This window comes from Terriglobia bacterium (genome assembly GCA_020072815.1).
Classification (GTDB): Bacteria; Acidobacteriota; Terriglobia; order Terriglobales; family Acidobacteriaceae; genus Angelobacter.
On sequence record JAIQGE010000017.1, the window covers coordinates 1 to 57,671 of the forward strand.

The window sequence follows — 57,671 nt, forward strand, 5'->3', positions numbered from 1 at the left end:
TCCAGACGGAAGTAGTAGAACAGTGACTCGGTCCGGGATTGTTCACCCATCATCTGGTGTGCTCCTCCTGAACATCTCATTAGCACACTTGATGATCATCACCAACAACAAAACCCGGATGTGCAGCCGAGTTTTTCAATAGTCTCATCTGCTTTTGAAACGCTGCACTTTGGTTGTCTGAGTGTCTTAGAATCAGCTACTTGACCAAGCTCTCGCTGGCAGCCTTTTGGAACGACATGAGAGTCATGCCAGATGGCGCCTGCGAAAAAGCAAAGATTCCCAGGAACAAACCGGACCTTGGAGATATCTAAAACAAACAAGCAATCCTGCATCGCACTTTGCCAGTGTGAGACGCCGGTTTCAAGGCTTTACACTGTGGTCTTTTTCCGACGAACTTTTAGCCCGCAGGCTTGCTAATGGATTAAGGCATTTTAACAATTTGTCTTGACACGATTATTAGCCAGGACTAACATCTGGCCGCTTCTAAAGGGACCTCTCTCGCGAGTCTCTGGCCCTTTGCCAGAGAGGGTTTCCCGAGCCAGCCTCCGTTTTGAAGGCTGGGCAGGAAAAGGGGTTGTGGCTTCTCTCAACAAGCCACTCGGCATAACTTCCGGAGCCGATATGTTAAGCACGCACTCACAGACGACCGTCTTTGGGTTCCGTCATCCGCGTTCGAACCTCGTTTGCAGGGATCGCGGTCTAAAGTGCGCGTTTGACCTCATTATTCTTAGGCTTCTCCTCATACGTAAATCGTAACCGCACGGAGCGCGGTCCTCTTCCCCTGACCGCTCTGGACGCCTCGGTCAATCCCGCGCGTAGCAGAGTTTGTTGCGCGACGTTCCCCCAACGGCAGAAGAAATCTCAACCAGCCGAGATTCTTGCGGCTGCAGGCCCCAGGTGGAGAAGGAATCAAACACCAAGGAGAAACACATGGGTCGCAGAGACGACAATGACCATTTCTGGCTTTCGGAAAAGTCTGACAGAGCAAGGCTGCGAGCGGCAGAAGACGCACGCAGAAACCGAGCAGAGATCACCAAAGCTTTATCACACGGCCAAGTTTCGCGGCGGGAACTGGTCAAATGGGGGCTGTTCACATCGGCGGGCATTCTGGCGCCCATCGGCGGGCTGAACCCCTTTGTCCAGCCGGTGAACGCGCAGACGGCCAGCTTCAGCAGCTTCGGCGGCAGCCGGGGAAGCGGCAGTGGCGTCCCCACCGGGCTGCCGAAGAGCCCGCTGTTTGGCGTGCAGCCATTTACCACACCAATGCCGCGCTTTGACCTATTGCCGCGCATCCCGGTTGCGAACTTGAATCCCGTTCCCGAGGCACAATCCAACCAAACACAGCAGCCGCTCGATCCCAAGCTGGTCGGCGGACAGACGGGACTGACAGGACCCATCGAAGGGCGTCCACCAGGAGCGATTTGGGCACACCAGAGGTTTACCCAGTTTGCTCCGCAGATTGCGATTGAGGTCAACACGGCGCAGGCTGCCACCAGTACCACTTACAATCCCGGCGTTCCCTCCAGCCTGAACTCCGGCATTGATCCGACGCAGCCCATACCGTTGAAATTCCATCCCGGATTGCCCACGCAACAAGCCAATTCCGTATGGACGTTCAACGGGACGGTTCCGCCCAAGCTGGGGCAAGTCCGTTACGGAGAGCCGGTGCTTTTCCGCAACCACAACCGGCTGCCCGCGGACGTGACCCAGAACAACGGCTTCGGCCGGAATACCATCTCTACTCACGAACACAATGGCCATCATGGGGCGGAGAACGACGGCTTCACCGGCGCCTATTTCTTTCCCAACCAGTTCTATGACTATCACTGGCCGTGGGTGCTGGGCGGATTTACTACTATCAACACCACAGCCACCGATCCGAAGGCCGGCGCGCCGGACGGCAGCGGCGGTATCAACAAGGTCGCGGGCGACTGGCATGAGACCATGAGCTCGCACTGGTTCCACGATCACATGTTCAGCTTTACAGCGCAGAACGTGTACAAAGGCATCGCTGCGATGAACAACATTTACAGTTCGCTCGATCGCGGAAACGAAGGGATCAACGACGGCGTCAACCTGCGGTTGCCCAGCGGCACCACCAAAGACTGGGGCAACGTGGACTACGACGTCAACCTCATGTTCGCCGACAAAGCCTGGGACGCCAACGGCCAGCTCGCCATGGACATCCTGGCCTTCAACGGTTTCCTGGGCGACGCCATGACTGTGAATCTCACCTACAGGCCGTTCTTCGAGGTGGAACGGCGCAAGTACCGGTTCCGCCTTCTGAACGCCGCCGTGTCGCGCTTCTTTGTATTCGCGCTGAGTGACAGCTCAGCCATGATCCAGATCGGCAATGACGGCAATCTGCTTCCCAACCCGGTGACCCTGACCCAGCTTGACCAGTTAGGCATCGCCGAGCGGTATGACATCGTCATTGATTTCTCCCGCTACAGCATTAACCAAACCGTAGACCTGGTTAACTTGCAGGAGCAAACAGACGGCGCGCTGCCGGGCCAGATACTCTCCGTATCGCAGGCACTGGCTGGTTCGTCCAGCGACCCGTGCGTCGGCAGGTGTCTACGATTCAAGATCGTGCGGAACCCTGCCCAGGCTGATCAGAGTCAGGTACTGGCCACGCTCATCCCGAATCCTGACTTGTCGGCCATTCCGATCGCCCGGCAACGCACCATGGTCTTCGACGACCGGGCCAACCAGACCACCAACGATCCCATCACGTCGTACACCGGCGGCGGTGATTGGGGTATCGGGGTGGAAAACACTGGAGGTAGCAGCAGGCACCGGGGAGGCTCGGCGCTCAAAGCCGACTTCGGCCGCATCTCATCGGCGCCGAAGTTCGGCACGCGAGAGGTCTGGACCCTGCAGGGAGGCCGTAACTGGGACCATCCCATCCACATCCACTTTGAAGAAGGCCAGACTCTCGCGCGCAACGGACAGGCCAGCCAGGTTCCGGCGTGGGAGAAAGGCCGCAAGGATGTGTATCGCCTGCGTCCCAGCGGAAGCGTCACCATCACCATGCAGTTCCGTGACTGGGGCGGCATGTTCATGGAACACTGCCACAACACCGAGCACGAAGACAACGCCATGCTCATGCGCTGGGAGATCAACAACGCCGGAGGCGTGTTCCTGAACCCGCTCCCAACCCCGATTCCCCGGCCGACGGGAGTAACGTTCCAATCACCGGACGACATTCTTGCGAATGCATTCTGACCAACCCCGGCGCGCGCCATGGGTGTGGGCGCCGGGCACCTAGCCATCAGATAAGGGAAGTTGCGGGTCCTGCTTCCGCATCGCGTGTGGGCGGGACCCGCTTCCGAGGACTGCAAGGAGGTTGGAAATGTTGCGCAAACAGTTTGTATTCCTGCTGGGCAGTTTTGCATTACTAGCGGCCATCATCGCGGCCTTATTCGCGCCATCGGTATTAGCGGACCGCCTGCCTGCCGACCGTTTTCCCAATATCGAACTCACCACTCAGGACGGGAAGAAAGTTCATTTTTACGACGATCTGATCAAAGACAAGATCGTGGCCATTAACCTGATCTACACCCATTGCGAGTATTCCTGCCCGCTTGAAACCGCGCGGCTGGTGCAGGTGCAGAAACTGCTCGGCGACCGGGTTGGAAAAGATATCTTTTTCTATTCCATCAGCATTGATCCCAAGCGCGACACGCCCGAAGTCCTGAAGGAGTACGCCGAGAAATACCACGTTGGCCCAGGATGGCTGTTTCTCACCGGCAAGAAGGACGAGATTGATTTCCTCAGCAAGAGACTCGGGCTTTACTCCGATCCCGCCGTTAGCCTGGACGGGCACACGCCTCATCTTCTGATCGGGAATGAGCCCATGGGCCAGTGGATGCGCAACTCCGCGCTCGACAACCCGCGTTTTCTTTCGCAGATGCTCGGCGAGTTTATTGACAACTACAAAAACGCAAAGCTGACGCAGCCGTCCGCTCCTGCCCAGGCGGCAAAGCTCAACTTCGACAAGGGACAGTACCTTTACACGCGGCAGTGTGCCCCCTGCCACACCATCGGCAACGGTGACAAGATCGGGCCGGACCTGCTGGGCGTGACCAACGTGCGCAATCGCGATTGGTTGGTACAGAAGCTCCTGAAACCGGACCAGATGCTGGCTGACAAAGATCCGCTCACTTTGGCGCTAAATGAAAAATATAAGAACGTAAAGATGCCGAACCTGCGCCTGAGCGACGAGGAAATCAACATCCTGATCGCCTATATGGTGTCGCAAACCTCGGCCCACGACCGGGAAGGGGCAGCCGCAAAAACGGGAGGCGGCGCAAGCGCGCAGCCTCAGCCCAAATAAGGAACTCCGGCAACTCTGATGTATTGGCCTGCATTTGAATTCGATTACCGCCTTGATCTTGCTCGGCTCATGCCGCACATCGCGGCCATTGAGTCCTACCGGCAGGCTGCCGTTACGCGTGTGCTTCCGCCGCAATGGCGGGAACAGCCGGTCCGGCCTGATTCAAATTCATCAGAGAACCTGAAGGCCGCCCACCTGGCCCAGGCGCGCGCCTGGGTGACCGAGCGTTTTACCCCGGCGAGCGCTCCGCTTTCCCTGGACGATCTGCTGACCATGCACCGCATCGCCGCCGACCCAACCAACCCGGAGTGCACGCCCGGAACTTTGCGGACCCTGCCCGTTCAGGTGGGACGGCGCGAGGTGGGCGGTCTGCACCTGGGAGCGCCTGCGGAGAGCCTGCCAAGGTTGATGGAACAATACATCCAGTTCATCACCAGCGAAAAATCGCTGAAACTACATCCTGTCATGCACGCCCTTGTGGCCCACTTCTTCCTGGTGACCATCCACCCGTTTGATGATGCGAATGGGAGAGTCTCCCGCCTGCTCACCGCGGGACTTCTCTCCCAGCGCGGCTACAACGTGCACGGCGGGTTTTACGCCTTCTCCGCATACTTCTACCAGAATGACATCGAGTACCACACGCTTCTTCACCGCTGCTGGCTGCTATCCCCTCCGTTTGATCTGACCCAGTTCGTCGCTTTTGGCATGCAAGGATTTGTGATGGAGTTAAGGAGCATTGACAGTTTTGTGAAGATGAAACTGAACCGAATCGTCGACCGCGAGACGCTGATAGCGGCAGCACACCGGAAACGCTCTAGGAGATTCGGTCAGATGACTCATCGCTCGGCAGTTTTTCTTTGAGTAGTCGTTTAGAGCATCATTTGTGCAGATAGAACAAGCCCCGTTCAATCTGTGACTCGCAGTCACGGAATGCCTCGGCAAGATTTTCCAGCAGGTCAGTGGCGAGCACGGTGTTTTCATGGAGAATATCGCGGGAAAGGTCGCCTGTGAGCCCGTGCAGATAAACAGCGGCGGCAACGTGCAGGTCGTGAAGAAAAGCGGATGAGGTCTCTCTTCGCCTGGCCAGCGCCGCGCCAATGATGCCGGAAAGAACGTCACCCGCCCCACCTTTGGCCATGGCGGGATTGCCTGTCATGTTGATCCAGGTTTCTCCTGATGCGCCAGAGATGATCGTTCTCCATCCCTTAAGCACCGCGCAGGAGCCGGTCTCACGCGAGATGTGGCGGGCAACTCCAACCCTGTCTGCCTGGACATCTTTGATCGTGGTTCCGGTCAGCCGCGCAGCCTCTCCGGGATGGGGCGTGAGGACGCGGAAGGGCGCTGCGTCACCGCGCGGCTTCAGTTCGCCATAATGTCCGGCGAATGCATTCAGGCCGTCGGCATCGAGGACTAGCGGCAGCCGACAACCAGCCACGAGATTCCGCACATACTCTGCTGTCTGATGATTGCCCGATATCCCTGGACCGAGAACAATAGCGTCTTTCCCAGCCAGGAGCGAATCCATTTTCCCGGCTGCATCGAGGGCAATCGTGCCGCTATCTGTTTCTGGCAGGCCTTCCGTCATGAGTTCTGGAGCAAAGCCGGCAACGGTCTGCTGAATTGATTCTGGGCACGCGACAGTCACCAGGCCCGCTCCGGCGCATAGCGCCGCCATTCCCGCAAGGCCGGCGGCCCCGGCCTTGCCGCGCGAACCTGCAATCACCAACACGTGCCCAAAATCCCCTTTGTGTGAGTCGCCGGTTCGCGGAGGAAATGTGATTCCCACTTCCTGGGCGGTGACGACCTCCAATCTTGTTTGGTTGGAAACGAGTGCGGGCTGTACGCCCAGTTCGCTCACCGCGACGGGACCTGAGGTCAACTCACCGAAAACATGCGCCGGTTTCGGGGCGACGAAGGTGACGATTCCGTGGGCGAACACCAGATCAGAGGCGTTCTCGAGCATGGGAGCCTTGCCGTCACCGTCAACTCCAGCGGGAAGATCGAGAGAAACGACTGTGCCGGATACATCGTTGATTGCTCTTACAGCTCGCAAGGCCAGGCCATCCAGCGGGAGGGGGGACCCGCAACCGGCAATGGCGTCGATAATCAGGTCGGCAGCAAGCGCTTGTTGAACTGCTTCCGATTCGAAACCGGCTTCGTCGCCTAGCCATATCGGACCAGCAGCGAGTTGCGAGCTAAGGGCTTGTGCGTCCGGATTCAGTTCGCCCAGCGCTGTTGCCAGAAGCATGACAAAGACATCTTCGGAAACTCGAGACAAGGCCTGAGCCGCAGCTAATCCCGCGCCGCCAATTTCGCTTTCCCCGCATACTACACAGACGGACCGGAACTTAAAATGAGCCAAGCAAAACTGCGCTGCGGCATAACCCGCCCGCTGTTTGAGTAGCAACGTGGAAACCTGCGGCCCACTGGCCACCTGAAGCGCCGCTTGACGCACTTCATCGCAAGTAAGGATTCTCATCGCGGACCAAAGTGCCACCGCTGAAGTTTCAGCGGACCGGGTTTCCCGGCGTGTGCAGTATACAAAGCCGAGGCCGCAGGACCAAGCGCTGCGCCAGGTGCCCGACTCCGTTCCGGACGTGTGGTTGGCAATGCGGAAGTAATCCGGGCGCTCTCAGCGGTGGCGCTGTCCAGAAACGGGCTTGTGGGAAGCGCCATTTAAGGTTTCGAGCACGTAATCGGTCGACCGGCTATACGCAAGCGATTACACCTTTCGAGTCCGTTTGCCCCCTGCGCAAGAAGAGAAAGTAACGTTCCATCGGCGGTCGTCAGCGGCAACGCTGCCCTGCAGTGCAGTGGCTGACGAAGGAACTATTTGCTCGTGATCGGTATGCGGAGGACGTAATGCTTCCCGTCTGGGGTCATATCTGGCGGAGTCTGCCCTGGCAGCGGGCGTGGACGGGGTATGCTGTGGATGATGACCAGCGTGTACTCCTGCTCCTCTTCCAGGAGACGCAAAAGTTCTCGCTGCTCTTGCTCGGTGAGTCCGTTCACATTGGACTGTGGCATCTGTGGTTACCTCTTTGCGGCCAGTTCTCAGCGCTTTGCAATGGGCAGAGAGTCCCACCATTCACGTCCCTTCCACCAGGGTGGGTAGATCGGTGGCAGAGTCTCCGGGGGAAGGTTGCTACCGATGTGTCTAATTGTAAAAACAACCGTGGGCGGCTCAACCACTTCTTCGTGCTCCAGAAGCTTCTGCAGTTCGGCTTGCTCCTCGGCATTCAAGTTGTTCAGGTCTGACATTACTGCACATGCTCGTTTCTGCCCTCTGGCCGTACAAACCCAGCCTTCTGCAGCAGGTAATTCAGGCGGTCTTTCTTCTGCTCCGGCGTCATCTCCGCGTCTTCGTCGCCGGTCAAGTACTTCCGCAGGCTCTCCAGGGCGGCATGTTTGGCTGGGGTCAGTTTCAATTTGATCTCGCGCACCGGCCGGGCGTTCTCCCCCTTGCCTTCGGTCCAAGTCTTCTCAGTGATCTCTTGAATGGCTGCGGAATACCGCGGAAGGGGCCTCTTGGGGCCTGCGTCGAGATCGATCTCATTGTCAAGGCCTGAGGTGGGGCATGGTGGTCGATCTCATGAAGTACGCATTTGAGATTTCGGATGTGCGCGGCGACTACTTGCGCGATTGCGACTTCCGCCGATTCGCGGGCACACCCCTTCGGCTCCTCGTTACGGGCTTCGTGGTGTTGGCTGCCTCAAACAAATGCCGAATGCCGAGTTCCAACAGTTCGACAGCCCTCTCCAAAGCGCCGAGTTGTCCAACCCGCACTATTGCGACGGACAAGTGCAACTCAAATGACGGGGGGCGCAACACTTCAACTGTGCCTATGAATTCTTTCCTGGCAATAAAGCGAGCCGGCAGCAGCCCGACTCCATATCCTGACTGAATGAGTGCTAGATGCAAATGTACGTTGTGGTGGATTTCGGCTGCAATCGTGGGGGTGACGCCGGCACGCTCCATCTGATCGATGAGGCTTGCCCGAAGCAAGCACCCGGGCGGATTGAGCACCCAAGGTGCTCTGCCCAAACTTTCCCAATCACCGCCCACGTTGCCTGCGGCGCCTTGAACGATCTCCATATGGTCGCGAGCGATGATATTTGTCAAAAGAGGTGGAGGCGCGGTTTTACCTTCGGGCAAAAACACGGCAGCAACGTCGAGTTCACCGGCAAGCAGCCGGTTGAACAATTCACCGGTAAGTCCGCTCAACAGCCGCAGTTGGACCTTGGAGTATTTTTCAGTCAGCGCCCGAATAGGTTCGATAAGCGTCCCCTCGGCCAGGGCATGCGCGAGCCCGATGCGCAAGAGGCCGTGAGGTTCGGCGTCGGGCGACGCAAGAGATCTCAGCGCCTCCGTCCGCTGCAACATATCTCGCGCTCGCTCAAGCACCCTGGAGCCCAGCGAGTTCAGGCGCGGCGGCTTCGTTGAGCGGTCGAGTAACTCAGCACCCAATTCAGCCTCCAGCCTTTGCAGTTGCCGGGTTATAGCCGATGGTGTCCGGAATAGACGATCAGCTGCGCCGGCAATGGACCCGGCCTTGGCAAACTCTACGAGCGCGTGTAAATCGTCGAGCACGAGATCCTCCTAAAGTAACTCCTGAAACCTCCCCCCAACCAATAGCAGAATCGTGCGAAAACAGCAACATCATTGTGACAATAATGAACTTGTTGAATGTTGGTTGTCCAGCGATACTACATGGGATTCGTGCGTTTGTAGAGATTGATCAGCTACGGAAGTAGCTACAGGAGTTGCTATGAGCAAGACCGCAATTACCTCGCCTGAACTCGCGCCGCCGGTCGGCCCATTTTCCCAGGCAGTCAAAATCGATGGTTTCCTCTTCTTCAGCGGACAGGTCGCCCAAGACCCGGCCACTGGCAAGGTGGTCGAGGGGGGCATTGTGCCCGAGACGGAGCGCGTCTTCCAAAACCTATCGGCGGTTCTGAAGGCGGCCAGCAAGAGTTTTGATGATGTCGTGCGCGCCGGTGTGTTTCTCACGAACATGACTGACTTCGCCGCGATGAATGGCATCTACGCAAAATATTTCAGTCAGCCCTTTCCCGCCCGCACGACGATCGCGGCTGCCGCGCTACCACTTGGGGCCTGCGTCGAGATCGATCTCGTTGTCAAGGCCTGAGGCGGCGCATGGAGGTCGATCTCATGAAGTGCGCATTTCAAATCGTCGATTTTTTCATTCGGCGTTACGGGTAGCACGAGGCGTTGAGTGACGGAGAGGAGTTCCACATGAAGAAGATTCTGACTCAGTACGGACTGTGCGCGCTTGCGGTCGCTCTGATGGTGCCGTTGGCGCAGGCGCAGTCGGCAGGAATACAGGCTGCCTTCGCAAAAGATGCCGGAACGCTTTCCGACAAATTCACCGGACTCGCGCGCGTTATGTCGGGCAAGTACGACTGGAAGCCGGGCCAGGGCGTTCGCTCCGTCGGCGACGTGTTCAACCTGATCGTTGTGGAGAACGGCGTGCTCGCCGGCGTGCTTTCGGGCACACCGAATACGGGGGCAAAGCCCGCGCCCATCACCGATCCGGAGAAAATGCAGGAAGCCCTGAAGGCTTCTTACGTCAATCTGCAAAAAGCGATTACGGGACTTTCCGACAACGACCTGCAGGCGCCGGTGAAACTGTTCGGAAGAGACATGACGAAGCAGGGCGCGCTGATGCTGATTCTCGAAGATCAACACGAGCATCTGGGGCAGTCCATCGCGTACGCGCGCAGCAACGGCGTGGTTCCGCCCTGGTCCAAGTAAGAGTGCCGATCTCCTCCGTAAAGTGTTGCGTGCACGGAATCGGTAGTCCCCAGCGATCCAACCTCCAAGTCAAGATCTGAAAGGAAAATGGCATATGAATAAAAAGAGAATGGGCACGGTATTTCTTGCACTCCTTATGTGTGGCTTGGTTTCTCAAGCGTCGGCGCAGGACGCGGAACCCAAATTCAACTCCAACGGCGATGACCTCACGAAGATTCGTGGCGTATTGGAGCAGTTCCGTCAGGATATTATTCGCAAGGACGGGTACGCCCTAACGAAGCTCGTGCTGAACCCTGATGTGCTCTTTCATCACACCAACACCCAGGAAGAGATTGATAGCGCCCGCAAATATAACGCCCAGTTCGATGGGATTGGACCGAGCCAGCTGGATGGATTTGCAAAACTCCTCGCTACGTCGAAGGACAAACTCGAAGAGAGATTTCGCAACATCGAGATTCGCCAGGACGGCCCTCTAGGGCTGGTGACATTTAATTACGATTTTGACATCAACGACAAGGTTCACCATTCAGGCCTCGAAGTCTGGCAAGTGTGCAAAATTGATGGGCAGTGGAAGATCTTGTCCGTTGTCTGGACTATTGATAGTCACAGCTGACAGCCAACAGCGCTCCAGAGAACAAGGCGAGCATCCGCCTGATGGTTGCGCCGGACCGCTGAAGAAAGTGAAATCAGCGAAATCTAGGACAGACGGAAATGACCCCAACTGATTGGTTCCAAGTCGGGGAATTCGCCTTTCTGTGATTCCGAGGTTATCGATCGAGAGGAGTGTCTTCATGGGGACTTTACTTCAGGATGTTCGCTATGGTCTGCGCATGCTGGTTAAGAAGCCCACATTCACGATCGTGGCTGTCCTGACGCTGGCTCTGGGCGTGGGAGCCAACACGGCCATTTTCAGCATCGTGAACGCCGTGCTGCTCCGTTCTCTTCCGTTCCCCGACCCCGACCGTCTCGTAAGGATCTACTTTAACAACCCAGGGGTAGGATTGCGGGGCGTTCGGTTTTCCGTTCCGGAATTCGACGATCTTAGAACGCAGACGGATGTGTTCGAAGATGTGAGTGTCATCGTTTCGGGCCCCACAAACCTGACCGGCGCCGAACAGCCCGAACATTTGGAAATGGTCGAGGTTTCTCCCAAATATTTTTCCATGCTCGGCGCCACTCCCGAACTAGGGCGCTTATTTGGTCACCAGGACTTCGCGCTCGGTTTCGCGCCCGTGGTCGTGATCAGCGATGCCTTGTGGCGCCGATCTTATGGGGCTGATCCTGGCGTCCTCGGCCGCAGCCTCCGCCTCGATAACGATCTATACACCATTGTAGGTGTACTTTCTCCCGGATTTCGCCACCCCGGACCGACCATTCCAGCCGTGGAGGTGTGGATTACCTGCGGATTCAGTGGCGATCCGTACCCAGCGCCAGCGCGTGGTCTGCGCATACTACCAGGGGCAATCGGTCGTCTCAAGCCGGGCCTCACCCCAGCGCAAGCTCAGGCGCGGCTTGATGCCCTGACTGCTAATTTGCGTCGCGAATTTGCGAATGATTACCCTCCGCAAGCCGAATGGACGATTGAGATTCTGCCGTTGCAGCAATCGTTGGTGGGCAAGGTTCGGCCGATGCTGGTCGTGTTGATGGCTGCCGTAATCTTAATCGTTTTCGTCGTGTCTCTAAACATTGGAGCCTGCTTCTGGCGCGCGCCTCTGGACGACAGCAAGAGATGGCAGTGCGCGCGGCGATGGGAGCGAGCGGCGGCAGAATGATTCGGCAGATGCTCACCGAATCGCTGTTGCTGGCTTTCATCGGGGGAATCGCAGGGCTCACGACGGCGGCGATTACGCTGAAAGTCGTCTTGCGATTTGTGCCTGCGAATCTTCCGCGGCTGGGCGAAGTAAACATTGATTGGCGGGTGCTGGGATTTGCGTTACTGATTTCGGTCGCGACCGGGCTACTGTTTGGGCTGGCTCCCGCGATTCATTCCTCGAAGGCGGGACTTGCGAGCACGATGCGCGAGGGCTCGCGCGGCTCGGGCTACAGTGCGAAGGCCGGGCGCATGCGCGATGCGCTGATGGTGTCGCAGCTGGCTTTTGCGGTAGTGCTGATGGTCGGCGCAGGGCTCCTATTGGAAACGCTGCGCGATTTGTTGCGGCAGAATCCGGGCTTCAATCCATCGCAAGTGGTGACGGCGAATATCTATCTGCCGAACCCGAATAATCCGCAGCTCGATTCATATCACACCTTCGCGCAGCAGATTCCGTTTAATCGCGAACTGCTGCGGCGCGCGAACGCGATTCCCGGCGTGGAGTTGGCGGCGATTACGTCCAATTTGCCGGCCGCCGACACAATTAACAACGATTCGGCGGCCTACGGCGCCACGAATCACAATTCGCTGGCAATCGAAGACCGGCCCACGGAATCCTCGGGAGATTTGAGCGCCGAAATTATCCGCATCAGCCCGGATTATTTTCGGGTGATACAAACACCGCTGGTGGAAGGCCGCTTTTTCACCGAAGCCGACGAGAACGGCAAACTGCCCGTGGTAATCATCGATGAGGCGACGGCAAGGCGCTACTGGTGGCCGGATCATGATCCGGTGGGCCGGCGCCTGCGTATCCGGTTGCGTTTCGGGCAGAATCCTGTGAATCCGTGGAGCACCGTGGTGGGCGTGGTGAAAGATATCAAGCACGACGGGCTCGATGTCGATGGCGTGCCGCACCTCTATGTCCCGCTGAATCAATTCGTCGGGCGGACGTTGAGCTTGGCGCTGCGAACTTCGTTGCCGGCGAGCAAGCTGGAGGCGCAAATTCGCGGCGCGATTCAGAGCCTGGATCCGGGGCTGCCGGTGTTCAACGTCACCTCGATGGATGAGGTACTGGATGCATCGCTGGCATCGCGCAGGTTTTCGGCGAATTTGGTAGCGGGATTTGCGGGTGGGGCGCTCTTGCTGGCCTCGATCGGAATTTACGGTTTGCTGGCCTACATGGTCAGCCAAAGATCGCGCGAGATCGGTATCCGCATGGCCCTGGGTGCGCGGCGGGACGACATTCTGAGGATGTACTTGCGCAAGGGGGTCGCGCTTGCTGGCGTGGGCATCGTTGCCGGATTGGTCTTTTCTGCAGCCACTGCGTCCATGATGGCAAGTTTGCTCTATGGGGTGCGCCCCCATGATCCGGCTGTGTTTCTGATCGTGCCTCTGCTTTTGCTGGCAGTGGCCGCGCTGGCTAGCTATCTCCCAGCACGCCGCGCGACGAAAGTGAACCCAATGATTGCCTTGCGCGAGGCATGAACTCGCCGTTTGACCTACATGGTCGGTCGGCGGGCGCACGAGAGTCCGCATGGCGCCGGGAGCCATGCCCTCAACCATTGAAAAAATGATGGTGAGCTGGGGCGCGAAGTCTGGCCGGCATCGGACGGCAATCCGGTTCTTTGCCTTTAAATTCGCTCGCATGAAGGAGTAGGAAGCCAATATCTGTTTATCGGTACGTCCGTCTCGAAGTATAGGAAAAACAAAACTCCGCTAATGCAGCACTCAGCACTCAGGTTCGACACCGGAACCGCACAAGCGCTCCGAGCGATGTAACGGGGCAAGAAAACAACGGGGAGTCGAAAGAGCGTTTTTGGAGGTGGGATTTCTCGGCAGGCGGGCAAACCAATGCAGTCTGTTACCCTGACTTTATACGGAGCTTTAAAATCATTCCGCCAGTATCGGTGGTAGCCGGCGTACCCACTGCATCCGGCGACCCGAGTGGTCGAGCAGCGGGTCCCACCCGAAGTCCCGCTTGATGGAAAGAGCCCAAGGGAGGCGTTTGGGGCGCGGTCGTCGTACCTGGCCGATGATCGAGAAGATTGTTGAGAAGTTTTGGCTTACGACCCGGGGAGCAAACAGTCCAAAATACCGTATGGCGTGCCGATAGGGATCAGGAAGCTGCTTAATCCATCGTTCGATAAACTCTTTGAGCGCATACTTCACCGTTACGATACGCCTTAGCCTTTTGTACTTGCCCCCGGCGATCTGATTGGCAAGCGCTTTCTTTTGAAAGTGCGGCTCCAGCTCCAGCGCGAGCACGACCCGAACAAAATTGTTCCACGCCCGCCGAGGCCGATGGTGGCGAATGATGAACTCAAGCGCCTGTTCGTCAGTGAGCACGTGCTCAATGCACTCAAGGATTGCTTGACCCTCGCTGACCGCATCATGCCAGGCGGCAAAGCCGGAGATGATGATTCCGTTCGTTGTGATCTCGATTGACTCTGAGAATGCAGGCTCTGTGAATCGAATAGGCTGATGGGGTTCGGCCGCCAAGTGGACTAGATTCAATCGAGTCAGAGCCGGGTGGGCATGCAGTTTGTCCGGTGAACGTAGAACCAGTTGACGCGGGCCGTGGCCGTGCCTTAGGAGTGGCAAAGGCGCCGTGACCGGCGAATGGTCCTCTTTAGGAACTTGAGCTTGTTGAAATTCTGCGCTGTTGATTCCCACAACAATCCCACAACAGCAGCTTGTCTTTAGCAGTCTTTACGGTCCCGCCCGTGCGCCTGCTATGCTGCTAAGTCTTTGAATTGCTGTGCGAATTACTCCCTTTCACGGCGGTAACACGGGTTCAAATCCCGTCGGGGACGCCAAAAAATCAAGGGCTTAGAGACATCCTGGCCGTAATTCCCACAACACTCCACAACGTTCGTCAAATTCATGCGTGAAAAGCCGTTCCCGCGCGCATGATCAGGTCCGCCAAAGCTGCTTGTGCCTGGCGTTTCGTTGCTTCGACGGCCTGCTTGTAGCCGTCCATCGTCGTTTGAATGAAGCAGGCCGCAGAAGTTCCTGGACCATTCGTCCCAACGCAGCAGTTGCATCTCCACACGTTCCGAGGGCTTTGTCACACCATTCTCATCCCTATGTTCAGGTAATAGATTTACTGCTCGTCTTCGCGAATGAGCTCTTCGGATCTCCAGCGACACTTCAAGCGGCATTAGATTCGCCAGGGCTTGATCAACCTGCTGCCAATCAAATGGGATGAGTGGAGAGGACATGGGTGCTAAACACCTAAAATTACCATCTCGTGACTGAGAGCGCTCCTAAGCGGCCCGCTTAATGCTGATGATCAGTAGCTCACTGGCTTCCAAACCACAAGATTGTGGAAGGTGATCTGTCTTCCTGAAATCTCTAAATGCAGTGCTGGTGCGCTTTGAAATGAAGTGGTCCAATGACAATGAACTTTCCCGGTAAGTATCGCTCCTTCATCCTTAAACCCCGCTGGCTGGGCCGTTTGCAGGCCGCTCAGACTGTTCCTGTCTGCACCATTGACTGGCGCCATGATGGCTTCCTTCTAGCTAAAGTGCTGTCGACGTGGATTTCCCATTTTGGGAATTGTCACAGATGAAATTATAGTTTCAAGCTATAAATTCACTTGACAACTCATAGGTATAAGAGTGATTGTTGCGCGCACAAAACTTATGTGAAGTGTCCGGTCCTGATCTGAGTCCGGGAAGCTTCAGTCCAGATTGACAAATCATAGCTTCATCCTACTGCGGATCAGTGTGTTTGTATGCGCTAACTATTTCTCGCTTTAAGGTTCCTTATAGATTTCCTTCAATTGACGGAAGAATGCCTTCTTTCTAACCGGAGATAAAGCAGATGCCGAGAAACAACGCGTTTCAATTCTGCCGAGTGGTCTTGGCCTTTGTAGCATTGCTAACGGCCGGAACAACTTTGGCTCGAGCCGGAAGTTTTACGGCATTTGGGCCGCAGGACTATGCGCGTGGCACAGGCGCTCCGGTCACCGTAACCAATACCTTTTCCGTGCAAAACCCGAACGCGCCGTACACGCTGAAGGTGTTTAACGGCGGACTGCACGACGATGTAACAGAATTGGTATCCAGCAGCGTAATCACGGTGAATGGCGTTGACGTCATTGGACCCAGCAATTTCAATCAAAACGTGACTGAAGTGGACGTGCCGGTTACGCTTCACGCAAGCAATACAATTTCAGTTCAGGTCAGGGGGGCACCGGGCGGCCTGCTCACGATCCAGATTGTCGGGACCGACAACGACCCGCCGATCATTCACGCGGCAGTCTCTCCGGCCGCTAACGCCGCCGGCTGGAACAACTCGCCGGTCACGGTCACGTTTACATGCAGTGACGCGACTTCCGGAATTGCGAACTGTCCGCCGCCGCAAGTGGTAAGCAACGAGGGTGCAAACCAGATTGTGGGCGGAACAGCCACCGACGTTGCCGGCAACTCGGCGAATGTTTCAGTTACAGTCAACCTGGATAAAACTCCCCCGGGCCTGAAGATCACGTCTCCCGCAAGTGGTTCAACCATAAATTTGAGCACGTCTACCATCAGCGTGACTGGTTCGGGCAGCGACCAGCTGTCTGGCCTATCGGGTATCACCTGCAACGGAACTCCGGCTGTTATTTCTGGCCAGGGTTTTGTCTGCAAGCTTTCGCTCGTCCAGGGAGCCAATTCCATTCCTGTCATAGCTACCGACGTGGCGGGAAACTCGACTACCTCAACGCTAAACCTCACGTACGCCCCGGCCCCGCTGGTGGCCATCACTACTCCCGCTAACCTGAGCGTCACTAACCTGACGCCGGTCACGGTGAACGGCACGATCAATGATCCCGCAGCGACCCTGACAATCAATGGAATCAATGCTCCGCAGAGTTCGGGCAGCTTTTCCATTCCTGTTCCTTTGGTCGAGGGACTCAACGTTCTGACTGCCGTGGCAAAAAATGCGGCTGGAATCGCGAGCACGGCAACCGTCCAAATCACTCTGGATACCACGCCTCCGCACATTACCGTGGACGCTCCCGCGGACGGGTCCGTTACCACCGACGCGACCGTGACTGTCACAGGTTTGGCAAATGACATTGTTGTGGGGACGGTGAATGCCCAGGATGTTCAGGTAACTGTGAACGGGATCCCCGCCCAGGTAGCCAATCGCACCTACGCTGCCGTCGCGGTGCCGCTCACGGTGGGCAAGAACACGATTCAGGCCGTCGCGCGGGACCGTGCCGGCAACGGCACCACCACGAGCGTTAGCGTTACTCGCGTGCTGCCCTCGCAACCGCCTGCGCCCGCGATCGGAACAGCCGTCATCACCCAGTCGCTTGCGGTGGTATCGGGCAACAATCAGACAGGCACGATCGCGACAAAATTGCCGGCGCCTCTGGTAGTCACCTTGACTGACTCAGCCAATCATCCGCTGGCGAACCAAACTGTAGTATTCAAGGTCACGGGAAATAATGGCGGCGTCTCTCCAGACGCTTCCACCGCTCCCTCGCCCGCCCTGGCGGTGAGCACGGATGCGAATGGCCACGCGCAGGTTTTGTGGACGCTCGGTGAACGCTCAGGTGCAGGCATCAACAGTGTGCAGGCTTCCGCGCCTCTGGCGGTGAGTTCTGTAAATTTCACGGCGACCGGCGTTGCCGCCAGTGCGGCCACCATTGTTGTGGATTCCGGCAACGCCCAGGTGGGCGTTTTGGGCGCGCCGTTGGCATTTCCGTTTGTGACCGCGGTGGTTGATTCCGGGCACAATCGAGTTCCTGGCGTTCCCGTTGTTTTTACGGTCAAACGGGGCGGCGGGAACATTGGCGGCGCCTCAAGCCAGACTGTGACCACCGACAGCAACGGACGCGCCATCGTCGTGCTGAACCTGGGTACCGAGGCGGGGAACGACAATAACGTTGTGGAAGCAACTTTCCCGGGCAATGCGGGCATATCCGCATCGTTTGTTGCTTCGGCCCGGGCACCGGCCGATCCGGCGAACACATCCATCAGCGGCGTCGTACTGGATAACAGCAACAACCCGATCGTGGGCGCCACGATGCGGCTGTTCCAGACGAATCAGGGGAACGTTAACAATCTTCCTCAGCAAATCGGCACACCGGTAGCCACGGATGCGAAAGGGACATTCTTGATTCAGCCGGCGCCCGTGGGCTTCTTCAAGCTGATGGCGGATGGGACAACTGCCACTAGCTCCCTGAGTTATCCGACGCTTGAATACGACATCGTGACCGTCCCCGGAAACAACAATACCGTGGGAATGCCCATCTACCTTCCGGCCCTCGACACGGTGAATAAGCTTTGCGTTGATGAAACCCACGGCGGCACATTAACCCTGCCGCAGGTCCCGGGCTTTTCCTTCACCGTTCTGCCCGGGTCGGCTACCTTCCCCGGCGGCGCGCGCACGGGCTGCGTCACCGTGACGCCGGTGAACGGCGACAAAGTGCCCATGGAGCCCGGGTTTGGCCAGCAGCCGCGGTTCATCGTGACCATTCAACCGGTGGGAACCAAATTTGACCCTCCGGCGCCGATTACGCTTCCCAATGTTGACGGCCTGGCGCCGAACGCCGTCACCGAAATGTATTCCTACGATCACGATCTAAGTATGTTCGTGGCCATTGGCACCGGGACGGTCAGTGCCGATGGATCAGCGATTGTCTCCAATCCCGGAGTGGGCGTGCTCAAGGCGGGATGGCACTGCGGAGGCAACCCCAATTCGAGCGGCGGCGCAGCGCCCGTATCGGTCTCCATCACCTCAACCCAGTCGCCACAAGTTGAAGTTGGAAAGACCGTCACGATTACCGCTTCGGGAAGTCCCTTGCCCGGTACCTACAGTTGGTCGAGCAGCGACACGACGATTGCCACCATCCAGTCATCCACGGACGGAACAGCCGTGATTCTTGGAACAGGAGTCGGGACCGCGACGATCACGGTTACCTTCACCTGCCAGTCCGGGGCCACCGCCACGGCCACGGTGGACGTAAAAGTGACGACCGCCGACATCGTCATGATCGGGTGGGTCAATTCCAGCGCCATTACTTTGCCAAGCGGCGCCAGTTTCCTTCTGCGTATCGATATAAACACTCCGCTGATCTGTTCGGCCTTGTTGCTCGACTGGGTTGTTGGATTGCCGACGGACCTGTTTGGCCAGGCCGAGGTCGACTACGCTAACGCGTTCCTGCTTATCCATTCGGGGAACGCGCAGCCTCCGGCGACGATCAATCCGGACGCCCAACTCGCGGCCGGCGATTTCCGCCTGTTCAACCGCTTACAGGCAACGTACTCTACATCCGGCGGCACTGTTTCCAACTTCTCGGCCATTCACAGCAACACTCAAGTTGGCACCACGCCGGATCCCTGCGGCTTGGTGGGAAATGCTTCGGGTCAGACCCATCCTTCAAGCGGCTCCAACGGGGTGACCTCTTCCGGCACGGCTGTATACCAGCTTGCAGAAGGCCGCCTTGGCACCCTGGGTCAGCGCGTGAACCATACCATCAACGGCACGACCACACCCTGGATCTGGAGCGTCATTCGCTTTGACATTTCAGGCAATCCCGACACTTCCGATCATTCGATCTTCCCTACGTTCTACGTGTACCAGGATGGATCGCTGATTGCGACTTACCCGCAGAGCGCTCCAACAGCGTTTATACCGCTGGGAGACACTTATCAGAGACTGCCCTCGCAAATCCAATGAGACATATGCATATCACTGGTATCTCGTTCGGCAAGTGGCTGGGCACATGGTTAGGATGTGCCCTGCTATGTGGGGCGCTATCCCCGGTTCTTTTGGCCCAGGCTGGACAGACCCGCCCGAAGAGCGTTGACGATGCGATCAACGAGGTCAAACAGGGACAGGTCAATCCGGTGGCCCTGCAACGCATTGCCAGGGCCGGCGCCGTGGATGCCATTCCGCTCCTTCATCAGCAATTCGAACGTACTGACGAAGACCTTCTGAAAGACGCTATAGCCAGCGCCCTGGTCAGGCTTGGTGATAAAGATCGGACCTACTGGGACTTTCTGGAAACTCACGCCCGGGAGGTGATTCAAAGCGATGTTCCCTTTCCCGTTCCGTTTGACACGCAGGGAAACACCGTAAAGAAGCAATTCGCCCAGGAATTTTTGGAGTGGGCAAAGACCAACCACATTGACCCGCAGGCAGCCGCCACGGCCCAGATGCAGACGGTCCCCGCCCAGATCAGCTTCCTGGCTGCAACCGGCGACCCAAGAGGACTGGAGTTGCTGCGGAGAGCGATGGCCTCCCGCAACTACTTTGTTCAGGCCATTGCAGCAAGAGGGTTGGCGAAGCTCCAGGATGTAGATTCCGTGCCTTTGATTATTACGGCCTGCAAGCGGGCCCCCGCGGAAGCTGCGGCGCTCATTGCGCGCTCTCTGGTGTTTTTCAACACTGCCCAGGCGCAAAGCGCGGCCGAGACTTTCATCAAAAACCGGGAAGTGCTGGACGAACTCCGCAAACTCAGTAGGGATAAGGGAGCTGACGCATTGTTCTAGGGAATTCCCCCGGTTCGATGCCCGTTAGACCGTTGGCTGAATCTGGAAAAAAGGTAGATGAAGGTGGCTATGGCACAACGCATCTTGTCCAAATCGATGAACGCCGCTGTCGTGGTCCTGGGTTTCCTGCTGGCAGCCATGGGCGTCGCAAACGCTCAACTGAACGAGAACTGTACGGTCAGCATTCTGAACCGCACTGCCCAGGCGCAGGCGGATGGCAGTTGGACCATTAGCAATATTCCCGCAGGATTCGGGCTGGTGCGGGCCAGAGCCACGTGTGTGCAGAATGGAATAACCCAGTTCGGCCAGTCGGACCTGTTTCAGATCGCGGCGAACCAGATCAACGGTTTCAACGCCAATATCAGGCTTGGAAATACAACTCCTATTCCGGTCGCTCTTACCGTGCAGGCCCCAACCACCACCCTGAGCCAGGCCGGCGCTACGGAACAGCTCACCACCACCGCAACATACGCCGATACAACCGTAAAGGATGTCACTGCCGCCGCAGCCGGCACGCAATATACGGTGAGCAATCCTGCCATTGCTACCGTCAGCGCCGGTGGCCTGGTCACCGCGGTCAGCAGTGGGACCGTAGTCATCCAGGCGGTCAACGAAGGACGGCAAGGCATTACCACGATCCGGGTGCTTGTTGCCGGGGCCTCTCATGGAGGCATTCCCGACGACTGGGCGATTGCGCACGGACTCGACCCGAATGATCCCGCGATGCCCTTTGAGGACCCGGACCACGACGGGCTGACGAACCTGCAGGAGTTTCAGAACGGCACCGATCCGCACAATCCTGATACCGACGGCGATGGCCTTACCGACGGCCAGGAAGTGCTGATCTATCACACCAGCCCGTTGCTGCTCTCTACGGACGGTACCGGCATCCCGGATGGAATCGAGGTCCAGACAGGAACCCTTGGAGGTTCGCTCACCGCCAAACTGGCCGCCGCGCTGAAGACGCTGGAAGTGAAACCCAGCACCTTCGTGCTCACTGTCAACACAATTCAGGGTCAGGCGTCCCAGCAACTGAGCGTTTTGGGTCATCTCATCGATGGCAAGACCACTCTCGACCTTACCTCCACGGCAGAAGGTACGAACTATTCTTCGAGTGATCTCACGGTCTGCAACTTTGGCTTGCCTGATGGCAACATTTTCGCGGGCTCTAACGGTTCCTGCATCATCACCGTCAGCAACAACGGCTTCAGCGCGCAGGCCACTGCAGTGGTGCGGACTTTTGCGCCCACGGCGCTGGCATTCATCAGTATTCCGGGCTTCGCCAATGGTGTGGACGTGAACGGCAACTTCGCCTTTGTGGCTGCCGGCGCTTCCGGCCTGCAAGTGGTGAATGTGAGCGATCGCAGCCATCCCGTAATCGCCGGTTCGCTGGCGCTGGCGGGCAATGCCAATGACGTCAAGCTGTCGAGCAATCTCGCCTACGTTGCCGCGGGCAGCGCGGGCGTACATATCATCGACGTTAGCAATCCGCTCGCCCCCGTCAGGTTGGGAACGCTGAGCACCGGTGCAAACGCTCTGGATATTGTGGTTCGTGGCACCAAGGCTTACGTGGCCAACGGATCAAATCTGTTGATCGCCGACGTGACGAACCCGGCCTCACCGACCCGCATATCCACCCTGCCACTGACCGGGACCATTCAGGGGCTGGACGTAGACACGCAACGCAATCTGGCGGTGGTCGCCGCCGGGACGAGTGGCATCTATACCGTCGACATGTCGAACCCTGCCGCGCCCGTTCTTCTCGGCAGGACATCTACCGGCGATGCGCGGGATGTGGCTCTCCAGGGCAACTTCGCCTTTGTTGCGGACTTCCTGAACAGCACCACGTCGGTCGATATCACGTCGCCAGCAACGCCGATTGTCCTGTCGCACATTCTCGACCCGAACCTCGGCGGATTCCTGCAGGACATCGTCCTTTCCGGCAACTTCGCTCTGGCAGCGGACGTGAAGTTCGTGAACGGCATTCCGATCACCGACATATCGGATCCGCATAACCTTACCGCGCGCGCCATCCTTAATTTCCCGCAGCGTGATGACAACGGCATGGGAATTGCCGCCGATGGCAACTTCGTGTATCTGGTCACCGAGCACAACAATCTCGGCAAGTTCGGGTCGGTGGGTGACAGCCGGCTCTACATCGGACAGTATCTGGCCCAGGTGGACAACAAAGGCATTGCTCCCACGGCGGCCATCACCTCTCCGGCTGCGGGCAGCACTGTCATTCAAGGGGCCACGCTGCCGATTACGGTCAGCGCCACAGACGATGTGGCAGTCGCGGCCGTCAACTTCCTGGTGAACGGCCAGGTGGTATTCACGGCAACCTCATCGCCTTACCAGTTCAACTTTACGGTGCCTCTCAACGTGACATCTCTCACGCTTAGCGCCACCGCAGTTGATTTGGGCGGGAACATAGGCACGGCGCCAAACGTCTTGGTCAACGTGATACCTGATCCGGGGACCACGGTCATCGGTCGTGTCCTGGACAAGAACCAAAACCCGGTCGCCGGAGCCACGGTCACAACGGTCGGTGGAAAGTCATCAACCACCGGCGTGGATGGAAGGTTCTCCATCAGCGGAGTTCCGACCGTGCAAGGCAGCATCTCAGTGAGAGCTGTTGGAACAGTGAACGGGACATCCAGAAGCGGCAACTCTGCCAGCGTGTCGCCGGTTGCGGGCGGAACCACGGACGTTGGCAACATTACCCTGGGTGGAGGCTTTATCGTCGTTGCCAATACCAACTCCAATACGGCGACGGTCATCGATCCTTCTTCAGCCCCGCCGACAGTCGTGGCAACGTTACCGACCGGTGGCAGTTTCCCAATCGGCGCTTCTGAAACCCCTGATGGAACGACCGCGCTGGTCTCGAATTTCAGCTCGGGATCTGTGACCATCATTGATCTCACCAAAACGCCGCCGGTAGTCAGGGGAAATCCCATTTCCATTGGAACGCTAACGGAAAGCACGGCTATCACCAGTGACAGCCGGTTCGCCATCACGGCGGATGGAAGCGGCTCCGCAACGAATGTTTCTGTCATTGACATCGCCAGCGGCGCCATCCTCAGCACGGTGAGCATACCGGCGACCGCCGTGGCTATTACGCCGGACAACCGGACCGTAATCCTTGGCGATGACACCAACAACCGGTTCTCGATTCTGGCGCTCTCGACGCAGGGAATTTTGACGGATACAGGAGTTCGCGTGCAGAATACGCAGGGCAACGGGCAGCGCACCCTTGCCATAGCTCCGAATGGTCATTTCGCCCTGGACACCAATCTGTCCGGTTCCATGACGATCCTCAAGATCGATCCAGTGACCGGAGTTACCATAAGGGGATCGGTTCCCCTCTGTTGCAGTCCCAGCGGCGTTACGTTCGCGCCGGACGGAAGTAAGGCCTACGTGTCCATGACCAACTCAACCGTGGCAGTGCTCAACATAGATACTGCCGATAACGTTACTGATTCGGGAATACGGATTTCCATTCCCGGTGGCACGCCGGAGACTTTTTACGGAACCCCAGGCATTGCGGTCTCGGCTGATGGCACGCGCCTATACGTCTCCAATCCGTTTTCCAATACCATCACCCTTGTCGATACAGCAACCAACGCGATTGTGGGGACCGTTCCCGTAGGTAGCGGACCCGCCGGAATTGGGGTTCCAAGATGAGCAGGCAGGCCTGCATCGCCATGAAATGGCTGCAAGGGAAAAGATCGAGCTGGGCTGGGCACGGGGGAAAAGGGAGGAATTGATCCATGAGAAGAAGCGGCGTATCTAAATCGTGGTTGGTCCCGGTGGCGGTGGTCTTGCTTGGTCTGCTATGGGCGATCTCAGCCTTTGCTGATGCCAAAGCCGACATCTCCATCAGTCCCCAGGGGGCCTGTGCCGGCGGGGGAACAACGTTTGTGATCACCAACAACAACGCGAACAGTGGCATACACGCCACGGTCACGCGGAACGATTCGCAAACCGCGACTTCCACCACGATCGATATTTCTCTCCTGGCCGGTGAACAAAAAGTCCTTGGCTGCGCTCCCCAGGGCCCGGCGGGGAATTTTCTGGTTAAGTGGCAGGTCCAGAGCGCACAGTATCAATAGGTTCTGGAAGGCGTTTTGACCGAGCCGGGAAAGAACCTGAATTCGGCAAGCTAATTCTGAAGTAAGAGGTGTAGTCTCCATGGTATCGGCCAAGGGTTCCTGCATTGCATTCGTTGTGATTGGCTTGGTCGCATCAGGCATTTCTGCCGCTGCGCAGACGCAGAAGCCGTCACGCATCGGTCGCGAAGTCGCCATTCCCCGCCACTTGCAGGACGATGAAGAATTCTCGCTGCCGCTCAAGGACTTGCTTGATTACGGCAAAAACCTCTTCATGGCGAATTGGACTGACCAGGAGGGGGCTGGACGGCCGCGGACGAAAGGAAACGGGACCGGACTAGCGGACCCTTCTCAGCCGCTGGTTGGCGCACGCGCCTGGAACCGTATCTCCGGCCCTGACGCCAATTCCTGCTATGGCTGTCACAACATGCCGTACGGCATCCCGGGAGGAGGAGGCGACTTCACCACCGGCGTTTTCGTCCTGGCCCAGCGATTTGATTTCGCTACGCTTGACCGGTCAGACTCGCTTCCTGCCAAAGGGACCGTGGACGAGGAAGGAAAGCCCGTCACCATCCAGAATATCGGCAATCTGCGGGCCACCACTTCCATGTTCGGAGCAGGATATCTGGAAATGGTCGCCCGGCAAATGACTGCCGAACTGCAGGCCATTCGCGATTCTCTTAAGTTGGGTGAAACGAAACCATTGATCGCCAAAGGAGTGTCTTTTGGAGAGCTCACCCGAAAAAAAGATGGCTCATGGGACACGAGCAAGGTAGAAGGGCTTCCGCGGGCGAGCATCGTCGCTCCCACACCCGTGGACCGTCCCAATCTGATCCTGCGGCCATGGCACCAGGCGAGCAACGTCGTCTCATTGCGCGAATTCAGCAACACAGCATTCAACCAGCACCATGGAATGCAGTCGAGTGAACGCTTTGGATTAGACAACGACCCGGACGGGGATGGCTTTAAGAATGAGTTGACGCGCGCGGACATCACCGCCGTCACCCTATTTCAGGCCACCCTGGCGGTGCCCGGTCGCGTGATTCCCAATGATCCGGAAATTGAACAGGCGGTGCTGAATGGCGAGAAGGTCTTCGACCGCGTTGGCTGCTCCTCTTGCCACGTCCCAAAATTGCCGCTCGATCATGACGGCTGGGTATTTACTGAGCCGAATCCTTACAATCCCCCCACGAATCTCCGCCTGGGAACGATAAAAAATATCAAAGTTGACTTGAACAGCCATGACCTGCCATTGCCCCGTCTTGCGCCGGACCCGGTCCGGCCCGGTGTAACCTGGGTCCCGGCATTCACGGATTTCAAGCTGCACGATATTTCCGACCCGAGCGAGGCCGGCGAACCGCTCGACCAGAACCAGACGCCCTGGACCAAACGGTTTCGTCAGGGCAACCGGCGTTTCCTGACGAAGCGCTTGTGGGGCGCTGCCAACGAACCGCCGTTCTTCCATCATGGTTTATTTACTACAATGAGGCGCGCGGTCCTGGCCCATTCTGGCGAGGCGCTTCAGTCCCGGCGTCAATTCGAGCGCCTGGACGCATACGATCAGGACTCACTGATCGAGTTTCTCAAGTCTCTCCAGGTCCTTCCACCGGGAACGGCATATTTGGTGGTAGATGAGAATTTCCGGCCAAGACAGTGGCCGCCCCCGGCGCCAAACTCGGTGAACGCAGCGACCAAAAGCTCTCGTTAGTTTGCGATGCGCGAAGTCTGTTCCAGCCAGTGACGCCGTCTGCGACTTTATGCTTTGCGGTCGAAGGTGTTTATGACATGCTGGCAGGCGATATTCCGTGACCATCGCCGGAACGCTTCTGGTTCTCAGTCCTCTGGACCTGCTTATCGGAGGGCCGAAAGGGTGGCGCACCGACTTTTATTGTTATGGTGATTCTTGGCTTCTTGTTAGTACTCGTCCTCTGCCTCTATGGGATGTGGCGACTCTCCGCCCGAACTCCAGGCCAGCTCTATAGCTGGCCAGTCGTATGGCGCTTGGCTTGTCTCATTGCCGCATTGCGCATTGCCGCTATCTGGCTAGGAATAGCTGGGCTTCAGCGTAGCGACTGGGTACAGGTTCCGGCGTATTTCCTGTTGATGGCAGGGTTGCCGGATATATATGTCGTTAGGGCAGCACGGGCCGACCCACTGCGGTGGGGGATATTCGCCAGCCTGGTACTGGCGGCTACCAGTCTCGCTTGGTCTGCCGCTTTCCTCTGGCTCGCGCAATGGCTTCGGAGCAAACCAGCCACGCGAGGTGACGCGACCTGAAAACGGTGTGTGGATAGTGACGAAAGTCCAACCTGGGTCCGGAGTAACGCAAACGGCGAAGCCCCAGCCTGCCCTACTTTGAGGTTTGCGCCACGCTGCGGAGCTTGTCCAAAGGAGTGGCGTCCGTGATCTGGTAGTCCTTATATTCGATGGTGAAATCAGCGTGGCCGCCGAGGCGTACTGAGGTAACGCTGTGATTGTGTGCAGGCAGCCAGAAATCGTTCACCTTCATGTTGACTTCTTCGATCTTGGTATCTTTGATCCAAAAAGAGGGGTTCTTCGAAGGCTGGGCCTCAATCCGCGCCACGGCAAATGCCTGGGCATCCACCCAGATGCGCCCCTCAAAGAGAAACTTGTTTTTCGTCTTCGGCTTCACACCCAGAACGTAGAACGAACCGCTGGGCGACTCTTCAAAACCCGCCAGGGTGAAGTCATAATTTTCCGCGTTGATGGCGGTATGCTTCCGGCTTTCAAAAGCCTCTTGTTCGCTTTCCAAGAGCTTCTTGAACACCCTGTTGATCAGCAGCTTGGATCCCGAGGAAGAAACCACGGTGAATTCCTTGGTGGCGGGCGAACGGTACTTAATGCTCACCACCATCTCCGCGTCTCTGGCGCCGGGAAATCCCCGGTATTCGAGACGGTAGACCCGCGTCGCTTCATAGGCACGCAGGGCGTGGGCGCGCTCCTGGTTCATCTGGACCAGGTTTTCGACCACTTGTTCCGCCGTGAGCTTGGAGCGTTGGCCTGGGGCATCGGCTTGCTGCCCCATCGCGGGCTGGTGCAACGCAACATAGAGGGAAAGGATGAGAAGAAAAACACCGGGATGGAGACGGGGCATCGTGTCAATTCTCTGGGCTTTATTTCGGGCCACTACAAACGAAGCGGGGCGTGAAACGAACAATCATTTACTTTTAAATCATGACACACGCAGACGGAACAAACTGTGCTCAATTGAACAGTTTCGTAAACCCTCTGCCCTATTCGCACTTTTGGCGCCTCGCCCGAAATTCACAAGCCGCGGCTCCCAGCTAATCATGAAGGACGATATTCAGCAGGGAACCGTGCACGCGGATTTCCCCGTTGTATTCAATAAAACCCAGCTTGCGGAAACGATTCATGAAGAAATTGACTCGCGCCCGGGTGGTGCCCACCATCTCCGCCAGCACTTCCTGGCTTATTCTGGGGATCACCGGCTCCGGTTTGCCTTCTTTGCCAAACTGCGCGAGCAGCAGAAGAATCCGGGCCAAGCGTTTTTCGCTGGAATTGAAAAGCTGGTCTACCAGGTCTTCCTGCACGCGAGCGTTGCGGGCCAGCAGGTAGGAAACGAAAATGTCAGAAAAGGTGTGTTCGCGATGCAGCACGCGTATCATCGCCGCCTTTTCAATCTTGAGCACTTCAACCTCGGTGATGGCCACGGCACTGGCGACGCGCCGCGGCTGCGAGGCTGCGATGCACTCTTCGCCCACAAAATCCCCCGGGCCGAGTATGGCGATGGTGGCTTCTTTACCGCTCTTGGAAACTACCAGGAGCTTGATCTTGCCTTTCTGGATATAAAACACAGCATTCGCAGGATCGCCCTGCGAAAATATCGCCCGTTTCTTCTGCAGACGAACAATGCTCCGTCCCAGGCCGGTTTCTGAAAGAAAGGTCTCTGGATTGAAACTGGCTCGCTTTTTCAGCGGGATATTAATGTTTTGACCCTCCCATGTTTCCCTAGAAATACATTCCTGCCGGGTAGAGCATCGCTCAAGGCCCTCTCCCCTGAAATCATAAAAAAGATACTACCTATCTGGAAGGCCCATCAAGCTTTCGTACACAGCTATTTAGGTTTGCGGAAATCGGTTGCCTTGCAAAAGCTAAAGATGCGGAAACTGTGCAAAAGAGGACAGCCTTGCAGGCAGGGCCTTATTTATATTACCCGCCAATAGCTGCGCTGCGCTCTGGAGTTTCGGTGCACCCGGCAGGACGGTTTGGGCGAACCGAGCCCCGGGTTCTGAAACTCCTGAGCGTACTACCCGGACCAACCATGAAAAAGCTCTTTTGCGGGAGCTTTTTCTTTTTAGCGATCGAAGCAAACAAAGCACGCTTGTTAGGTTGCCGGCGCAAACTCGCAAGCGACGTTGCAAAAAATAAATCGGCGGCTAGCCGGGGAGAACTTCTTGCTCCGGCTGCTTCCCTTCGGGGCGAAAACTCAAGCCGGTCCACTGTCCCAACACCAGCGCCAGGTAGGCCGGACCTAAGAGCAGATATCGGCGCCAGAGACGGCGCGGTTCCAGGCAGAGGCGGAACAACCACTCCAACCCGTGGTCTTGCATCCACTTGGGGGCCATGCGCAGCGTGCCGGCAATGAGCGGGAAGGCCGCTCCGACGGCCAGAATCGGCACGTTCAAGCGGTCGCGAAACTCGTAAGCCCAAACTTCCTGGCGGGGACAGCCCAGGCCGGCAAAAACAATCTGGGCGCCCGACTGTTTGATCCTAGCGGAGATTTGGTCCGCGGTTTCCGGGCTGATGCGAACGAACTGTGAAGGCTCCGCGCCGGCGATCTTGATTCCGGGAAAGCGCTGCCGCAGGCTGGCGCACAAGAGTGTGATGACTTCTTGCGTGCTTCCGTACAAGTAGACCGAAATACCTTCTTCGGCCGCGCGCTGGATCACGTCCAGGGTGAGGGCGGGGCCGTAAACGCGCTGGCGAAGACCAACGGAGTGGAGAAGGTTGAGCGCCCAGCGGACCGGCTGTCCGTCAGCCACGACCAGATCGAGGTGGTTCAAACGGTAGCGATGAGTGACGTCCAGTACTCCGCTCATCACCCCGTGCACCGCCAACGCGGATACTGAAAAACCGCGGCCCTGCCGGGCGGCCTCCATCACCATCTCGATGGCCGTCTGGCGGTCAATGCCGTCCACCAGCACGCCAATCAGGTTGTTTTTGGAGGAAGATTTCATGCTTGTGCTGATCGCGTCAACAAGCCCCGGCGTTCGAGTTCCTGGTCATGCATCTCGCGGAGAATGGCCGGCACGTCATATTGCAACGCGTAGCCAGGATAGTGCGACTGAAACTTCCTGATATCGCTGATCCACCAGATATGGTCGCCGGTGCGGTGCGAGGGCACATACTCCCAGGCCAGTTTGCAGCCGGAAATCTCCTGGCACAGGGCAATGGCTTCCAGCATGGAACAGTTGGAGAACCTGCCGCCGCCGATGTTGTAGACTTCCGCGGGCCGGGGCTTGGAAAAAAACATGGCGAAGGCGCGAATCAGATCAGAGCTGTGCAGGTTGTCCCGCACTTGCTTGCCATTGTATCCAAGGACCTTATACGGCGTTCCGGCCACCGTGCACTTCATCAAGTAAGCCAGAAAGCCGTGGAGTTGCGCACCGGAATGGTTGGGGCCGGTCAAGCAACCGGCGCGGAAACAAACCGTCTTCATTCCATAGTATCGGCCATACTCCTGCACCATGACGTCGGCGGCCACTTTGGAGGCGCCGAACACGCTGTGCAACGATTGGTCAATGGACATCTCTTCCGTGATTCCAAACGCGGCAAACTTGTGGTTTTTGTCCAGCTCCCAGCGCGACTCCTGCTCCACCAGCGGCAAATGGTTGGGCGAGTCGCCATAGACCTTGTTGGTGGACGTGAAAATAAACGGGGCGTCCGGACAAAACTGGCGGGTCGCTTCCAGCAGGTGCAGCGTGCCGCAAGCGTTCACTTCAAAATCAGTCATCGGCTCCAGCGCCGCCCAGTCATGCGAGGGCTGGGCCGCGGCATGGACCACCAAAGAAATGTCACGACCGAATTTCTGGAACAAGCTGAGGATGGCCTGGCGATCACGCACGTCAACCGCATAATGCCGGTAGCCTGGGACGGATGCCATCAGCTCCTTTTGCAGCCATTCGGTGGAAGCTTCCGCGCCAAAGAAATATTTGCGCATGTCATTATCTATGCCAACGATGCCGAGGCCCTGTTTGGCAAAATAACGGACCGCTTCTGACCCAACCAGCCCTGCAGAACCGGTGATGACCGCGATACTCAAGCTCCCTCCTGGGCTGAACACGCCGAAATCTTAGGCTTTCTGGCGACCATCCACATGCGATGACACAATCTGGTTAGCTAACAGTTTGACTGAGAATAACATGGAAACACGGCTACGGAACCATCTCCTGCCAAGCGGAAGTTGGGCCCGCAACGCGTGACTCAAAGCGTTCGTCGAATGAACAGAGTTGCCGCCGCAGCACGCAAGGGCCGGGCATCAACCACGCGCGGCCTGAGCCTGGCGATAAATGCTGAGGAGTATTCGCGCGCTGAAGGCCCCGGTATATTTCTCATCAAAAGACGCCAGCGCTCCTTCCCTGAGCGCGCGGAGCTGCTCAAGGTTGCGCGAACACCACTCCACTTGCGCGCGGAGAGAGGCGGCATCGCCCGGCGTGAAGTGAAAACCGTTTTTGCCCGGCACGACCATGGAAAGCATGGGGCCGATGGCCGAAGCCAGCACGGGTGTCCCCACGGCAAAGGCCTCCATAACGGTGCGGCCCATGGTCTCTTGCCACCTAGAAGGGAAAACGAGAAGCTCGGCCCGGCGCATCAAGTCCATCACTTCTGCCGGTGACTTGCTGCCCAGGTATTCGACAGCCGGGTTGGCCGGGCATGACGCGATCACCAGGTCTTTCAGCGGACCATCGCCAACGATCTTCAGCGGGACCGGCTTGCTGGCCGCTTTCCAGCCGTCAAGCATGGTGGCGATGCCCTTTTCCGGACTCAATCGCCCAACGTAAAGCGCATAGCCACCACCGCCGGCGCCGGGCGAAGGCGCAGGATCCAAAAAGTTGGGCTTCACCGCGACCTTTTCCGACGGCAAGCCGGCGGAGATGTATTTGTCGCGGGCAAATTCGGAGACGGCAATGTACATATGCACTTTGCTGGACCAGGTCCCCATCATGTTGTGCAAGCCAATCATTCCTGCCACCACCGCGCTGCCGGCACGGCTGTCACGGTAGCAGCGGTGGACAATTCCCGGCCACGGAAACGTCCTGCCCAAGCAGTCTTCACACACGTGGTTGTCGCGAAACAAAAATGAGTTGATGCAAAAAAGACGGTAGTTGTGCAAAGTCTGCACTACCGGGACCCGGCAGCGCGAAGCGGCGTAATACACAGATGGAGACCACAAGGGGAAAAAATTCTGGACGTGGAGGATGTCATAGTCGCCCGCGTGCAGTTCTTTTTCGACGCGGACGCGGGAGCGCGAAGACCACAGCGTGCCGATGGCCGTCCTAGTCCTGCCTAACTCGGCGATGGCGCTGTTGTCCTGCTCCAGCAGCGCCACCTGCTGGCCGTGTTCGCGCAGCAACGCAACATCGGCGGCGGTGGCGTGGTCTTCCCCGCCGGAGACCAGGTAACGGTTGTGAAGCATCAACACTTTCATCCAGACCTGCGTTCTCTCATAAGCTGGTGTTTTCCTTGGGCAGCTTGGCTGTACAGCCCGCCCATGCACCCTTATATAAGGACCAGACTCTACGCCAGTCGAGCCTGGCAGCGAAAAACAGGGTTCGGTAGACCATCCAGGCGCAAAAGAAAGGCATTTTGATGGGCCACAGGCGGAGGGGCAAGTGCTTGCGCGCGAAGATGATGTTGTTTCGCGCCAGGTAGAATTCGATGAACCCGCTGCGCTGGCCCTTGTCGGTGACGTAGTGCTCCTTGTGCCAAATGACGGCTTGCGGGACGTACATGCCTTTGTATCCGGCCTGCACCGCCCGCAGGGACCACTCAATATCTTCGTAAAAGTGAAAATAAACTTCTTCGAACACGCCGATGCGGCGCACCACTTCCGCCTTGGCCAGCAGCGCGCATCCGGAAAGAAACGTCACTTCGCGAAGCTGGTCAAATGAGCCGTCATCACGCTGGCGAAGCCCGACGATCTTGGGGAACAATCTCCAGCGCTTGTGGATGCCTCCGGCATAGTTCAGGCGGGCAGGAGGATCAAAGAAATAAATTTTGGGGTTCAAGAGGCCGATCCGGTGGTCGCTCTCAGCAACGCGCATCATCTGGCTGAGAAAATCCGGAGCAACAACCGTGTCATTGTTCAGCAGCAGCACGTAGTCGGCGCCGCGGCTGAGGGCGTTGCGCATGCCCACGTTACAGCCGGCGGCAAATCCCAGGTTGACTTGGTTGCGGACCAGCAGGATTTCAGGGGCCGCTTCCGCAAGCTGGTCAGCGGACGAATCCGCCGAGCCGTTGTCCACCACCACCACTTCGTAATTGCGGTAGTCCAGCTTGCGCAGAGACTTCAGACAATCCAGGGTCACCGCAAAACTGTTCCAGTTAAGAATAATGATGCTCACCCTGGGCTCGCGCGCCAGCGTGGCTCCCTGGTTCGGCGGCGGAAATGTCACGATTGTGAGCGCTCCCTCATTTGTGCTGATGGCTGTGGGCAATATTACACCCGCACAACGCGAGAGCCTTGCGGATGGAACCCTGACGGTAATTTGGCGTAGGGCGACGGGCGGCGGGCAAGTCGCGCGCTCGAGCGTTGTAGCAGTTTCCGCCAAGATGATTTACAAAGATGGTGCACCAGACGCCAGCATCGCCGACAAAAAGGAAGCCTTCAGCCATGATCAAGCACATACTTCTCTGCGTCGCTTTATCAGGATTCGGTTCGCAGACACTGATCGCGCAGGACGCGGCTGCGAAGCCAGAATCGGCCAAGGGCCAGGACGCTGCCGCCGGCAAAGCCAAGACCCAGGCGGAGAGCGGTGAGCGCCATGAGTTTGTGATCGCCAATTTCAAGACTGAAAGCGGAGTCACGCTGCCCCAGGCGCGCGTGGTCTACGGAACGTACGGCCGTCTGAACGCGGCGAAGGACAACGTGGTGCTGCTGCCGTCGCACTACATGGCGGACTTTCACGGTTACGAGTGGCTGATCGGACCGGACAAGGCTCTAGACACTTCCAAACTCTTTCTGGTGGCGACGGAGTTGTTCGGCAATGGACACTCGTCGTCGCCCAGCAACACGCCGGAGCCGTTTCACGGCCCGCGCTTTCCGGTGACGACGATTCGCGACAACGTGGAGGCTGTCCACCGGCTGCTGACCGAAGAATTGAAGATCACGCACGTGCGGGCGATCGTCGGGTTTTCCATGGGCGCGCAGCAGGCGTTCCAGTGGGCGGTGAGTTATCCGGCGTTCGCTGACCGCATTGTGGCCACCTGCGGCACCGCGAAGACTTACTATCACGGCGTGGTGCGGCTGGAAGGGCAGATCGCCGCAATCACGACGGACGCGGCCTTCCAGAACGGCGACTACACGGCCCAGCCGAAGAAAGGCCTGGAGGCCTTTGGCGTGGTGTGGACGGCGTGGCTGTTCTCGCAGGAATGGTGGCGCAAGGAACTGTGGCGCGAGGTGTCACCGCCGGGCACCACGTTTGAGCAGACGCTGAATGAGTTCCGCACCAATTTCATCCCCGGCGCCGACGCCAACAACCTGATCCTGCAGGCGCGCACGTGGGAGAAGCACGACGTGGGCTCCACGCCGGGCTTTAATGGCGACGCGGAGAAGGCGTTACGGTCCATCAAAGTTCCCTTCCTTTATATGCCGTCAGAAACCGATCTGTACTTTCCCGTGGGCGATGCCCGCTACGAAGCGGGATTCATGTCCACTGTTACGCTGGCGCCGATTCCCTCGCTGTGGGGACACACCGCTGGCGCCGCTCCCAACCCCGCGGATGGAAAGTTTCTGAATGAGACGATCGGGAAATTTCTGGCGGGCGGGCGATAGCAGATGGGTATAACCCGTGTCATGCTCTCCTTGTGAAGACGACGATCTCGTTACTTGACAACCTTTGCCGCCTAGCGGAGGCTGCTGCCCGCAAGCTGAAGATGTGGCGCAGCCAATTGGGAGGCACAGCCATCGCAGAGTTCTTGGAACGCCGCCAGACCAACACAATTACGAAACGTCTGAATGAAATCTATTCCGCCGAACCAGCCAAGCTCGACCCTGCGCTGCATTCCGCCCAGTTGAAATCTCTTGAAACAGATTCATGGTAGGAGCCTTGTTACCGGCTGTTGAAAGTTGTAAGACGTTGGGCCCCTCGCCGCGACAAACCCTCCGCCCCTCCTTTAGAATGAACGGTCGCTTCCCTGGGTTCGATTCCAGATTCGTTGACCAACGCGTCTCCCTTTAAATATGCCATCTGCCGAAAACGGTTCGAAAAAATACGACGTAATTGTGATCGGCGGCGGCCACAACGGCCTGGTCAACGCCGCTTATCTCGCACGCGCGGGAAAGAAAGTGCTGGTGCTGGAGCGCCGTCATGTGCTGGGCGGGGCCGCGGTGACGGAGGAAATTTTTCCCGGCTTCAAGTTCTCCGTGTGCTCTTACGTGGTTTCTCTGTTGCGGCCGGAGATCATCCGCGACCTGGACCTTCCCCGCCACGGACTGGAGATCCTGCCGCTGGACGGCACGTTTACGCCGATGCCCAATGCCGACTACTTGTGGCGCGTGAACGACCACGGCAAAACGCATCGCGAGATCGCACGCCACTCCAAGGTTGACGCGGAAGCGTACGACGAATTCGGCAAAGCCATGCAGGCCATGTGCCGCTTTGTGAAGCCGATCCTGAGCATGGTGCCGCCTGATCCGGCCACGCTCAATCCGCGCGAGCTGATGAAGATGCTGTTCATCGGCAAACGGTTTCAGGGCCTGACCAGCGAAGACAAGTACAACCAGGTGCAGCTCATGACCATGAGCGCCATTGATTTCCTGGACCAATGGTTTGAGACCGATGTGCTCAAGGCGACGATGTCCGCGTCGGGCATCATCGGGACGTTTCTCGGCGTGCGCTCGCCCGGCACGGCGTACGTTCTGCTGCATCACTACATGGGCGAGATTGACGGGGCTTTCCGTTCGTGGGGCTTCGCCCGCGGAGGCACCGGGGCAATCTCCAACGCCATTGCCGACGCGGCACGCGAAGCAGGGGTGGAGATTCGCACACAGGCGCCCATCGCCAAGATCATCGTGAAGAACAATCGCGCGCAGGGTGTAGCGCTGCAGAACGGCGACGAAATTTACGGCGACGTGATCTCCTCCAGCGTTGATCCGCGGCTTACGTTCATCAAATTCATTGAAGAGAGCCTGCTTCCGGGCGAATTTCTAGAAGACATCCGGCGTTACAAATTTCGCGGGTCGTCGGGGAAAGTGAACATCGCGCTGGACGCGCTGCCGGACTTCAAGTGTCTTCCCGGCCCGGGCGCGCATCTGCGCGGCGCGATTTCCGTTTCGCCCAGCGTGGAATACATGGAACGCGCGTACGACGACGCCAAGTACGGCAACTTTTCGCGGCGTCCTTACATAGATATGGTGATCCCGTCGCTCACGGACCCGTCGGTGGCGCCGCCGGGCAAGCACGTGATGTCCTGTTTTGTGCAGTACGCGCCGTACAAGCTGCGCCCGGGCCTCGACTGGGACGAGCAGCGCGAAGCCTTTGGCAACAACGTGATTGATACCATCGCCGAGTACGCACCGAATATCAAGAACATCATCCTGAACACACAGGTGCTAACGCCGCTGGACCTGGAGCGCGACTTCGGCCTGAGCGAAGGCAACATCTTCCAGGGCGAGCTCTCGCTGGAGCAGCTTTTCTTCCTGCGTCCCGTGCCAGGCTACGCGCAGTTCCGCACACCCATCAAGAACCTTTATATGTGCGGATCCGCCACGCATCCCGGCGGCGGCATCATGGGCGCTCCCGGACGGCTGGCCGCGCTGGAGATCCTAAAAGACGTTGGCGGCAAAGACGTGAAGATAAACGCCGTGAAAGGTGCCAGCTAGTCTTCAATCTATGGCCATGACTCGCGATGTCATCATTGTCGGCGGCGGCCACAACGGCCTGGTGACTGCTTTTTATCTGGCCAAAGCCGGGTTCAATCCACTGGTGCTGGAACGCCGCGCGCAAACCGGCGGCGCGGCCATCACGGAAGAATTTCATCCCGGCTTCCGCTGCTCCACGCTGGCCCACGCGGCTGGCCCGTTGTTGCCGGAAGTGTTGCGCGACATGCAACTGGAGCGGCACGGCCTGAAGCTGATCACGCCCGACGTCGGCGTGACTGCGCTGCATCCCGACGGCCGCGCGCTGGCCCTCTACAACGACATCAAACGCGCCGCAGAGGAGATTGGAAAGTTCTCCGCGAGAGACGCAGCCAAGTATCCGGAGTTTCAGGAGTCGTTGCGAAAGATCGGCAGCGTGATTGGCCAGGCGCTGAAGCTTACGCCGCCCAACATTGACGATCCCAGCCGCACCGACCTGTGGGCGATGCTCACCACCGGACGCGCCCTGCGCAAACTGGGCAAGCGCGACATGTATCGCGTGCTGCGCTGGGGGCCGATGGCCGTGGCCGACCTGGTGGCCGAATACTTCGAGACCGAGCTTTTGCGCGCCACCGTGGCCGCGCGCGGAATCTTTGGCACGGCGATGGGACCATGGTCGGCGGGAAGCAGCCTGGTATTGCTGATCCGTGCGGCGGGCGATTCGCATCCCGCAGGCGCTGCCAGCTTTGCCGCAGGCGGCATGGGCGCGGTAACGCAAGCCATGACCGCAGCCGCAAAGGAAGCCGGAGCGGAAATTCGCACCGGCGCGGAAGTGAAAGAGGTCCGCGTAAAAGATGGCGCAGCCACCAGCGTTATGCTGGCCGATGGCGAAGAGATCATCGCCAAGGCAATCATCTCCAACGCTGATCCGCGGCGCACGCTGCTCAAGCTGGTGGACCCGACTCATCTGACGCCCGACTTTGTGATGAAGCTGCAGAACGTACGCATGGCGGGGACCGTGGCCAAAGTTAACTTGGCGCTCTCCTCGCTGCCTAAGTTCACTGCTTTGGCGAATGCGAACAACGACGATGCCCTCCGCGGCCGCATACACATTGGCCCGGAGATTGATTACCTGGAGCGCGCGTTTGACGAATCCAAATACGGCGACTTCTCGCGGCATCCTTATTTGGAAGTGGCGCTTCCCTCACTTACGGATTCGTCGCTGGCGCCCGCGGGCCAGCATGTGATGTCGCTCTACGTGCAGTACGCTCCTTACAAGCTCAAAGGCGCAGATTGGAACCAGCAGCGCACGGCGCTGGGCGAAACGGTGATCAAGAAGCTGGCGGAGTATGCACCCAATGTGAGTTCAGCCATCGTCGGCCAGCAGGTGATCACGCCTAAGGACCTGGAAGAAACCTATGGTCTCACCGGCGGACACATCTTCCATGGCGAACTGGCGTTGGACCAGTTCTTCACCATGCGTCCGCTGCTGGACTGGGCGCAGTATCGCACGCCGATCAAAAACCTGTATTTATGCGGCTCGGGGACACATCCCGGCGCGGGATTAACGGGCGGCTCGGGCATGAATGCGGCGAGAGAGATTGTAAAGGAGTTACGGAAATAAAATCGTCATGGCAGATTGCCAAAATTGCCATAATCGCCGGAATTGCCAAAATTGAAATAAAATCGAACCATCAGAGTTCGTTGGTTTTCATTTGTCAATTTTGGTAATCCAGTCACTGATCACCCGATCTCTTGAGGGTTCCTGATGTCTTCTTACTCCAACACGCGTCCTGAAGTCTCCGTCTCTGAAGCGATGACGCTGCCGCAGCGCTATTACACAGAACCTGAGTGGTTCCAGCGCGAGATGGAGGCCATCCACTTTGACATGTGGCTGTGCGCGGGACGCGTGGGCCAGATCGCGAATGCCGGCGACTACTTTGTCCGCAATATCGCCAACGCCAGTGTGATTGTTGTCCGCGACGAGCAGAGCGGTGTGCGGGCGTTCCACAATGTATGCCGCCATCGCGGCACGCTGCTGTGTTCCGAACATGAAGGCAAGTTTGCCGGACGGATCCAATGCCAGTATCACGCATGGACGTACAAGCTGGACGGCACGCTGGCCAACGCCCCGCACATGGAGAAAGCTCAGGGCTTCCGCGAGGCTGATTATCCGTTGAATTCGGTGGCCGCAGAGATCTGGGACGGCCACATCTTCATCAACCTTGCCGCGCGGCCTATGCCCTTCGCGGAACATCTTGCGGGGCTCGGCAAAAAGTTCCGCCCGTGGCGCATGGAAGAACTGCAGCTGGTCGAACGGCGCGTGTACCAGCTCAAAGCCAATTGGAAGCTGATCATCCAGAATTATTCCGAGTGCCTGCACTGCCCCATTGTTCATCCGCTGCTGAACAAGCAGTCGCACTACATGAGCGGGGACAACGAGCCGCCGCAGCCGACGTATCTCGGCGGGCGCATGGACCTGCGGGAAGGCGTGAAGACCCTGACCATGGACGGAACGACGAGCCGCTGTTCGCTGCCGAGCCTCAGCAGCAGCGACCAGCGCCACGTCTACTACTACTGCCTGTTGCCCAACTTCTTTCTCAACCTGCATCCCGACTACATGCTGACGTTCACCATGTGGCCCAAGGCCGTGGACCAGACGGAGATCATCTGCGAGTGGCACTTCCATCCTGACGAAATCAAGAAACCCGATTTCAATCCGTGGGACGCCATCGAGTTCTGGGACATCACCAACAGGCAGGACTGGGCGCTTTCCGACATGGCGCAGCAAGGCATCAGTTCCAAGGGCTATCAGCCAGGGCCGTACTCCAATCGCGAGGAGCTGTTGGTTGCGCTGGACCGGTTTGTGCTGGAACGCGTCAATCGCCAGAGAGCGATTGAGTAACGCGGCCGAGATCAGGCCTGAACCCATCGCAGCAACGTTCGGCACTGCGCGAGCGGCACGAAGGAGCCCAGGGCAGAAATGCATAAAGAACTGGTCAGTGCGTTGCGCACCGCAGCCGCCAAACTCAACGTCGGCGCCGCTACGCCGCTAACGGACGGCCCCTGCGACGACAGCAAAGAACTGGCCAGCTACATTGCCGCTGCCGCGGAGCAAATCGAAAAAGGGAATTTGGAATTCTGGCCCGAACTCCAGCGTATCTTCGCGCCCACCAGCGCCTGGGACGACGCTGGCGGCGCAGCCACGCTCGGCAACCAAATCTTCGCGATGCTGCAAGAGAGTTCTGCCGCGTCACAGACTGGATCGCGCACAGAGCATGCGGCTGGAGAGCAACCACGGCCGCGGTGGAACGTGGATCGCGACCGCCTCAGACTCGCCGTCGAAGGAGACACTGACGGTCTGCGCGTGCCGCTTCCCTTCTTTGATCGGGCGCAGTTCCAGCGGTTTGTCGCCGACCTGGAAGACACGCTTCTCTCGGAAGGAATTAGCGACGCCGCCGTCATGCAGATTGGCCCAGGCACCACGGGCTGGAGCGGCAACCCGCAGCGTTACTTCGATTACATGGAGCGCGGCGGCACCGACAAAGGATGGTTCGAGTACGGCGCGTGGAAACCTGGCACAGACACCGACTTTGTCATCTTCAGCGACCATGCGCTCGTTCAGGCCATGGAAGTCATGGAACACAACCCGCAGGTTGACAGAACGCACCAGCTATTCAACAACGGCGAGGCCCCGACGCAAGCCAACAAAGCAGGCAGACCGGGATTTGCCAATGCTCCTCTCGGCGCCAAGCTCCTGCAGTTGGCCTTGCGCTGGAACCAGGAGATTTACGGAACTCCCAATCCCCCGGCCGGAGGCTTCGATTTCAAACTCAACTTGGATATAGACCTCACGACGCACTCGCCGGCCTTGGCCGTGTATCGCGGACCGGAGTGCGCCGCGCGCGAGCAACGCAGAACGGCCGACCGCAAATGATCGCGCTGGAAAGAACGACAATGGACTTCCGTTTCGAAAGCGATCTCCCGCTCGCCGGCATGAAGCGCGCCCTCAGCGTTCCCGGCAGGCATGAGTGGATTTTCGGCGACTCGGAGTGGCACGGCGATTATCTGGGAGGCAGCATCACTGCGGAAGCAGTGGCGCGCATCTATCCGACGAAGAGGCAGACGCTCTTCCACGTTAGTCTGCGCTTTGTCACCGGCACCGGCGAGCCGCATGCCGAAGCCAAGCTGCGCGAAGCAGAACGAGCATTGCTCGACCAGGTCCTTCCCGCGATTCAGGCGCGCAATGCCCAGCCGGCCGAGCCTCTGGGATGAATGGTTGGCTGACAGGTTCAGAACTTCGCCAAACTCTCCATCGCCTTATACATATCCTCTGATTGCGGCAGGATCACGTCTTCCAGAATCGGCTGGTAGGCGACGAACGTATCCGTCGCGGCCACGCGGCGAACCGGCGCGTCCAGGTCTTCAAACAGTTCGTCGGCGATGCGGGCAGCGATCTCCGCTCCGTAGCCCCAGCTCAGCATGTCTTCATGGGCCACAATCACGCGGCTGGTCTTGCGGACGGACGTGGCAATCGCCTCCCAGTCGTAAGGGCTCAGAGTGCGCAGGTCAATCAGCTCCACGCTCACGTTCTGCTCGCGTTCGATCTTCTGCGCCGCCTGCAGCGCGCGGGGAACCGTAGCGCCGTAGGTAATCACCGTGAGGTCTGTGCCTTCTTTGACGGTCTTGGCTTTGCCGAACGGAACCATGTAGTCGGCGCCGGGATAGGGCGAGCGGCCAAAGGTTTCGCGGTAGAGACGCTTGTGCTCCAGGAACAGCACGGGATCGTCACAGCGAATCGCGGTGCGCAGCAGGCCGTTGGCATCCAGCGCGTTCGACGGGAAGCAGACGCGAATTCCCGGCGTGTGTGTGAAAATGCTCTCGCCGCATTGCGAGTGATAAATAGCGCCGCCCGTGAGATAACCGCCAATGGCCACGCGGACCACCGCCGGGCAGGAAAAGTTTCCGTTGGAGCGCCAGCGGATTAGCGGCATTTCATTGCGCAATTGGTGCATCGCGGGCCAAATGTAATCAAAGAACTGGATTTCAACGACCGGCTTGAGCCCGCGCGTCCCCAGGCCAATGGCCCGGCCCACAATGTTGGCCTCCGCCAGCGGCGAGTTGAATACGCGATCGCCGCCAAACTCGGTTTGCAGTCCCGCGGTCAGCTTGAAGACGCCGCCCTTGCCTTTGACCTGTTTCTGCTTGAGATACTCTTCGCGGCTGCAGTCGGCGATATCTTCGCCAAACAGGACAATACGTTCGTCGCGCCGCATTTCATCTTTCAAACAGGCGTTGATCAGGTCAGCCATGGTCTTTTCCGCGCCCTCCAGCTTTGGCTCGGACGCCATGGTGCTCGGATCAAGGTCTTCGGAGTACACATGCCGGTAAATGGAGTCGGTCGCCGGGAAGGCGGCATGCTCGGCGCGTTCGGACGCCGCGGCAACTTCGTCTTCCACGGATTTTTCCAGCTTATTGATGCCGGCTTCATCCAAAATATTTTCCCGCACCAGAAAGAGCTGCATGCGGGTGATGGGATCGCGCTTGGCGTCTTTGTCGCGCTCGGATTCAGGGCGATACTGCCGCTCGTCGTCTGACAGCGAATGCGAATACGGACGGATCACGTGCCCGTGCACCAGCGCCGGCCCTTTACCCGAGCGGCAATAATCCGCGGCGCGCTTGCACGCGGCGTAAGCGACGATGGGATCAGTGCCGTCACACTCTTCGACCAAAAGATTTGGCAGATTGCGCACCAGGTGGGAGATGTTGCCGCCCGCGGTCTGCACTTCCACCGGCACGGAGATGGCGTAGCCGTTGTCTTCAATCACAAACATTACCGGCAGCTTCAGGTTGCAGGCCGAGTTCAGGGCTTCCCAGAACTCGCCTTCGCTGGTGGTGCCGTCGCCGGCGGAGCAGTAAACCATTTCGTCGCCGTGGAACATCACGTCTTTGAACTGGCGATAATCGCCGGCCTTCTTCTCGGCGATTTCCGGATGCTTGCTGAAATATCTTCCAGCCTCCGCGCATCCCACGGATTGCAGAAACTGCGTGCCCGTCGGCGACGACTGGGTGACGATGTTCAGCTTCTTGTTGCCCCAGTGGGAAGGCATCTGGCGTCCGCCGGAAGCCGGATCGTCGGCCGCGCCCACGGCTTGCGCCAGCATTTCATACGGCGTTACGCCCAGGGCCAGACACAGCGCGCGGTCGCGATAATAAGGATAGAACCAGTCGTATGCCGGCTTCATGGCCATGGCCGACGCCACGTTCAGCGCCTCGTGCCCCGCGCCGGAAATCTGGAAGAAGATTTTCTGCTGGCGCTTGAGCAGGATTTCGCGGTCGTCCAGCTTGCGTGAGAGATACATCACGCGATAAATCTCCACCAGTTGCTGGCGAGTCAGTCCTTCGTAGGTCTTTTCCGTCTTCTTTTCAGGCGTCTTTCCAGCCGCGGCAGGGGCTTCGGCCACTGCGGAGGCATGCTTCTTGGTGTCAGCCTTGGTTTCAGCCTTAGTGAGGGCCATGGGGCTCCTTTTAGCTTGGGTTGGCACAGAACGGCTTGGGCGCCGCTGAAGTACTCACCATTCTAAATCTTCCCGCAGGCCGCGATATACTGAAAAAGGGTGCTTGCTGGAAAAATGATTCGTAAGAACCGCGCCATCCCGGCCCACCAAATTCGGCTTCTCATCTTTGACCTGGACGGGACCCTGGTGGATTCGCGCCTGGACCTGTCCAACTCCGTCAACGCCATGCTGCGCCATTACGGCAAGCCTGAGCTGCCCTGCGACGTGATTGCCAGTTATATCGGCAACGGCGCTCCCATGCTGGTGCGGCGGTCGCTGGGCGATCCGGACGACGAAAGCTTTGTCCAGGAGGCCCTGTTGTATTTCATGGGCTACTATCGCGAACACAAGCTGGACAACACTTATGTTTACGATGGCGTCATCGCCGCTCTGGACGCCATCCGCGCCAGCCATGACGGTCAGCGCCAGGCCGCCAGCCGCGAAGCTTCCCGGGGAATCGCCGGGCGATATGGGTTGCAACATCTGGCAAGCCAGTACAGCCTGGGCGAATTGAAGATGGCGGTGTTGAGCAACAAGCCTGTTGGCCCGTCCAAAGGCATTGTTGACGCGTTGGGCCTGGGAAAATATTTCTTTCAGGTTTACGGCGGCAACAGCTTTCATACCAAAAAGCCCGACCCCGCCGGCGTACAGGCGTTGCTTTCTGAAGCCGAAGCCCACGAGGAAGAGACGGTCATCATCGGCGACTCAGACGTGGACATGATCACCGCGCGCAACGCCGGGATTTATTCCGTCGGCGTGACCTACGGCCTGGCGCCGCACACCCTGGAAGACGCTCCGCCCGACGTGCTGGTGGACCATCCGAAAGAACTGGCCGACGTTCTGGGAAACCGCGAGCAGGCAAGGCTGGAATTCAAGGCGGAGTAGCCCGTACGCCGGCCACCATCGTCGTGACCACCGCAAATTCCCAAATTTTGGCAATTTTGGCAATTCCGGCGATCTTGGCAATCTCTAAGTTTACTTCCCAGTAACTCTTTCGCCCACCCCACCCCCCTTAGGACCGCTTTTGTTGCAAACAAAGGGTAAAGTGCAATTCGACCGGCCGGTGACCGGACGGTCGAAGCCTCTTTTGCCACTCCTTTTGGCTCCCAATCAGGCTGCTTTTTTCGAGGGCCTTTTTCGTGAGAAGTTTACCAAGTACTAACTACCATCAAGTTGTCAAAGAGCTTCCGTCCCACCGCCTGGGCGATAGGGACCTTCGCAGCACGTCGGACTTTGACTACGCCAAGATCGCATTATACGCTTTTATTTCGCTTCGTCAAACCAGGAAATCGCGCCCCATGCATCTACGCCGCCTCTGCTCTCTTCCCACGAAAATACTCCGTGGCCGCCGGCCGAAAGAGAAAATAGGCAAACACCGCGAGCAGCAACAAATGCATGAAGAACTGTTGCGTCGAGTGCAAGGCGCCAATCGCCACGTGGCAGGCAATCCAGGCAATCGCCAACCAGCGCGCCCAGTTATGGCCGCGAAGCACGAACACACCAGCGAGAATCGCGAGAAGCCGGAGAAGCGCGATCCCAACCATGTCATGTTGAAACAAATGCTGGGCCTTGAAGTCCGGCAGGTGGTAAATCAGCCCGACAACGCCCGCCGCGATGTAGATGCAGGCGATGATGGTCACCGGGAGTGGCCGCTTGGTCATAAGATGTGGGTGTAAGGACCTTTTTGCAAACCGACTTTTTTGCAAACAGATGGTACAAGGAATTGAATTCGCTTAACAATCCAGCGTTGACGGATGGAGTGATTTTCCTGCGGCCCCACACGCCTGAAGACGCAGCCGATCATCTGGCAGGTGAAGATGATGACATGGCGAAATGGCTCAGCGGCGGACGAAGTACGCCGGCTGGCGTGAAAGCGTTCATTCGAAACGCTCAAGAGAGTTGGAGAACCGGTGGCCCGCGCAGACCTTTTGGAGTTTTCGATTGCGCCAGCCGGCGATTGATCGGCTTTGTTGAGGTCAACCTGGCGCGCCTTGCTGGCCCTGGGCAAGTCAACGTTTCTTACGGCGTCTTCCAGAACTGGCGGGGCCAAGGCATTGCTCTGCGGGCCATCAATCTCATGGAACAGTATTTGCAAAGCGCAACGGAGGCGAAACAGATGGTGCTAAGGATCGTGCCGGAGAACGCGGCGTCTATCAGGGTGGCGGAAAAGAGCGGCTTCACGTTGCTGGGTGTGTTTGACGAGCCTGAAGGACGGCTGGTACGTTACGTAAAGGATATGAGATCTTGATGTGGTTGAGGGTTATGATTTCCCACCCTTTCGCAAAAAGCGCGAAAGGATGGGCCAGCCGGCCCTTTCGCGGTCATCTATTTAGAGCAAGAATCCACAATCACCCTCTGGGCTGTCGCCCACGGCAGCCGACGACCGGAGTACTGGACAGATAGGCTGTGATCGTTGTATTCCCCGCGTCGCCAACACCGGCGAAAGCGAAGGCCACCCCAGCGGTTAATCTCCGTGCCTCCGTGTCTCCGTGGTGGATTTTGCCGACGGTTCCACGTAAGCATGTGTGGTATCTTCATTCCAAGCCACGGTGCTCTGGAGCTGTCTTTGGCAACCAACCCGGAACATTTTGACGTACTGATCATTGGCGCCGGCCTCTCCGGCATTGACGCCGCGCATCACCTGCAGAAATTCTGTCCCGGGAAAAGCTACGTGATCCTGGAGCAGCGCGAGCGCATTGGCGGCACCTGGGACCTGTTTCGTTATCCCGGCATCAGGTCCGATTCGGACATGCTGACCATGGGCTACTCGTTTCGTCCGTGGACCTTGCCCAAAGCGATATCGCCGGGCGAGGACATCCGCGAGTACATCACGGCCACGGCGCGGGACGAAGGCATTGACCATAACATCCGCTTTCGCCACCAGATCAAGCGGGCGAGCTGGTCGTCGGACGAGGCGCTGTGGACGGTCGAGGCCGAAATTGCGAAGCAAAAGCCAGCCGCGAATGGCGCGAATCACACCAATTCGGGGACAAGTGCAGAGGCAACCGGCCATATAGGCGCCGACGGGAACGGTACGGCTGCAGGAGCAGCAGGGACAACGGCAGTCGCGAACAACGCTAGCGGTGTTGCAGCGAAGAAAGTCACTTTCACCTGCAACTTCCTCTTCTCCTGCGCCGGCTATTATCGCTATTCGGCCGGCTACCTGCCCGAATTCCCCAACGCCGGCCGCTTCCGGGGACGCATGATTCATCCGCAGGCCTGGCCGACCAAAGTGTCGGCCGACGGAAAGACGGAGGAAGGCCTGGACTATGCGGGCAAGCGCGTGGTGGTCGTCGGCAGCGGAGCAACGGCGGTCACGCTGGTCCCGGCCATGGCCAAAACTGCCGCCCACGTGACCATGCTGCAGCGGTCGCCGACGTACGTGATCTCCGCGCCCGAAAAAGACGCCATCGCAAACTTTCTGCGCCGCATCATGCCCGATATGTGGGCCTACCGGCTCAGCCGCTGGAAAAACGTGGGATTCATGACCTACATCTACCAGCTCTCGCAGTTGATGCCCAACTTTGTGAAGCGCGGCATCATCAAGAAGGCGCGCAAGCAACTGGGCACGGACTTTGACGTGGAGACGCATTTCACCCCGCGCTACCGGCCCTGGGAGCAGCGCATGTGCCTGATCCCCGACGCGGACATGTTTGAGGCCATCAAAGCGGGCCGCGCCAGCGTGGTCACCGACCAGATTGAGACCTTCACGGAACGCGGCATCCTGCTCAAATCCGGCAAGGAACTCGAAGCCGACATCATCGTTACCGCGACCGGCCTGATGATGCAGGCCTTCGGCGGCATGGAGCTTGCGGTGGACGGCCACGCCGTGGATCCGGGCAAGGTCCTGGCTTACAAAGGCGTGATGATGTCCGGCGTGCCGAACTTTGCGTCGGTGTTCGGCTACATCAACGCCTCATGGACGCTCAAGGCCGACCTGATCTGCAATTACGTCTGCCGGCTCTTGAATTTCATGGACCGCAAAGGCGTGCGACAAGTGACTCCCAAGCCGTCTTTGGGGAAGAACGGCGGCGAGCGTGCCGTGGCGCCCTTCGTAGAGAACTTCACCCCCGGCTACATTCAACGCGCACTGGCCAGCTGGCCGAAGCAGGGAGCGAAGAAGCCGTGGCGCGTGTATCAGAACTATTTCCGCGACACCATCAGCCTGAAATGGACCCGGGTGGACGATGAAGGGCTGGAGTTCTCAAACCCGGCGGGGGCCGCGGCGCAGAAGCCGAAGTCGCTGAAGGAAGTAGCAGCTAGCAGCTAGCAGCTAGCCACAAGAAAAACCTTATCGCTGATCAACGCTGATCGCTCTGATCAGGACTTGATCGAACGAATCTCACCGCAAACGGCGCGAAAGTCGCAAAGCAGCGGGAATTTCCGACTTGCCGGGGCGAACAAAAGGTGGTATACTAACCTGATTTTTCGGACGTGCCAGTTGGCGCTGGGTCACTGGCGGCAGTCGGCGGGTTGGCAACCGGGGAGACCGAGGGTAGTCGCCGGGGATGGTCCGGGGATGTATCGCGTAAGTGCTTTGTTTTCCTAGTTGAAGGGGACGGGAGAGGGGGAGGGATCGCCGTGATCGCGCGAAATCGCAACGTCATCGCCGAAATCGGGAAACCAGCCCACTTCAGAGCAAGGGGAGCAAGCTGTCCAGCAACTCTTCTCCGTGCCTCCGTGGTGGATTTTTTCATAAAGGATGTAAATGGACTTCAGGCTAGCAAGCGACTACACGCCCAAGGGCGACCAGCCCCGGGCCATTGACGAACTCACGCGCGGCATCTATGCCGGAGAGAAGCACCAAGTGCTGCTAGGCGTGACCGGGTCAGGCAAGACATACACCATGGCCAAGGTGATTGAGCAGCTCAACCGTCCGGCGATTGTGCTGGCCCACAACAAGACTCTGGCAGCGCAGCTCTACCATGAGTTCAAGCAGTTTTTCCCCGGCAATGCCGTCGAGTATTTCGTCTCTTATTACGACTACTACCAGCCGGAAGCCTACATCCCAGCGGGCGACATTTATATCGAAAAAGAATCCACCATCAATGATGAGCTGGACAAGCTGCGGCTTTCCGCCACGCGGTCGCTGTTTGAGCGGCGCGATTGCGTGATTGTCGCGTCGGTCAGCTGCATTTACGGCCTGGGATCGCCCGACGCCTATTACGGCATGCTGCTGTTCCTGGAAAAAGGCCAGAAGATCTCGCGGCGCGACATTCTGAGCAAGCTGGTGGAGATTCTCTACGAGCGCAATGACGTGGACTTCAAGCGCGGAACGTTTCGCGTGCGCGGCGACACCATTGAAGTCTTCCCCACCTATGACGACAACGCTTACCGCATCGAACTCTTCGGCGACGAGGTGGATTCGCTTTCCCAGATTGATCCGCTCTTCGGCACGGTGAAGCAGAAGTACACGCGACTGCCGATTTATCCCAAGAGCCATTACGTGATGTCGTCGGCGACCAAGAACCACGCCATGGAAACCATTCTGGAAGAGCTGGGCTGGTGGGAAAATGAGCTGCAGAAGGAAGGCCGGCTGGTGGAATCGCAGCGCATACACCAGCGCACGCGCTTTGACCTGGAGATGATGAAGTCCGTGGGCTACTGCCACGGCATTGAAAATTATTCGCGGCATTTCTCTGGACGCCTGCCCGGCGAGCCGCCGCCCACGCTGCTGGATTACGTTCCCCGCGACTTCATCATGTTCATTGACGAATCGCACCAGACCGTTCCGCAACTGCACGCCATGTGGCACGGCGACCGCTCGCGCAAAGAAAACCTGATCCATTACGGTTTCCGTTTGCCATCGGCGCTGGACAATCGTCCGCTGAAGTTTGAGGAGTTTGAAGGCCGGGTGAACCAGGCGATTTACGTTTCCGCCACGCCCGGTCCGTATGAGCTCACCAAGTCCGCTGGAGTCGTGATTGAACAGATCATCCGGCCAACAGGACTGGTTGATCCGGAAGTGGAGATTCGTCCGGTCAAGGGCCAGATTGACGACTTGCTGCATGAGATTCGCGATCGCGCCGGCCGCGGCGAACGCGTGCTGGTCACCACGCTGACCAAGCGCATGTCCGAGGACCTGGCCGAGTATTATGCGGAAGTTGGCGTGCGATGCCGCTACATGCACTCAGAGATCGAAACCCTGGAGCGCATCAAGCTGTTGCGCGATCTGCGCAAAGGCGAGTATGACGTGCTCATCGGCATCAACCTGCTGCGCGAAGGACTGGACCTGCCGGAAGTGTCGTTGGTGGCCGTGCTGGACGCCGACAAGGAAGGCTTCCTGCGTTCCGCCGGATCTTTGATTCAGACCGTTGGCCGCTGCGCGCGCCATCTGCATGGGCGAGCGATTCTCTACGCGGACCGCATGACGGATTCGATGAAACGCGCCATCGACGAAACCGACCGCCGCCGCGCCATCCAACGCGCGTACAACCAGGAGCACGGCATCACGCCGGAGAGCATCATCCGGCCGCTGACCATGTCGCTGGCGGGCATTGCCGAAGGCGATTACGTGGACCTGACGCAGGAAGCCGAAGGCCTGCCGGAATTCAAATCGCAGGAAGAACTGGACGCTTACATCGCCAACCTGGAAAGCGATATGCGCGAAGCTGCCAAACGATTTGAGTTTGAAAAAGCCGCCAAGTTGCGCGATACGGTGAGGGATTTGAGGACGAAGGAGTTTTTGTTTACGTGAAGCCGTCAGCAATCAGCATTCAGCAGTCAGCCAGATTCGGTGCGACATTACCGGGCTTTGGCGCCTCCGCGGTGCGCCCTCGTTTTCGGCTTCTCCGGCGTGCCGGTCATCTGCGCCAGGCGATGTTCCAGGTCGTCACGCTTCAGCGCGCCTTCCACTTTGCCGGCGATCTTCCCTTCGGCGTCAATGAAGATGGTGCCGGGAAGCACTTGGGCCAGGCCAAAGTCCTCCAGCGTTTCAAAGCCGGCGCCGAGGAGCAGCGTCAGGTCGTCAGCGTTGTGTTTGTGCAGGAAGGGCTGAAGCTTGTCGCGGTCCAGTTCGTCGTCAAGCGACGCCGCCAGAACAATGATCTTGTCTTTGTACTTCCTCTGCATCTCATTGAGCAGGGGCAGTTCCTCGACGCAGGGCACGCAGTACGTCGCCCAGAAATTGAGGACAATTACCTTGCCCTTGTAGTCTTCCAGCTTGTGGTGGCCACCTTGGAGGTCCTGCAGGTCAAGCTTGGGCAGCGGCTGGGCGGACGCCTGCAGAGCCATCACGGCGAGCGCCGCGGCGAAGAGCTTTAAGAGAAAAGAGCGCATAGAGTTATGGCCTCAACTATAACCCACTTCGGCAAGGAAGGTTCCTGCGAAAATGGAGCGATATGTCGCAGCAAAGTTCGGTATGTTTCCAGTCGTCAACCCTGTGATTTCGCGGCAGACTGGGCCGGTTGGGACAAACGTGCGTTGAGAGAACTCACTGAAGCGGCACGGCGGAAGACGCACCTTCGGGGTCCTTCGACTCGCCCTAACTCCCTTCGGTCGCACGGGCTCGCTCAGGATGACACAACCTAAAGTGCGCTGCGCAGCGTCGCGTCGCTCAGGACGACACATCTTGAGTGAGTCGTGGATAATTGGGAATCGCTGTTCACGGATGCTTCGCCCGCGGCGCGAAGGCCTTGATCGCAACACTCGCAAAAACCAAACTCATTTAGAATTCAAGCCGCCGGACGGATGTGCTTAACAACCATGTTACCTGCCTGTTTGCTGCTGATCATCGCCGTCGCGAGCGGGACTCTGCTCACGTTCCTATACGACCGCACCGCGCCTCTGCCGGCCCGCGTGTGCATGGGCGCAGCGACAGGAGTGGCTTTGTTGGCAATGGAGGGTTTTCTGCTCGCACTGCTGCTTGGACTGAACGGGACGTCCGTCGCGATTGCCGCCGGCGCGCAGTTGTTGCCGGCGCTCCTGTTGGTCCGCCCGGCTTATCGCGAATTAGTCCGTAGCGCGATTACCACGACTTCGCAATCTGCGCGCGAAGCTTTCCGCCAGCGGCCGTATGCAACTCAGGGTTACGTGCTGTTCTACTGCGCCATCGCCGTGGTGCTGGGGCTGGTCTTCTCCGCCGGAGCCTATGAGTCGCCGCAGGGCATCTTCACCGGGATCGCCAACAACCTGGGCGATCTTCCATTTCATCTGCAAGTCATCTCCAGCTTCACCCAGGGCAACAACTTTCCTCCGGAAGATCCCACCTTTGCCGGCCTGCGCTTTGCCTATCCGTTCCTGTCCGATGTGCTCACGGCCATGCTGGTAAAGACCGGGGCTCCGGTCATCAGCGCCATGTGGCTGCAAAACGTCGCGCTGGCTCTGTCGCTCACCGGACTAATGCACTACTGGACCCTGGTGCTCACGCGCAGCCGGCTCGCCGGCATCATTGCTCCGCTGCTGGTCCTGTTCAGCGGAGGCTTTGGCTGGACGTGGATCCTGATGGAGCTCCACAACAGTGCCGGTGGTCTGGTCTGGCTGCTGCAACATCTCACCCACGACTACACCATTGGGCCGGACAGCATTCTGCGCTGGGGAAACTCGCTGACCACGCTCTTCGTCCCGCAACGCGGCATCTTGATGGGAGTTCCCCTGGCGATTTGCGTTTTCTGCCAATGGTGGCAGGCGATCAACCCTCCGCAAGACTCCGATCGCAAGCTGGACCATGACGAAGCCCAGCAACAGAACTCGCCAGAAAGACGAAGCCGCATGATCGCTGCCGGCGCTTTTGCCGGACTGCTGCCTTTGGTCCATGCGCATTCTTTTCTGGTGGTGATGGGCATGGCCGCTTGCTTGGCTCTGATCTTCCGGACTGAGTGGAAGACCTGGCTTCTGTTCTTTGAGACGGCCGTGGTCGTCGCCCTGCCTCAGCTCATCTGGCTGGCGCGCACCGGCGCCATCAGCGCGGGCAGCTACTTAGGCTGGCAGCCGGGATGGGACCACGTCACCAAAACAGCTGACTACAACGTGCTGGCCTTCTGGCTGGTGAATACCGGCTTCTTTATCCCGCTCCTTATGATTGCGTTGCTGTGGGAAGGGAAAGACTGGGCGCTGCCTCGGCGGCTGTTGCTGTTCTACGCGCCGTTTCTCTTGTGCTTCATCGTTCCCAACCTGACGCGCGTCGCCCCCTGGATATGGGACAACATCAAGGTCCTCTTCTACTGGTACGTGGCCTCCGTGCCGATCGTAGCGTGGCTGCTGGCTCGCGGGCTGCGCGAAAAATCTGCATGGCGATGGATCGCCGGCGGCGTTCTGGCGTCCATGATCTTGTCCGGCGCGCTCGATGTGTTTCGCGCAACCTCTGGCCAAGCCGCCTACCTGGAATTCAGCCCTCGAGATATCGCCGCCGCCCGGCTCATCACGGAAAAAGCCGGCCCGCGGGCCCTGGTTCTGCACGCGCCCACCTTCAACTCTCCGGTATTCTTAACGGGACGGCGGTCTCTGCTGGGCTATCCCGGATGGATCGCCTCACGGGGACTGGTCTATTCGCAGCGGCTTGCCGATATTGAACACATTTATGCCGGGTCGGCCGATGCGGACGCGCTTCTGCGGCAATACCATGTAGATTACGTTTTGATCAGCCCGGCGGAGCGCGAGGCCATGCGCATCAACGAAGTGTTCTGGGCGGGACATATCAAGGTGGCGGAAACTCCGGGCTATCGTCTCTACCAGATTCAAGGTTCAGGAGAAAAGGCGGAACGATGAAAGTTGGAATTCTTACCGGCGGCGGCGATTGCCCCGGACTCAACGCGGTGATCCGCGCGGTAGTCCGCAAGGGTGTGTTTCACTATGACGACGAATTCGTCGGATTCAAAGAAGGCTGGCGCGGCGTGCTGGAGGACCTGACGCAGCCTCTGGACCTGAACGCCGTGGCCGGCATCCTGCCGCGCGGCGGCACCATTCTCCGCACCTCGCGCACCAACCCGGCGAAGAAAGAAGGCGGCCTGCAGGCCTGCATCGCAAATCTGAAGAAGAACAAGATTGACGCGCTGATCGCCATCGGCGGCGATGACACGCAATCGGTCTCGCAAAAGCTTTTCGATCTCGGCGTGAAAATGGTTGCCGTGCCCAAGACGATTGACAATGACGTGGGCGGCACGGAAGTTTGTTTCGGTTTTGACACCGCCGTCAGTATCGCCACCGAGGCCATTGATCGCGTGCACACCACTGCGGAGGCCCACAACCGCGTCATCATGGTAGAGGTGATGGGACGCAACTCCGGCTGGATCGCCATCTACAGCGGCATTGCCGGCGGCGCGGACGTGATCCTGATTCCCGAGCGGCCATTTGACATTGACGAAGTGTCGGAAATCCTCAAGCGCCGCCATGCGCGCGGACGCTACTTCAGCATTGTCGTGGTGGCGGAAGGCTGCAAGCCCACCAGCGCGTCCGGTCTGGTCACGGAAAGCGACAAAATGGATGAGTTCGGCCACGTGCGCCTGGGCGGGATCGGCAACGTGCTGGCTCGCGAGATTGAGAAGCGCACCGGCTTTGAGACGCGCGCCGTGGTCCTGGGCCACACCCAGCGCGGCGGTTCGCCCACAGCGTTTGACCGCATGCTGGCCACGCGATACGGCATCGGAGCCATTGACCTGGTCCATCGCGGCGAGTTCGGGGCCATGGTGGCCATGCAAAACAACAAGATCACTTCCGTGCGCATCGCCGACGCCATTTCTAAAACCCGCTTTGTCAGCCAGGAGTTTATTAACGCCGCCCTCAGCCTGCATGACAAGCAGGAAGAGGCGATGCACCCATAGTTTAAAATCAGGCCGTAGACATGGCACAAGTCTCCGCCAAGGCGGCAAGGAAAAAAATCAAAACTCCCGCGCCCGCTGCGGCTTCCGCCACGGAAGCGCGCCCCAGCGTTGTGCCGCAACGACGTTTTTCATGGCCCAACGCTTGGTGGTGGATGGGAGCAGGACTTCTGCTGGCCGCCGCCGCATTGCGCCTCTACGACTTGAGCGCCAAAGTCATGCACCACGACGAAGGCGTGAACGGCGTTTTCACCTCCACGCTGTTCCACCAGGGCGGCTACAAATACAATCCAGACAATTTCCACGGCCCCAGCTTGTATTACGCCGCGCTGCTCACCACCAGCATCAACAGCTTCTTTTACGGGCGTGAGGGACTGAGCACGTTTGCCGTCCGCTTGGTTCCGGCCATCTTCGGCATCGGCGTGGTCTGGCTGCTGCTCTGCCTGCGCCGCCAGTTGGGGACATCCGGCGCCCTTTCCGCCGCCGCCATCGCCGCCGTCTCGGCCGGCATGGTTTTCTTTTCGCGATATTTCATCCACGAAATCATGTTTGTATTTTTCACCCTAGCTATCATCGTGGCCTGGCTCAGATATCGCGAGACGTCGCAACCGCGCCACTTCATCCTGGCGTCGGCCTCCGCCGCGCTGCTGTGCGCGACCAAGGAAACCTGGATCATCACCGCGGCCGTACTCCTGCTGGCGATTCCCTGCACCGTGGTCTACCTGGGTCTGCGCGGAAATCCTGACAAAGGCGCTGACGCGGACAAGAAAAATCGCGGGGAACTCGCGCCGCAGAACGCGAAATTGTTTCCCGCGTGGAGCCAGCGTCGCTTGTACTTGACGGCAGCGATAGTCTTTGTCGCCGTATGGGTGCTGCTCTATTCCTCGTTCTTCATGAATTTTCCCAAGGGCGTGGAAGATTCCATTAGCACCTTCAGGACGTGGTTCCACACCGGGCAGCAGAGAGACCACATGCATCCGTGGTCTACATATTTCACCTGGATGTGGCTGGAAGATGGTCCCATCCTGGTCCTGGGGGCGATTGGCGTGGTAGTGGCGCTGTTTCGGGCGACCAATCGCTTCGCTGTCTTCACCGCATTTTGGGCGATGGGAATTCTCGCGGCATATTCGCTGGTTCCGTACAAGACTCCCTGGCTGGCGTTAAGCATCCTGCTACCGCTGATCATTGTGGCAGGCTACGCGCTCGGCCAATGCTCTCGCGGATGGCAGCGCGCCGCAGCCATGATGGCGCTGGCCGCGTCCTGCGGCTGGTCCGCTTACCAGGCGATTGACCTCAGCTTCTTTTCCTATGACGATGATGTGCGGCATCCTTATGTTTATGCCCACACCAAGCGCGACTTCCTCGGATTGGTGGACGACGTGGAGTCAATCGCCGCGCACACGCGCCAAGGCAAGCAGATTGGCATCACCATCATGGCGCCGGAGCATTGGCCGCTCCCCTGGTATCTGCGCGACTATCCCAACGCCGGCTACTGGGGCCAAGTGGTCACCAACAACGTGCAGCCCATCATCATTGCTTATGACACGCAGATCGCCGAAGTCAACCGCCTCTTCGGCGACAAATACCGAATCATCAGCAGCCACTACCTGCGCGGCAACCAATTGGTCCTTTATCTGCGCAACGACTTGCAACCCTAGCTTTTGTTCGCCAGTTTTTGTTGATGACGAAAGACTTGAGGAGAGAGATGGCCCAGGAATCGTTCAGCCAAGAAACATTTGCCGCCGTTGACCAATATTATGCCGACCTGCTGGTCAAAGCCGGTCCCGCGCTGGACGCCGCGCTCCAAAGCAGTGACGCTGCCGGTCTTCCGTCCATCAACGTTTCGCCTAACGCCGGCAAGCTGCTCTTCCTGTTGGCGCGACTGATGGGAGCCCGCCGCATTCTGGAGCTGGGCACGCTCGGCGGTTACAGCACTATCTGGATGGCCCGCGCTCTTCCCGCGGACGGACGCCTGATCACTCTTGAATTCGACGCCAAGCATGCCGAAGTTGCCCGCGCCAACATCGCCCGCGCCGGACTCGCCCATCTGATCGAGATACGGATGGGACGCGCCCTGGACACGCTGCCGCAGCTTGCCGCCGACGGCAGCGGCCCGTTTGACCTGATCTTTATTGATGCCGACAAAGCGAGCTACCCGGACTACTTCACCTGGGCTCTGAAACTCTCGCGCCGCGGCACGCTGATCATCGCTGACAACGTGGTGCGCAAAGGCGCAGTGGCCGATCCCAACACCACTGATGCCAACGTGATGGGCGTGCGCCGGATGAATGAGTTGATCGCCGCGGAGCCGCGCGTGACGGCCACCGCCATGCAGACCGTCGGCGTGAAGGGCTATGACGGTCTGGCCTTCGCCCTGGTGGTCGGCTAGCCGCCGCCAAACATCGCCCCGCGACAAAAGCGAATTTCACGCGTCTATAATCCTTGCCATGTCTTCCCTGGTCCAGAACCTGCGCTTCGGCGCGCGCATGCTGCTCAAGAATCCGGGATTCAGCCTGGCCGCTATTGTCACGCTGGCGCTGGGGATGGGCGGCAACACCGCCATATTCACCATCACCAGCGCGCTCATGTTCAGGCCGCTGCCGTATGCCAGTCCTCAGCAACTGGTCGCACTGGACGCGCGGGACAAAGCGCAGAACAGCCGCTGCTGCACCCTGGGCTGGACAGACCTGATTCGCGAGCACAACCAATCTTTTTCCGGCTTTGCCGTGGCCGCCCTGGACGGCTTCAACCTCAGCGGCCGGGGCGAACCGCGGCAGGTCGCCGCCGGACGCGTCTCGCCGGAGTTCTTTGAGGTTCTGGGCGTGAAGCCGGAACTGGGCCGCGCCTTTCTTCCTGACGAAGGCCAGCCCGCGGGAAAACCGGTGGTGATGATCAGCAATGAACTCTGGCACAGCCAGTTTGGCGCGGACCGCAACGTCGTTGGCCAGACGGTGACGCTCGATTCCACCGCGTACACCGTGGTGGGCGTGCTGCCCGCCGGCATACATTATCCGTTTCTTGGCCCGGCGGACGTGTGGACGCCGCGCTACTTCGAGCATTCCTTGTTCACGCCGCAGCGTCTGCGCCAGGGGGTTGGCTACCTGAGCGCGGTCGCCCGGCTGCGGCCCGGCGTCTCGCGCGAAAAAGCGCTGGCGGAGATGCAGGTGCTGCACCAGCAATACCGCAAAGAAAATCCCGCGGCCCCGGACGCTGATCCAGGCATCGCGCCATCGGTCAGCAACCTGCAAGACTCCCTGGTCGCCAATCTGCGCTTGACCCTGTTGCTGCTGTCGGTTGCGGTGGGCGTGGTGTTGTTGATCGCGTGCGCCAACGTGGCCAGCCTGTTGCTCTCGCGCGCGCTGGCCCGCAAAAGAGAAATTGCGGTGCGCACGGCGCTGGGCGCGCAACGCGCAGCGCTCATCTTTCAACTGCTTACCGAAAACGTCCTGCTGGCGTTCGTCGGAGGGGCGCTGGGCCTGGGCCTGAGTTGGGCGGCCACCAGGTATCTGTCGTCGCTCAGCCAGAACAATCTTCCCCAGGGCATCCCCATCACCATGGACGCACGCGTCCTGCTCTTCACTCTGGGGCTCTCGGTCTTCACCGGGCTGGCCTTTGGCATTTTCCCCGCGCTGCAACTCTCGCGCACCAACGTGAATGAAACGCTGCGCGATGAGGGACGCGGTTCCACCGGCAGCCATCATCGGGTGCAGCTCCGCGGCGCGCTGGTGGCAGGCCAGGTGGCGCTGTCTTTGCTGCTGATGATCAGCGCCGGTC

General features: G+C 58.6%; 43 protein-coding genes (1 of these 43 running past the window's edge). 29 read left to right on the top strand and 14 right to left on the bottom strand.

What is annotated here, in order from left to right:
* Positions 1-930: 930 nt before the first annotated feature.
* From LAO20_18645 to LAO20_18655, 3 genes are all read left to right on the top strand, one after another.
* Positions 931-3,228, top strand: coding sequence for a multicopper oxidase domain-containing protein (locus tag LAO20_18645; protein ID MBZ5533452.1), 2,298 nt, complete (start codon positions 931-933; stop codon positions 3,226-3,228).
* Between the two features lie 151 nt (positions 3,229-3,379).
* On the top strand, positions 3,380-4,339 hold the full coding sequence (locus LAO20_18650; protein ID MBZ5533453.1) for an SCO family protein: 960 nt from the start codon (positions 3,380-3,382) through the stop codon (positions 4,337-4,339).
* A gap of 18 nt (positions 4,340-4,357) precedes the next feature.
* A complete protein-coding gene (locus LAO20_18655) occupies positions 4,358-5,200 on the top strand; it encodes a Fic family protein (GenBank protein MBZ5533454.1) in 843 nt (280 codons plus the stop codon).
* A gap of 16 nt (positions 5,201-5,216) precedes the next feature.
* On the opposite strand, the gene LAO20_18660 is transcribed toward LAO20_18655, so the two are convergent.
* From LAO20_18660 to LAO20_18675, 4 genes are all read right to left on the bottom strand, one after another.
* Positions 5,217-6,818, bottom strand: a complete 1,602-nt coding sequence (locus LAO20_18660) for an NAD(P)H-hydrate dehydratase (GenBank protein ID MBZ5533455.1) — start codon at positions 6,816-6,818, stop codon at positions 5,217-5,219.
* A gap of 350 nt (positions 6,819-7,168) precedes the next feature.
* A complete protein-coding gene (locus LAO20_18665; GenBank protein MBZ5533456.1) occupies positions 7,169-7,366 on the bottom strand; it encodes a hypothetical protein in 198 nt (65 codons plus the stop codon).
* A 233-nt stretch (positions 7,367-7,599) separates the two neighbouring features.
* Positions 7,600-7,767 (bottom strand): hypothetical protein, encoded by a 168-nt coding sequence (locus LAO20_18670; GenBank protein MBZ5533457.1) that lies wholly within the window; start codon positions 7,765-7,767, stop codon positions 7,600-7,602.
* A gap of 202 nt (positions 7,768-7,969) precedes the next feature.
* Positions 7,970-8,929: a LysR family transcriptional regulator gene (locus LAO20_18675; GenBank protein MBZ5533458.1), complete on the bottom strand. Its 960-nt coding sequence runs from the start codon at positions 8,927-8,929 to the stop codon at positions 7,970-7,972.
* Positions 8,930-9,107: 178 nt separating this feature from the next.
* On the opposite strand from LAO20_18675, the gene LAO20_18680 reads away from it, so the two are divergent.
* The 5 genes from LAO20_18680 to LAO20_18700 all read left to right on the top strand — a co-directional run bounded on the left by LAO20_18680 (position 9,108) and on the right by LAO20_18700 (position 13,409).
* Positions 9,108-9,488 carry a Rid family detoxifying hydrolase gene (locus LAO20_18680; protein MBZ5533459.1) on the top strand — a complete coding sequence of 127 codons (381 nt, stop codon included), beginning with the start codon at positions 9,108-9,110 and terminating at the stop codon, positions 9,486-9,488.
* A 107-nt stretch (positions 9,489-9,595) separates the two neighbouring features.
* Positions 9,596-10,114, top strand: a complete 519-nt coding sequence (locus tag LAO20_18685; GenBank protein MBZ5533460.1) for a DinB family protein — start codon at positions 9,596-9,598, stop codon at positions 10,112-10,114.
* A gap of 94 nt (positions 10,115-10,208) precedes the next feature.
* Complete coding sequence (locus LAO20_18690; protein MBZ5533461.1) at positions 10,209-10,727, top strand: nuclear transport factor 2 family protein; 519 nt, start codon at positions 10,209-10,211, stop codon at positions 10,725-10,727.
* Between the two features lie 178 nt (positions 10,728-10,905).
* On the top strand, positions 10,906-11,886 hold the full coding sequence (locus tag LAO20_18695) for an ABC transporter permease (GenBank protein ID MBZ5533462.1): 981 nt from the start codon (positions 10,906-10,908) through the stop codon (positions 11,884-11,886).
* A complete protein-coding gene (locus LAO20_18700) occupies positions 11,850-13,409 on the top strand; it encodes an ABC transporter permease (GenBank protein ID MBZ5533463.1) in 1,560 nt (519 codons plus the stop codon). Before LAO20_18695 ends, LAO20_18700 begins: the two co-directional genes overlap by 37 nt.
* A gap of 405 nt (positions 13,410-13,814) precedes the next feature.
* Here LAO20_18700 and LAO20_18705 read toward each other — a convergent pair whose 3' ends face one another.
* The gene (locus tag LAO20_18705) at positions 13,815-14,423 is read right to left on the bottom strand and encodes a transposase (GenBank protein ID MBZ5533464.1); all 609 of its coding nucleotides are present in this window, start codon (positions 14,421-14,423) and stop codon (positions 13,815-13,817) included.
* A 1,401-nt stretch (positions 14,424-15,824) separates the two neighbouring features.
* Between LAO20_18705 and LAO20_18710 the strand changes: the two genes are divergently transcribed.
* From LAO20_18710 to LAO20_18730, 5 genes are all read left to right on the top strand, one after another.
* The gene (locus LAO20_18710; GenBank protein ID MBZ5533465.1) at positions 15,825-19,601 is read left to right on the top strand and encodes a hypothetical protein; all 3,777 of its coding nucleotides are present in this window, start codon (positions 15,825-15,827) and stop codon (positions 19,599-19,601) included.
* 5 nt (positions 19,602-19,606) lie between these two features.
* A complete protein-coding gene (locus LAO20_18715) occupies positions 19,607-20,416 on the top strand; it encodes a hypothetical protein (protein ID MBZ5533466.1) in 810 nt (269 codons plus the stop codon).
* A 69-nt stretch (positions 20,417-20,485) separates the two neighbouring features.
* A complete protein-coding gene (locus tag LAO20_18720) occupies positions 20,486-24,100 on the top strand; it encodes a beta-propeller fold lactonase family protein (GenBank protein MBZ5533467.1) in 3,615 nt (1,204 codons plus the stop codon).
* An 86-nt stretch (positions 24,101-24,186) separates the two neighbouring features.
* Complete coding sequence (locus tag LAO20_18725; protein ID MBZ5533468.1) at positions 24,187-24,528, top strand: hypothetical protein; 342 nt, start codon at positions 24,187-24,189, stop codon at positions 24,526-24,528.
* Positions 24,529-24,607: 79 nt separating this feature from the next.
* Positions 24,608-26,233, top strand: a complete 1,626-nt coding sequence (locus LAO20_18730) for a thiol oxidoreductase (protein MBZ5533469.1) — start codon at positions 24,608-24,610, stop codon at positions 26,231-26,233.
* Positions 26,234-26,875: 642 nt separating this feature from the next.
* Here the strand turns inward: LAO20_18730 and LAO20_18735 are convergent.
* From LAO20_18735 to LAO20_18760, 6 genes are all read right to left on the bottom strand, one after another.
* Positions 26,876-27,640 carry a hypothetical protein gene (locus LAO20_18735; GenBank protein MBZ5533470.1) on the bottom strand — a complete coding sequence of 255 codons (765 nt, stop codon included), beginning with the start codon at positions 27,638-27,640 and terminating at the stop codon, positions 26,876-26,878.
* A gap of 190 nt (positions 27,641-27,830) precedes the next feature.
* Positions 27,831-28,487 (bottom strand): Crp/Fnr family transcriptional regulator, encoded by a 657-nt coding sequence (locus LAO20_18740; GenBank protein ID MBZ5533471.1) that lies wholly within the window; start codon positions 28,485-28,487, stop codon positions 27,831-27,833.
* Between the two features lie 456 nt (positions 28,488-28,943).
* Positions 28,944-29,744, bottom strand: a complete 801-nt coding sequence (locus LAO20_18745; GenBank protein ID MBZ5533472.1) for a WecB/TagA/CpsF family glycosyltransferase — start codon at positions 29,742-29,744, stop codon at positions 28,944-28,946.
* Positions 29,741-30,829 (bottom strand): NAD-dependent epimerase/dehydratase family protein, encoded by a 1,089-nt coding sequence (locus LAO20_18750; GenBank protein MBZ5533473.1) that lies wholly within the window; start codon positions 30,827-30,829, stop codon positions 29,741-29,743. The genes LAO20_18745 and LAO20_18750 overlap by 4 nt, the downstream gene beginning before the upstream one ends.
* A 216-nt stretch (positions 30,830-31,045) precedes the next feature.
* Positions 31,046-32,215 (bottom strand): glycosyltransferase, encoded by a 1,170-nt coding sequence (locus LAO20_18755; protein MBZ5533474.1) that lies wholly within the window; start codon positions 32,213-32,215, stop codon positions 31,046-31,048.
* Between the two features lie 16 nt (positions 32,216-32,231).
* The gene (locus LAO20_18760; protein ID MBZ5533475.1) at positions 32,232-33,182 is read right to left on the bottom strand and encodes a glycosyltransferase family 2 protein; all 951 of its coding nucleotides are present in this window, start codon (positions 33,180-33,182) and stop codon (positions 32,232-32,234) included.
* Between the two features lie 218 nt (positions 33,183-33,400).
* On the opposite strand from LAO20_18760, the gene LAO20_18765 reads away from it, so the two are divergent.
* The 7 genes from LAO20_18765 (at position 33,401) to LAO20_18795 (ending at position 40,861) form a co-directional block, all read left to right on the top strand.
* Positions 33,401-34,561 carry an alpha/beta fold hydrolase gene (locus LAO20_18765; protein MBZ5533476.1) on the top strand — a complete coding sequence of 387 codons (1,161 nt, stop codon included), beginning with the start codon at positions 33,401-33,403 and terminating at the stop codon, positions 34,559-34,561.
* A gap of 32 nt (positions 34,562-34,593) precedes the next feature.
* Positions 34,594-34,830, top strand: coding sequence for a hypothetical protein (locus LAO20_18770; protein MBZ5533477.1), 237 nt, complete (start codon positions 34,594-34,596; stop codon positions 34,828-34,830).
* Between the two features lie 139 nt (positions 34,831-34,969).
* A complete protein-coding gene (locus tag LAO20_18775) occupies positions 34,970-36,610 on the top strand; it encodes an NAD(P)/FAD-dependent oxidoreductase (protein ID MBZ5533478.1) in 1,641 nt (546 codons plus the stop codon).
* A gap of 10 nt (positions 36,611-36,620) precedes the next feature.
* A complete protein-coding gene (locus LAO20_18780) occupies positions 36,621-38,210 on the top strand; it encodes an NAD(P)/FAD-dependent oxidoreductase (GenBank protein ID MBZ5533479.1) in 1,590 nt (529 codons plus the stop codon).
* Between the two features lie 144 nt (positions 38,211-38,354).
* Complete coding sequence (locus LAO20_18785; protein ID MBZ5533480.1) at positions 38,355-39,491, top strand: aromatic ring-hydroxylating dioxygenase subunit alpha; 1,137 nt, start codon at positions 38,355-38,357, stop codon at positions 39,489-39,491.
* A 78-nt stretch (positions 39,492-39,569) separates the two neighbouring features.
* Positions 39,570-40,523, top strand: a complete 954-nt coding sequence (locus tag LAO20_18790) for a hypothetical protein (GenBank protein MBZ5533481.1) — start codon at positions 39,570-39,572, stop codon at positions 40,521-40,523.
* 20 nt (positions 40,524-40,543) lie between these two features.
* The gene (locus LAO20_18795; protein MBZ5533482.1) at positions 40,544-40,861 is read left to right on the top strand and encodes a hypothetical protein; all 318 of its coding nucleotides are present in this window, start codon (positions 40,544-40,546) and stop codon (positions 40,859-40,861) included.
* Positions 40,862-40,878: 17 nt separating this feature from the next.
* On the opposite strand, the gene LAO20_18800 is transcribed toward LAO20_18795, so the two are convergent.
* Positions 40,879-43,104 carry a dehydrogenase gene (locus LAO20_18800; GenBank protein ID MBZ5533483.1) on the bottom strand — a complete coding sequence of 742 codons (2,226 nt, stop codon included), beginning with the start codon at positions 43,102-43,104 and terminating at the stop codon, positions 40,879-40,881.
* Positions 43,105-43,218: 114 nt separating this feature from the next.
* Here LAO20_18800 and LAO20_18805 point away from each other — a divergent pair, with 114 nt between their 5' ends.
* Complete coding sequence (locus LAO20_18805) at positions 43,219-44,028, top strand: HAD-IA family hydrolase (protein ID MBZ5533484.1); 810 nt, start codon at positions 43,219-43,221, stop codon at positions 44,026-44,028.
* Positions 44,029-44,447: 419 nt separating this feature from the next.
* Here LAO20_18805 and LAO20_18810 read toward each other — a convergent pair whose 3' ends face one another.
* Positions 44,448-44,804 (bottom strand): hypothetical protein, encoded by a 357-nt coding sequence (locus LAO20_18810; protein MBZ5533485.1) that lies wholly within the window; start codon positions 44,802-44,804, stop codon positions 44,448-44,450.
* A gap of 62 nt (positions 44,805-44,866) precedes the next feature.
* Between LAO20_18810 and LAO20_18815 the strand changes: the two genes are divergently transcribed.
* The 3 genes from LAO20_18815 to uvrB all read left to right on the top strand — a co-directional run bounded on the left by LAO20_18815 (position 44,867) and on the right by uvrB (position 49,840).
* Positions 44,867-45,391, top strand: coding sequence for a GNAT family N-acetyltransferase (locus LAO20_18815; GenBank protein MBZ5533486.1), 525 nt, complete (start codon positions 44,867-44,869; stop codon positions 45,389-45,391).
* Between the two features lie 579 nt (positions 45,392-45,970).
* Positions 45,971-47,413 carry an NAD(P)/FAD-dependent oxidoreductase gene (locus tag LAO20_18820; protein ID MBZ5533487.1) on the top strand — a complete coding sequence of 481 codons (1,443 nt, stop codon included), beginning with the start codon at positions 45,971-45,973 and terminating at the stop codon, positions 47,411-47,413.
* A gap of 438 nt (positions 47,414-47,851) precedes the next feature.
* Positions 47,852-49,840: an excinuclease ABC subunit UvrB gene (gene uvrB / locus LAO20_18825; protein MBZ5533488.1), complete on the top strand. Its 1,989-nt coding sequence runs from the start codon at positions 47,852-47,854 to the stop codon at positions 49,838-49,840.
* 47 nt (positions 49,841-49,887) lie between these two features.
* Here the strand turns inward: uvrB and LAO20_18830 are convergent, their stop codons facing one another.
* Positions 49,888-50,421, bottom strand: coding sequence for a TlpA family protein disulfide reductase (locus LAO20_18830; protein ID MBZ5533489.1), 534 nt, complete (start codon positions 50,419-50,421; stop codon positions 49,888-49,890).
* 426 nt (positions 50,422-50,847) lie between these two features.
* On the opposite strand from LAO20_18830, the gene LAO20_18835 reads away from it, so the two are divergent.
* The 5 genes in view from LAO20_18835 to LAO20_18855 are tightly spaced (at most 58 nt apart) and all read left to right on the top strand, a layout consistent with a single transcriptional unit that may run on beyond the window.
* Positions 50,848-52,848 carry a hypothetical protein gene (locus LAO20_18835; protein MBZ5533490.1) on the top strand — a complete coding sequence of 667 codons (2,001 nt, stop codon included), beginning with the start codon at positions 50,848-50,850 and terminating at the stop codon, positions 52,846-52,848.
* Positions 52,845-53,900 carry a 6-phosphofructokinase gene (locus LAO20_18840; protein MBZ5533491.1) on the top strand — a complete coding sequence of 352 codons (1,056 nt, stop codon included), beginning with the start codon at positions 52,845-52,847 and terminating at the stop codon, positions 53,898-53,900. Before LAO20_18835 ends, LAO20_18840 begins: the two co-directional genes overlap by 4 nt.
* Before the next feature lie 20 nt (positions 53,901-53,920).
* Positions 53,921-55,555 carry a TIGR03663 family protein gene (locus LAO20_18845; protein ID MBZ5533492.1) on the top strand — a complete coding sequence of 545 codons (1,635 nt, stop codon included), beginning with the start codon at positions 53,921-53,923 and terminating at the stop codon, positions 55,553-55,555.
* 47 nt (positions 55,556-55,602) lie between these two features.
* Complete coding sequence (locus LAO20_18850; GenBank protein ID MBZ5533493.1) at positions 55,603-56,286, top strand: O-methyltransferase; 684 nt, start codon at positions 55,603-55,605, stop codon at positions 56,284-56,286.
* 58 nt (positions 56,287-56,344) lie between these two features.
* Positions 56,345-57,671: the 5' portion of an ABC transporter permease gene (locus LAO20_18855; GenBank protein MBZ5533494.1), read on the top strand. Its footprint extends 1,103 nt past the window's final position; only the first 1,327 of its 2,430 coding nucleotides appear in the window; it begins with the start codon at positions 56,345-56,347; its stop codon lies off the right edge, out of view.

Coding starts and splice junctions, on each gene's coding strand:
- LAO20_18830 (MBZ5533489.1), bottom strand. CDS start 50,421: ATGCGCTCTTTTCTCTTAAAGCTCTTCGCCGCGGCGCTCGCCGTGATG.
- LAO20_18645 (MBZ5533452.1), top strand. CDS start 931: ATGGGTCGCAGAGACGACAATGACCATTTCTGGCTTTCGGAAAAGTCT.
- LAO20_18835 (MBZ5533490.1), top strand. CDS start 50,848: ATGTTACCTGCCTGTTTGCTGCTGATCATCGCCGTCGCGAGCGGGACT.
- LAO20_18655 (MBZ5533454.1), top strand. CDS start 4,358: ATGTATTGGCCTGCATTTGAATTCGATTACCGCCTTGATCTTGCTCGG.
- LAO20_18795 (MBZ5533482.1), top strand. CDS start 40,544: ATGGACTTCCGTTTCGAAAGCGATCTCCCGCTCGCCGGCATGAAGCGC.
- LAO20_18730 (MBZ5533469.1), top strand. CDS start 24,608: ATGGTATCGGCCAAGGGTTCCTGCATTGCATTCGTTGTGATTGGCTTG.
- LAO20_18845 (MBZ5533492.1), top strand. CDS start 53,921: ATGGCACAAGTCTCCGCCAAGGCGGCAAGGAAAAAAATCAAAACTCCC.
- LAO20_18715 (MBZ5533466.1), top strand. CDS start 19,607: ATGCATATCACTGGTATCTCGTTCGGCAAGTGGCTGGGCACATGGTTA.
- LAO20_18690 (MBZ5533461.1), top strand. CDS start 10,209: ATGAATAAAAAGAGAATGGGCACGGTATTTCTTGCACTCCTTATGTGT.
- LAO20_18660 (MBZ5533455.1), bottom strand. CDS start 6,818: ATGAGAATCCTTACTTGCGATGAAGTGCGTCAAGCGGCGCTTCAGGTG.
- LAO20_18695 (MBZ5533462.1), top strand. CDS start 10,906: ATGGGGACTTTACTTCAGGATGTTCGCTATGGTCTGCGCATGCTGGTT.
- LAO20_18745 (MBZ5533472.1), bottom strand. CDS start 29,744: ATGAAATCTTCCTCCAAAAACAACCTGATTGGCGTGCTGGTGGACGGC.
- LAO20_18680 (MBZ5533459.1), top strand. CDS start 9,108: ATGAGCAAGACCGCAATTACCTCGCCTGAACTCGCGCCGCCGGTCGGC.
- LAO20_18810 (MBZ5533485.1), bottom strand. CDS start 44,804: ATGACCAAGCGGCCACTCCCGGTGACCATCATCGCCTGCATCTACATC.
- LAO20_18850 (MBZ5533493.1), top strand. CDS start 55,603: ATGGCCCAGGAATCGTTCAGCCAAGAAACATTTGCCGCCGTTGACCAA.
- LAO20_18780 (MBZ5533479.1), top strand. CDS start 36,621: ATGGCCATGACTCGCGATGTCATCATTGTCGGCGGCGGCCACAACGGC.
- LAO20_18720 (MBZ5533467.1), top strand. CDS start 20,486: ATGGCACAACGCATCTTGTCCAAATCGATGAACGCCGCTGTCGTGGTC.
- LAO20_18785 (MBZ5533480.1), top strand. CDS start 38,355: ATGTCTTCTTACTCCAACACGCGTCCTGAAGTCTCCGTCTCTGAAGCG.
- LAO20_18775 (MBZ5533478.1), top strand. CDS start 34,970: ATGCCATCTGCCGAAAACGGTTCGAAAAAATACGACGTAATTGTGATC.
- uvrB (MBZ5533488.1), top strand. CDS start 47,852: ATGGACTTCAGGCTAGCAAGCGACTACACGCCCAAGGGCGACCAGCCC.
- LAO20_18800 (MBZ5533483.1), bottom strand. CDS start 43,104: ATGGCCCTCACTAAGGCTGAAACCAAGGCTGACACCAAGAAGCATGCC.
- LAO20_18685 (MBZ5533460.1), top strand. CDS start 9,596: ATGAAGAAGATTCTGACTCAGTACGGACTGTGCGCGCTTGCGGTCGCT.
- LAO20_18665 (MBZ5533456.1), bottom strand. CDS start 7,366: ATGCCACAGTCCAATGTGAACGGACTCACCGAGCAAGAGCAGCGAGAA.
- LAO20_18790 (MBZ5533481.1), top strand. CDS start 39,570: ATGCATAAAGAACTGGTCAGTGCGTTGCGCACCGCAGCCGCCAAACTC.
- LAO20_18725 (MBZ5533468.1), top strand. CDS start 24,187: ATGAGAAGAAGCGGCGTATCTAAATCGTGGTTGGTCCCGGTGGCGGTG.
- LAO20_18755 (MBZ5533474.1), bottom strand. CDS start 32,215: ATGAAAGTGTTGATGCTTCACAACCGTTACCTGGTCTCCGGCGGGGAA.
- LAO20_18805 (MBZ5533484.1), top strand. CDS start 43,219: ATGATTCGTAAGAACCGCGCCATCCCGGCCCACCAAATTCGGCTTCTC.
- LAO20_18840 (MBZ5533491.1), top strand. CDS start 52,845: ATGAAAGTTGGAATTCTTACCGGCGGCGGCGATTGCCCCGGACTCAAC.
- LAO20_18765 (MBZ5533476.1), top strand. CDS start 33,401: ATGATCAAGCACATACTTCTCTGCGTCGCTTTATCAGGATTCGGTTCG.
- LAO20_18735 (MBZ5533470.1), bottom strand. CDS start 27,640: ATGCCCCGTCTCCATCCCGGTGTTTTTCTTCTCATCCTTTCCCTCTAT.